At 64.1% G+C, this 57,671-nt stretch carries 52 protein-coding genes and 2 tRNA genes (1 of these 54 cut by a window edge); 28 read left to right on the top strand and 26 right to left on the bottom strand.

The window, feature by feature from the left end; translation table 11 throughout:
* The first annotated feature begins 39 nt into the window (after window positions 1-39).
* On the top strand, window positions 40-513 hold the full coding sequence (locus AB0O58_RS09135) for a hypothetical protein (protein WP_032372991.1): 474 nt from the start codon (window positions 40-42) through the stop codon (window positions 511-513).
* Between the two features lie 25 nt (window positions 514-538).
* Here the strand turns inward: AB0O58_RS09135 and AB0O58_RS09140 are convergent, their stop codons facing one another.
* A complete protein-coding gene (locus AB0O58_RS09140) occupies window positions 539-1,105 on the bottom strand; it encodes a TetR/AcrR family transcriptional regulator (RefSeq protein ID WP_032372992.1) in 567 nt (188 codons plus the stop codon).
* Between the two features lie 79 nt (window positions 1,106-1,184).
* Here AB0O58_RS09140 and AB0O58_RS09145 point away from each other — a divergent pair, with 79 nt between their 5' ends.
* The 5 genes from AB0O58_RS09145 to AB0O58_RS09165 all read left to right on the top strand — a co-directional run bounded on the left by AB0O58_RS09145 (window position 1,185) and on the right by AB0O58_RS09165 (window position 6,210).
* Window positions 1,185-1,979 (top strand): SDR family oxidoreductase, encoded by a 795-nt coding sequence (locus AB0O58_RS09145; RefSeq protein WP_032364794.1) that lies wholly within the window; start codon window positions 1,185-1,187, stop codon window positions 1,977-1,979.
* A 45-nt stretch (window positions 1,980-2,024) separates the two neighbouring features.
* Window positions 2,025-2,975, top strand: coding sequence for an alpha/beta hydrolase (locus AB0O58_RS09150; protein WP_045842023.1), 951 nt, complete (start codon window positions 2,025-2,027; stop codon window positions 2,973-2,975).
* A gap of 42 nt (window positions 2,976-3,017) precedes the next feature.
* A complete protein-coding gene (locus AB0O58_RS09155; protein WP_032372994.1) occupies window positions 3,018-3,551 on the top strand; it encodes a hypothetical protein in 534 nt (177 codons plus the stop codon).
* A gap of 49 nt (window positions 3,552-3,600) precedes the next feature.
* The gene (locus AB0O58_RS09160) at window positions 3,601-4,659 is read left to right on the top strand and encodes a GGDEF domain-containing protein (RefSeq protein ID WP_032372995.1); all 1,059 of its coding nucleotides are present in this window, start codon (window positions 3,601-3,603) and stop codon (window positions 4,657-4,659) included.
* Between the two features lie 63 nt (window positions 4,660-4,722).
* Complete coding sequence (locus AB0O58_RS09165; RefSeq protein ID WP_032372996.1) at window positions 4,723-6,210, top strand: FAD-dependent oxidoreductase; 1,488 nt, start codon at window positions 4,723-4,725, stop codon at window positions 6,208-6,210.
* A 30-nt stretch (window positions 6,211-6,240) separates the two neighbouring features.
* Here the strand turns inward: AB0O58_RS09165 and AB0O58_RS09170 are convergent, their stop codons facing one another.
* Window positions 6,241-6,648, bottom strand: a complete 408-nt coding sequence (locus AB0O58_RS09170; protein ID WP_032364793.1) for a DoxX family protein — start codon at window positions 6,646-6,648, stop codon at window positions 6,241-6,243.
* 140 nt (window positions 6,649-6,788) lie between these two features.
* Here AB0O58_RS09170 and AB0O58_RS09175 point away from each other — a divergent pair, with 140 nt between their 5' ends.
* Complete coding sequence (locus AB0O58_RS09175; RefSeq protein WP_363797815.1) at window positions 6,789-8,075, top strand: competence/damage-inducible protein A; 1,287 nt, start codon at window positions 6,789-6,791, stop codon at window positions 8,073-8,075.
* Between the two features lie 9 nt (window positions 8,076-8,084).
* Here the strand turns inward: AB0O58_RS09175 and AB0O58_RS09180 are convergent, their stop codons facing one another.
* The gene (locus AB0O58_RS09180; protein ID WP_032372998.1) at window positions 8,085-8,840 is read right to left on the bottom strand and encodes an alpha/beta hydrolase; all 756 of its coding nucleotides are present in this window, start codon (window positions 8,838-8,840) and stop codon (window positions 8,085-8,087) included.
* A gap of 166 nt (window positions 8,841-9,006) precedes the next feature.
* Window positions 9,007-9,702, bottom strand: a complete 696-nt coding sequence (locus tag AB0O58_RS09185; protein ID WP_045842025.1) for an SDR family NAD(P)-dependent oxidoreductase — start codon at window positions 9,700-9,702, stop codon at window positions 9,007-9,009.
* Between the two features lie 101 nt (window positions 9,703-9,803).
* On the opposite strand from AB0O58_RS09185, the gene AB0O58_RS09190 reads away from it, so the two are divergent.
* Window positions 9,804-10,679, top strand: coding sequence for a helix-turn-helix transcriptional regulator (locus AB0O58_RS09190; protein WP_032373000.1), 876 nt, complete (start codon window positions 9,804-9,806; stop codon window positions 10,677-10,679).
* Between the two features lie 31 nt (window positions 10,680-10,710).
* Here the strand turns inward: AB0O58_RS09190 and AB0O58_RS09195 are convergent, their stop codons facing one another.
* Together AB0O58_RS09195 and AB0O58_RS09200 are read right to left on the bottom strand one after the other, a co-directional pair.
* Window positions 10,711-12,090 (bottom strand): alpha/beta hydrolase, encoded by a 1,380-nt coding sequence (locus tag AB0O58_RS09195; RefSeq protein ID WP_155289471.1) that lies wholly within the window; start codon window positions 12,088-12,090, stop codon window positions 10,711-10,713.
* Between the two features lie 5 nt (window positions 12,091-12,095).
* The gene (locus AB0O58_RS09200) at window positions 12,096-12,584 is read right to left on the bottom strand and encodes a nucleoside deaminase (RefSeq protein WP_032373001.1); all 489 of its coding nucleotides are present in this window, start codon (window positions 12,582-12,584) and stop codon (window positions 12,096-12,098) included.
* A gap of 167 nt (window positions 12,585-12,751) precedes the next feature.
* Here AB0O58_RS09200 and AB0O58_RS09205 point away from each other — a divergent pair, with 167 nt between their 5' ends.
* The 7 genes from AB0O58_RS09205 (at window position 12,752) to AB0O58_RS09235 (ending at window position 22,402) form a co-directional block, all read left to right on the top strand.
* Entirely contained in the window at window positions 12,752-13,351 is a 600-nt protein-coding gene (locus tag AB0O58_RS09205; protein ID WP_032368838.1) for a sulfite oxidase-like oxidoreductase, read from the top strand.
* Window position 13,352: 1 nt separating this feature from the next.
* Window positions 13,353-14,105 (top strand): ferredoxin reductase, encoded by a 753-nt coding sequence (locus AB0O58_RS09210; protein ID WP_032368837.1) that lies wholly within the window; start codon window positions 13,353-13,355, stop codon window positions 14,103-14,105.
* Between the two features lie 117 nt (window positions 14,106-14,222).
* Window positions 14,223-15,059 (top strand): alpha/beta hydrolase, encoded by an 837-nt coding sequence (locus tag AB0O58_RS09215; protein WP_032368836.1) that lies wholly within the window; start codon window positions 14,223-14,225, stop codon window positions 15,057-15,059.
* Between the two features lie 142 nt (window positions 15,060-15,201).
* Window positions 15,202-18,315 carry an NAD-glutamate dehydrogenase domain-containing protein gene (locus tag AB0O58_RS09220; RefSeq protein ID WP_052061682.1) on the top strand — a complete coding sequence of 1,038 codons (3,114 nt, stop codon included), beginning with the start codon at window positions 15,202-15,204 and terminating at the stop codon, window positions 18,313-18,315.
* Window positions 18,316-18,393: 78 nt separating this feature from the next.
* A complete protein-coding gene (locus tag AB0O58_RS09225; protein WP_032383907.1) occupies window positions 18,394-19,278 on the top strand; it encodes a universal stress protein in 885 nt (294 codons plus the stop codon).
* Window positions 19,279-19,301: 23 nt separating this feature from the next.
* Window positions 19,302-20,855 (top strand): APC family permease, encoded by a 1,554-nt coding sequence (locus AB0O58_RS09230; RefSeq protein ID WP_366238163.1) that lies wholly within the window; start codon window positions 19,302-19,304, stop codon window positions 20,853-20,855.
* A gap of 383 nt (window positions 20,856-21,238) precedes the next feature.
* Window positions 21,239-22,402 carry an epoxide hydrolase family protein gene (locus AB0O58_RS09235; RefSeq protein WP_094650388.1) on the top strand — a complete coding sequence of 388 codons (1,164 nt, stop codon included), beginning with the start codon at window positions 21,239-21,241 and terminating at the stop codon, window positions 22,400-22,402.
* A gap of 27 nt (window positions 22,403-22,429) precedes the next feature.
* Here the strand turns inward: AB0O58_RS09235 and AB0O58_RS09240 are convergent, their stop codons facing one another.
* Both AB0O58_RS09240 and AB0O58_RS09245 read right to left on the bottom strand, forming a co-directional pair.
* Window positions 22,430-24,862, bottom strand: coding sequence for an excinuclease ABC subunit UvrA (locus AB0O58_RS09240; RefSeq protein WP_206498295.1), 2,433 nt, complete (start codon window positions 24,860-24,862; stop codon window positions 22,430-22,432).
* Window positions 24,863-25,209: 347 nt separating this feature from the next.
* Window positions 25,210-26,073, bottom strand: a complete 864-nt coding sequence (locus AB0O58_RS09245; protein WP_206498296.1) for a MerR family transcriptional regulator — start codon at window positions 26,071-26,073, stop codon at window positions 25,210-25,212.
* Between the two features lie 211 nt (window positions 26,074-26,284).
* Between AB0O58_RS09245 and AB0O58_RS09250 the strand changes: the two genes are divergently transcribed.
* Window positions 26,285-26,428, top strand: a complete 144-nt coding sequence (locus AB0O58_RS09250) for a hypothetical protein (RefSeq protein ID WP_155289472.1) — start codon at window positions 26,285-26,287, stop codon at window positions 26,426-26,428.
* 31 nt (window positions 26,429-26,459) lie between these two features.
* Here AB0O58_RS09250 and AB0O58_RS09255 read toward each other — a convergent pair whose 3' ends face one another.
* The 5 genes from AB0O58_RS09255 to AB0O58_RS09275 all read right to left on the bottom strand — a co-directional run bounded on the left by AB0O58_RS09255 (window position 26,460) and on the right by AB0O58_RS09275 (window position 29,983).
* A complete protein-coding gene (locus tag AB0O58_RS09255; RefSeq protein ID WP_032373005.1) occupies window positions 26,460-27,704 on the bottom strand; it encodes a globin domain-containing protein in 1,245 nt (414 codons plus the stop codon).
* Between the two features lie 41 nt (window positions 27,705-27,745).
* Window positions 27,746-28,186, bottom strand: coding sequence for an Rrf2 family transcriptional regulator (locus tag AB0O58_RS09260; protein WP_027496129.1), 441 nt, complete (start codon window positions 28,184-28,186; stop codon window positions 27,746-27,748).
* Window positions 28,187-28,482: 296 nt separating this feature from the next.
* Complete coding sequence (locus tag AB0O58_RS09265; protein ID WP_308051278.1) at window positions 28,483-28,779, bottom strand: PLD nuclease N-terminal domain-containing protein; 297 nt, start codon at window positions 28,777-28,779, stop codon at window positions 28,483-28,485.
* Entirely contained in the window at window positions 28,776-29,042 is a 267-nt protein-coding gene (locus AB0O58_RS09270; protein WP_206498299.1) for a DUF1876 domain-containing protein, read from the bottom strand. Before AB0O58_RS09270 ends, AB0O58_RS09265 begins: the two co-directional genes overlap by 4 nt.
* Before the next feature lie 56 nt (window positions 29,043-29,098).
* Window positions 29,099-29,983: a universal stress protein gene (locus AB0O58_RS09275; protein WP_366238132.1), complete on the bottom strand. Its 885-nt coding sequence runs from the start codon at window positions 29,981-29,983 to the stop codon at window positions 29,099-29,101.
* Window positions 29,984-30,235: 252 nt separating this feature from the next.
* Here AB0O58_RS09275 and AB0O58_RS09280 point away from each other — a divergent pair, with 252 nt between their 5' ends.
* A complete protein-coding gene (locus AB0O58_RS09280; RefSeq protein WP_366238133.1) occupies window positions 30,236-31,165 on the top strand; it encodes a universal stress protein in 930 nt (309 codons plus the stop codon).
* Window positions 31,166-31,413: 248 nt separating this feature from the next.
* Window positions 31,414-31,734: a hypothetical protein gene (locus AB0O58_RS09285; protein ID WP_230593555.1), complete on the top strand. Its 321-nt coding sequence runs from the start codon at window positions 31,414-31,416 to the stop codon at window positions 31,732-31,734.
* 205 nt (window positions 31,735-31,939) lie between these two features.
* On the opposite strand, the gene AB0O58_RS09290 is transcribed toward AB0O58_RS09285, so the two are convergent.
* From AB0O58_RS09290 to AB0O58_RS09325, 8 genes are all read right to left on the bottom strand, one after another.
* On the bottom strand, window positions 31,940-33,214 hold the full coding sequence (locus AB0O58_RS09290) for a DUF4010 domain-containing protein (RefSeq protein WP_366238134.1): 1,275 nt from the start codon (window positions 33,212-33,214) through the stop codon (window positions 31,940-31,942).
* 1,117 nt (window positions 33,215-34,331) lie between these two features.
* A tRNA-Leu gene (locus AB0O58_RS09295) sits at window positions 34,332-34,405 on the bottom strand.
* A gap of 44 nt (window positions 34,406-34,449) precedes the next feature.
* Complete coding sequence (locus AB0O58_RS09300) at window positions 34,450-35,886, bottom strand: TIGR00366 family protein (RefSeq protein ID WP_283550507.1); 1,437 nt, start codon at window positions 35,884-35,886, stop codon at window positions 34,450-34,452.
* Between the two features lie 116 nt (window positions 35,887-36,002).
* A complete protein-coding gene (locus AB0O58_RS09305) occupies window positions 36,003-36,947 on the bottom strand; it encodes a Ppx/GppA phosphatase family protein (protein ID WP_032389910.1) in 945 nt (314 codons plus the stop codon).
* Window positions 36,944-37,474 (bottom strand): DUF501 domain-containing protein, encoded by a 531-nt coding sequence (locus AB0O58_RS09310; protein ID WP_032371198.1) that lies wholly within the window; start codon window positions 37,472-37,474, stop codon window positions 36,944-36,946. Before AB0O58_RS09310 ends, AB0O58_RS09305 begins: the two co-directional genes overlap by 4 nt.
* A complete protein-coding gene (locus tag AB0O58_RS09315) occupies window positions 37,471-37,959 on the bottom strand; it encodes a septum formation initiator family protein (protein WP_283550508.1) in 489 nt (162 codons plus the stop codon). The genes AB0O58_RS09310 and AB0O58_RS09315 overlap by 4 nt, the downstream gene beginning before the upstream one ends.
* A gap of 259 nt (window positions 37,960-38,218) precedes the next feature.
* On the bottom strand, window positions 38,219-39,505 hold the full coding sequence (gene eno, locus AB0O58_RS09320; RefSeq protein WP_027496113.1) for a phosphopyruvate hydratase: 1,287 nt from the start codon (window positions 39,503-39,505) through the stop codon (window positions 38,219-38,221).
* 88 nt (window positions 39,506-39,593) lie between these two features.
* A complete protein-coding gene (locus AB0O58_RS09325) occupies window positions 39,594-40,316 on the bottom strand; it encodes a lytic murein transglycosylase (protein WP_283550509.1) in 723 nt (240 codons plus the stop codon).
* Window positions 40,317-40,493: 177 nt separating this feature from the next.
* On the opposite strand from AB0O58_RS09325, the gene efeU reads away from it, so the two are divergent.
* From efeU to AB0O58_RS09345, 4 genes are all read left to right on the top strand, one after another.
* On the top strand, window positions 40,494-41,375 hold the full coding sequence (efeU, locus tag AB0O58_RS09330) for an iron uptake transporter permease EfeU (protein WP_032373011.1): 882 nt from the start codon (window positions 40,494-40,496) through the stop codon (window positions 41,373-41,375).
* A 14-nt stretch (window positions 41,376-41,389) separates the two neighbouring features.
* The gene (efeO, locus tag AB0O58_RS09335) at window positions 41,390-42,529 is read left to right on the top strand and encodes an iron uptake system protein EfeO (RefSeq protein ID WP_283550510.1); all 1,140 of its coding nucleotides are present in this window, start codon (window positions 41,390-41,392) and stop codon (window positions 42,527-42,529) included.
* Window positions 42,510-43,760 carry an iron uptake transporter deferrochelatase/peroxidase subunit gene (efeB, locus tag AB0O58_RS09340; protein WP_283550511.1) on the top strand — a complete coding sequence of 417 codons (1,251 nt, stop codon included), beginning with the start codon at window positions 42,510-42,512 and terminating at the stop codon, window positions 43,758-43,760. Before efeO ends, efeB begins: the two co-directional genes overlap by 20 nt.
* Window positions 43,761-43,917: 157 nt before the next feature.
* On the top strand, window positions 43,918-44,559 hold the full coding sequence (locus tag AB0O58_RS09345) for a dihydrofolate reductase family protein (protein WP_366238135.1): 642 nt from the start codon (window positions 43,918-43,920) through the stop codon (window positions 44,557-44,559).
* A 115-nt stretch (window positions 44,560-44,674) separates the two neighbouring features.
* Here AB0O58_RS09345 and AB0O58_RS09350 read toward each other — a convergent pair whose 3' ends face one another.
* Window positions 44,675-45,043: a metalloregulator ArsR/SmtB family transcription factor gene (locus tag AB0O58_RS09350; RefSeq protein ID WP_027496107.1), complete on the bottom strand. Its 369-nt coding sequence runs from the start codon at window positions 45,041-45,043 to the stop codon at window positions 44,675-44,677.
* 89 nt (window positions 45,044-45,132) lie between these two features.
* Between AB0O58_RS09350 and AB0O58_RS09355 the strand changes: the two genes are divergently transcribed.
* Window positions 45,133-47,112 (top strand): heavy metal translocating P-type ATPase, encoded by a 1,980-nt coding sequence (locus tag AB0O58_RS09355; RefSeq protein WP_366238136.1) that lies wholly within the window; start codon window positions 45,133-45,135, stop codon window positions 47,110-47,112.
* Here AB0O58_RS09355 and AB0O58_RS09360 read toward each other — a convergent pair.
* The 4 genes from AB0O58_RS09360 to AB0O58_RS09375 all read right to left on the bottom strand — a co-directional run bounded on the left by AB0O58_RS09360 (window position 47,101) and on the right by AB0O58_RS09375 (window position 53,341).
* On the bottom strand, window positions 47,101-48,015 hold the full coding sequence (locus AB0O58_RS09360) for a MazG family protein (protein ID WP_366238137.1): 915 nt from the start codon (window positions 48,013-48,015) through the stop codon (window positions 47,101-47,103). The two genes, AB0O58_RS09355 and AB0O58_RS09360, sit on opposite strands and share 12 nt — an antisense overlap.
* A 2-nt stretch (window positions 48,016-48,017) precedes the next feature.
* The gene (gene mfd / locus AB0O58_RS09365; protein WP_366238164.1) at window positions 48,018-51,683 is read right to left on the bottom strand and encodes a transcription-repair coupling factor; all 3,666 of its coding nucleotides are present in this window, start codon (window positions 51,681-51,683) and stop codon (window positions 48,018-48,020) included.
* 186 nt (window positions 51,684-51,869) lie between these two features.
* Window positions 51,870-52,514, bottom strand: a complete 645-nt coding sequence (locus tag AB0O58_RS09370) for a ScbR family autoregulator-binding transcription factor (RefSeq protein WP_027496103.1) — start codon at window positions 52,512-52,514, stop codon at window positions 51,870-51,872.
* Between the two features lie 188 nt (window positions 52,515-52,702).
* Window positions 52,703-53,341: a TetR/AcrR family transcriptional regulator gene (locus AB0O58_RS09375; RefSeq protein WP_032364106.1), complete on the bottom strand. Its 639-nt coding sequence runs from the start codon at window positions 53,339-53,341 to the stop codon at window positions 52,703-52,705.
* A gap of 253 nt (window positions 53,342-53,594) precedes the next feature.
* Here AB0O58_RS09375 and AB0O58_RS09380 point away from each other — a divergent pair.
* From AB0O58_RS09380 to AB0O58_RS09400, 5 genes are all read left to right on the top strand, one after another.
* Window positions 53,595-53,665 (top strand) — tRNA-Gln (locus tag AB0O58_RS09380).
* Between the two features lie 53 nt (window positions 53,666-53,718).
* On the top strand, window positions 53,719-55,191 hold the full coding sequence (gene glmU / locus AB0O58_RS09385) for a bifunctional UDP-N-acetylglucosamine diphosphorylase/glucosamine-1-phosphate N-acetyltransferase GlmU (protein ID WP_366238138.1): 1,473 nt from the start codon (window positions 53,719-53,721) through the stop codon (window positions 55,189-55,191).
* Complete coding sequence (locus AB0O58_RS09390; RefSeq protein WP_027496100.1) at window positions 55,188-56,171, top strand: ribose-phosphate diphosphokinase; 984 nt, start codon at window positions 55,188-55,190, stop codon at window positions 56,169-56,171. Before glmU ends, AB0O58_RS09390 begins: the two co-directional genes overlap by 4 nt.
* 148 nt (window positions 56,172-56,319) lie before the next feature.
* The gene (locus AB0O58_RS09395) at window positions 56,320-56,961 is read left to right on the top strand and encodes a hypothetical protein (RefSeq protein ID WP_027496099.1); all 642 of its coding nucleotides are present in this window, start codon (window positions 56,320-56,322) and stop codon (window positions 56,959-56,961) included.
* Window positions 56,962-56,979: 18 nt separating this feature from the next.
* On the top strand, window positions 56,980-57,671 hold the 5' portion of the coding sequence (locus AB0O58_RS09400) for a histidine kinase (protein WP_032373017.1). 508 nt of this gene lie beyond the right edge of the window; the window shows 692 of its 1,200 coding nt (coding positions 1-692); its start codon is at window positions 56,980-56,982; its stop codon lies off the right edge, out of view.

Here is a 57,671-nt window from a genome sequence, read left to right on the forward strand (position 1 = left end):
CGGTATCGCCCCAGCGCGCTCGTATGCCAGCCTGAAGCGATGGAATGGCAGGCTTTCGAATGCGTCGAGGAGTGGCGTCTTCCGTTCGTCCCGGACTCCGGTCACGGCGCACCCACTCGGATCGTCGACGCGTGCGGTGCCGTGGGGCGTGATCTGTACTGCCGCAAGCACGGCAGCGAACAGCACATCGAGCGGTCGGAATGGACGATCGCACTGATGGAGACCGGGCACTGCCATGTCGGGCTCGAACCCGTCCCGCATCACCGGAGGCCCGCCCTCGAGCAGTTCCGAGGCTTTTCGTTCGGCGCGTTGCATATCGATCAAACGCTCGCCGAGGCCACGGTCGTCGTTGCCGACTCGGTGCAGGGCGAACTCGCAGGCTATTACCCGTTCATCCAGTGGCCGATCCAGGAGAAGCGACTGCTCCTGCCGGTGGTGCGCGACGGAACGGCCGTGTGGCGGGACCCGCGGACCGACCTGACAGTTGCCGAGATCGGCCTGCTGACCGACTGACCACGAGATCCACAGCGCACCAGAGTCATTCGGTAGAGCTGGTACGCGAAACAGGCGGTATGGTCGCGACCAATCGATCGATCACCGAACGGACGACCTCCGGAGCCGGGGCGTGCGTCAGCAATCCCTCCACGACGAACGTCCCGATGCGCAGCATCGCATCGGCTTCGGACCCGGACAGTCCAGCCTTCTCGATATCGGAAGCGAACAACGATTCCGCGAAGTGGTGGAAACCGTTGTGCCAGTGTTCGATTGCTGCCGACTTGGCAACTCGGTCGTGCACCGTCGATACCAGAGGGCCCACCCTCTGCAGTTGCTCCACGAGCCAGACCAAACGGTCGGCCAGGGATCGATCCGCGACGGTCGCATAATCTGCCGCGTCCTCGGCCGCGATAGCGGTCAGCACTGCGACCAGGATGTCGTCCTTGTCGTCGAAGTACCAGTACACGGTGTTCGGGGTGATCCCGACAGCTTTCGCCAGACGGCTGATCGATGCGCGCTCGAAACCGTCGGATACGAACATCTCGCGGGCAGCGGCGACGATGTCGTCGCGCTTGCTCTCTCTGTCGTGTAGTCCGCGATTCTTGGGCATGTCCCGGAGTTTATCTTGAATGCCATTCAAGACTCTGCTACCGTTCTTGATGACCGTTCAAGAGATGGAGACGTGGCAGATGTCGAACACCGGACGCACAGCCCTGATCACCGGCGCATCCGCAGGCATCGGCGCGGCCTTCGCCCGTCACCTCGCCGCCGAGGGACACAACCTCGTTCTGGTAGCCCGTCGCGAGGATCGGTTGACTGCACTGGCAGACGAGCTCACCACGCGCCACAGCGTGCGGTGCGACGTGGTGGCCGCCGACCTGGCCGATCGCGACGCTCCCCGCGCGATCATGGAGCGCACGCGAGCCCTGGGTGTCGACATCGACATACTCGTCAACAATGCTGGAATGTCGGGGAATTCGAAGTTCGCCGACGCTCCATTCGAGTCGCTGGCCGCGGAGATCCAGGTGATGATCACGGCGGTGACCGAACTTGCTCACCTCACTGTTCCTGGCATGAAAGAGCGAGGATACGGACGCATCGTCAACCTCTCGTCGCTGGCGGCCCTCCTTCCGCCCGCAGCCAGTCTGCTGTACACCGGCATCAAGTCCTACGTACTCGACGTGTCGCAGTCACTCGACATGGAGCTGCGTCCCCACGGCATTCACGTCACCGCGCTCTGCCCGGGCTTCACGCACAGCGAGTTCCACGACGTCATGGGAACCAGGGAGGCGGCCACATCCAAGCTCCCCTCGATCCTGTGGCAGAACCCCGAGGACGTCGTTCGCGAGGGATGGCGCGCGGTCGAGAACGGCACTCCGGTGTGCGTGCCCGGGTTGGTCAACAAAGCGACTGCTGTTGCAGCCAAACCGATTCCGACACGTATCGGGTACTACCTCGGCCGGACACTCAACCCCTTCAAGTAGCGAGTCTCGATCCATACAGTCTTTGCTGAACAGAGGAACAATGGCATGATCACCGACGACCACACCGGTTTCACCCGTACCGAGACGTCATTCCACTCGAACGGAGTTCGTTGCGCCACTACGGTTTTCCGGCCACGCAGCCCGGCCTCCGACCGTCTGCCGGTGATTGTCATGGCCCACGGGTTCGGTAGTCCCCGAGCCATGCGCCTGTACGCCTACGCGGAGCGTTTCGTCGCGGCCGGTTACGTGGTGTGCGTCTTCGACTACCGGTTCTTCGGGGACAGCGAGGGCGAACCGCGCCAGTTGTTGGACGTGAACGAACAGCTCACCGACTGGCGAAACGCAGTCGACTTCGCTCGCGCATTAGACGGAGTCGACGACAATCGGGTCGTCGGCTGGGGGACGTCGTTCGCCGGTGGCCACGTACTGACGTTGGCGGGCAACGGGGTTCGATTCGCAGCCGTCATCGCCCAGGTACCTCACATCGACGGCATTGCTGCCGTTCGCGCAACCGGATTGCGACAGGCTGTGCGGCTGGCACCGGCCGCCATGTCCGACGCTGTGCGCGCTGCCCTCGGCCGATCGCCGCGCTACGTCGACAGCGTCGGACTACCCGGCCAACGAGCCGTGATGGTCTCGCCCGACGCGATGAAGGGGCGTGACCGTCTCGTCCTCGAGTCCGGACTGTCCGACGGCGACTACCCCGAAACCGTCGCTGCACGAATCCTTCTGAAAATCTGGCGCTACTCCCCCGGGAGAACGATGTCACGTATCGACTGCCCCACTTTGGTGCAGATTGCGTCCGAAGACACAGTGACCCCGGCGTCCGTCGCACAACGCGCCGCGGCGAAAGTTCGCGGTGCGACGGTTCGAACCTACGTAGGCGGTCATTTCGACCCGTACGTGGAGCCGCTGTTCTCCTCGGTGATCGGAGATCAGCTGGCCTTCCTCGTCGATACTGTGCCCGTGCAGCTCCGGGCTGTCCCCTCCGCCTGACCGCACGTTCGGTGCACCCCACAGTTCTCGGATTGGATCACCATGCCCGACGGCGCGAGCAGCTCCGAACTCTGGCTGTTGCGAACATATTTCGGTGAGGACGACGACGCAATCTGGACGTCCTTGACGGAGTCGGCGCGCAGCACACGATCTGCCGTCCCGGGTGCCGAGCTGGTCGTGTCGTCGGACCGAACACAGTGCCAGCAGCGTATTCGACGGGTCGTCGCACGACTGGCGACGCGCGCCGAGGCGAACGACGGACTGTATGTTGCGCTTGCCGACAAGCAAACGTTCGCGCGCCCGGATCGATCGCTGCTCACCATCGACTGTTCGGCGGTTCCGCGCAACGCCGAACGCATACCCTCGACTCGAATGACTCCGGACAGTGCCTTCCGGTTGGGCATCGACGGGCATGTACCGAAGCTCGAAGCGGCCCGGTTGTCGAAACCGAAACAGGCGACTACGTTTCACCACTCCGAGCCACTCGCCGCCGACCTCGCCGACCGTGTCGGGGAGGCAGTCCGAGCCAGTCTGCGCTGGCGATCGGACATGACACGAGACGGTTTCGGTGGGTAGACATCGGGACTCACCGGCAAGACGTGCGCCCACCGAGCGACCGGCCGGCATGCGGGCGAACGACGAGACACCCGACCCGCTGCTGCGGACGGGGGTTGTCGTTCAGACTCTGCTGTTCGGGCTGCTCGGCATCGGCACCACGTTCACGCAGGACGGCCCCACCGAAGGACTCGGCACCGTACTGACCTACGCCGTGTGCATCAGCACGATTCCCGTCGCCCGGATCATGAGCAAAGCCGAATTCGGGATGGACTGGTGGTCTCGCCGCGCACCCGTCAACAACTGGTTCGTCGTGTATTGCGAACTCGGTGTCACCGTGGTGACGGCAACCTACGCTGATCCTCTAGCAGCGCTTCAGGGTGCGATGCTTCTCGCACTGGTCGGTGCGTACGCCGCGCACTTCGCTCGACCGAAAGTGATCTGGTTCCACGTCGGGTGGAGCACGGTGTACATGCTCGTACTCGGATCTTCAGCGCTGGCGAAGACCCCTACCGACGCCGTATCGGTCGTCCTCCGAGTCGTCGTGGCCATCACGGTGATCAACGGCGCTGTCACGCTGCTGTCGGCGTTCTCACGAGCAGTACTCCACTCCTCTCGGGTTCATCTGTCCGACGCGATGACCGACCCACTGACCGGAGTGCTGAACCGGCGAGGCCTGGAAGCCAGAGCAGTCGGTGCCGGCAACGACCCCGTTCGTCCGGCCTTGTTGCTGATCGATATCGACCACTTCAAAGCCGTCAACGACCACCACGGCCACTCCGCGGGCGATGTCGCGTTGAGGCTGACGGCAATGCGATTGACCATGAGCGCCGGCCGACACGCGACGGTCTCACGACTGGGCGGCGACGAATTCGTCGTCCTCGTCCCGGATCCGACGCCGACGCTCGGCGAATTCGCCGAGCGCCTTCGACAGGCCGTCCATAACGTCGCAGACGACATCCCGATCACCGTCAGCGTCGGTGCCGCACTGCCACAGGTGGATCCACGCTCCACCCGCACCGTGTTCGACCGAACACTCGCCGCCGCCGACGAGGCTTTGTATCGCGCGAAACGCAACGGCCGCAATTGCGTCGCTCTTGCGCGTCCGCCCGGCGACATCGTTCACTGACGACGGCGCACTGCCTCTTGGTTTTGCCGGGTTTCGCGACGACGAAGGCGGGAACTCGGTTGTATGCCGCCCAACTCACTCTGGCTCGACCGACCCGACCGCACGCCCTACCGCGCGATCGATTTCAGACAGAAGTACGACACCGTGGTCATCGGGGCCGGACTCACAGGTTTGGTCACCGCCCTGCTGTTCGCACGAGCCGGAGAACGCGTCGCGGTGCTCGAAGCCCGCACGATCGGTGCCGTCGCGACGGGAAACACGACAGCCAAGATCAGTGTTCTGCAGGGCACGAAGCTGTCGTCGATAGCGTCGAAACATTCGCACCAGCAGGTGCGGCGTTACGTGCAGGGCAACACTGCTGGGCAGCAATGGCTGCTCGAATACTGCGCGGAGCGGGGTATAGCGGTCCAACGCGAGACGGCGTACACGTACGCCACGACCAGCTCCGGTCTCACCGCCGTTCGCGATGAATTGCGCGTCGCTCTCGGTGCCGGACTGAACGCCTCCTACGGCACCGACACCGAACTTCCCTTCGATGTCGCCGGTGCCGTGTCTGTTCCGGACCAAGCTCAATTCGATCCGATGGACGCCCTCATTGCCCTGGCCGAGGACGCCTCGAGCGCGGGTGCGGACATCACCGAAGGCACCCGAGCACTCGGTGTGAGACGAAGGCTTCGTCACGTCGACGTCAAGACTGATCAGGGTCCACTCCGCGGGTCGCGGGTCGTCTTGGCCACTGGCACACCCATTCTCGATCGCGGTGCATTCTTCGCTCGAATGGAACCGATGCGGTCGTATGCCGCCGCGTACGAGATCGACGGCGACGTTCCACGCGGAATGTACCTCTCGGCCGACTCCCCCAGCCGATCGATCCGGTACGCGCCCACCCCGGCCGGCGATCTACTCCTCATCGGTGGAAACGATCACGTCGTCGGGCGCGAGTCTTCTCCGCAGGCACAGGTGAACGACCTCGACGAATGGACCGCAGAGAACTTCCCCGGAGCCCGACGACGATACAGATGGTCCGCGCAGGACTACGGGTCGATCGACGCGCTGCCGTACGCCGGACCACTGCTGCCCGGCGACGATCGCATCTGGGTCGCCACCGGGTACGACAAATGGGGAATGACGAACGCCGCGGCGTCCGCGCTCGTTCTTGCACAGCGGGCGTTCGGCGGTCGAACCGACTGGGCCGGCGCGTACGACAGCTGGAATCTGCGCCAACTCACCGGCATCGTCGACGCGATCCGTATCAATGCCAACGTGGGACTGAACATGACGAAAGGATGGGCGAAGCCGATCACCGGGGGCTCGAAAACCCCACTGGTCGAGGGTCAGGGCCACGTCGAGCCCGGCATCGCACCGAAGGCTGTCTGCACCGTCGACGGCGTCACCCACCGCGTGTCTGCGGTGTGCCCGCACCTCGGCGGCATCGTGGCGTGGAACGATGCCGAAAAGTCTTGGGACTGCCCGCTGCACGGTTCGCGTTTCGCTGCCGACGGCTCCGTGTTGGAGGGTCCCGTCACGTCGGGTCTGAATCCGTTGTCCTGACCCTTTCATATGTCGACAGGCGGCGTCTCGCTACCGCACTATCGGCATGACCTGACGCACCTTCGGATCCCGTAGGTACAGCGCACCCCATGCAAGAATCCCGACGTAGACCGCGAACAGGACCGTGCTGAAGAGCGGCTTGTCGACCCGCCAGTTGGTGAGAACGGCACCACCGAGATAGCCGGTCAGGAGAACGGCACCCAGAAATGCGGTGCGCGGCACCACGTACAGCACCAAGCACACCAGTAGCACGACGCCGATGACGGGCGTCATCTCGTCGCGCAGCCCCAATTCCACTGTCGCGTCTTTCACCTGCTGCACATTCAGCAATTTGCCGACGATATCGAAGATCAGAAACAGCGCCAGCAGGCCGGTGAGGACCCAGCCGACGCGCGCAGCGGTACGTGACGTGGTTGCAGGAGTGGTCGTCGTGGTCATGATGTTCTCCGATGTTCGAGATGCACGATGTCGCCGGTATCGACTGCCGTCGGTACGGAAACTCACCGCGGCCCCGGATTCGGTGTCGATCGAACCACCGTCACGAGTCCACTCGAACCCGGTGACAGTAAAGTCGAAGAATGTCAGTGCGAGCAGGTGTTGTGGTCACGGGAACCGAGGTTCTTTCGGGTCGGGTGTCCGACAGGAACGGCCCATGGGTCGCCCAACGTCTCTTGGAACTGGGCGTCGACGTCGCCCACATCACCGTGTGCGGGGACAGGCCCGATGATCTCACCGCACAACTTCGCTTCCTCGCCGATCAGCGTATGGACCTCATCGTCACCACTGGCGGGTTGGGGCCGACCGCCGACGATCTCACGGTCGCGACCGTTGCCGCGCTGTACGGTCGAGAACTTCGGCTCGACGTCGAACTCGAGGAGCGCATCAACACAATCGTTCAGCGTTGGCGGAGTCGCCTGAGTTCCTCGCCCGATTCGGAGCCCCTTCTCGCGGGCATCCGCAAACAAGCCATGGTTCCGGAAGGCGCGCAGTCCATTTCGCCGACCGGCACTGCTCCCGGCGTCGCGATACCAGCGAGTGACTCCGGGATGCTGCCTGCGGTTCTGATTCTGCCGGGCCCACCGCGCGAACTACAGGCCATGTGGCCCGAAGCTGTCCAGACAGCGCCGGTCTCGCGAGTGTTGGCCAGGAGTACCGCGGTTCGCCAGGACACCATCCGCGCGTACGGTCTGTCGGAGGCCGACCTCGCGGCGACCTTACGAACAGCGGAGCGCGAGGTAGCGGGATTCGGCGACCTCGAGATCACCACCTGCCTGCGTCTCGGTGAACTCGAAATGGTGACGCGCTATCCAGAATCAGCGGCGGCCGCATACTCCGACGTCGCAGCACTTGTCGAGAAACACTATCGCTCACAGGTCTTTTCGACCGACGGATCCACTATCGACGACATCGTGGCGCGTCGCTTGACGGGCCGTCGCATCGCAACGGCAGAATCGTGCACGGGCGGCATGATCGCCGCGCGTCTCACCGACCGTGCCGGGTCGTCGGCATATGTGATCGGCGCGGTGGTGTCGTACGCAAACGAAGCGAAGACCGAGCTTCTCGGTGTTCCAGCCGAGGTCATCGAGCAGCACGGAGCCGTGAGCGAACCGGTGGCTGCACTGATGGCGGAGGGCGCGTTGAACCGGGTGAGCGTCGACATCGCTGTCTCGACCAGTGGCATCGCGGGCCCCGGCGGTGGCACCGAACTCAAGCCCGTCGGCACCGTATGCTTCGCGATTGCCGTCCGCGATCAGCCGACCGTCACCCGGACACTTCGACTGCCCGGTGACAGGGCAAGTGTGCGTTCGCTTTCCACCACCGCAGCGATGCACATGCTCGCCGACGCCCTGGAGCCGACGGCCTGATTCTTGTGGTCAACGACCGACGATGGACTCCTCGATCGTCTTCGCCACCAGTGCCGCATCGTCGATCATCGGCACATGGCCGACGTTTGCCAGCGGGACGAAATGCGCCCCGGGTAGCCTCTGACGGGCCGCAGGGACGAAATGTTCGGGCGGGAAGATGCGGTCTCCACTCGACCACGCCACGGTGACGGGGCATGGCATTTCGGTGAACGGTGCCACGCTCTCGCGGGTGTTCAACAGGTCGTGAGCCGCATCGCATCCGACGAGGTCTTCGAATGATGCGGCAGCCTGCTGGTGCGTCATCTGCTTGCCGCGCAACGCAATATCACGCATGGCGAGCTGGCGAACGAACCCGAACCTCATCAGCGGCGGCATCAGTGAGCTGGTGGCGTCGGCCAGCTTCTTGGTTCGGATCAACGTCGCCCGACTTTTACCCGGATCGGCGTCGGGCTCCCAGAAACCGGCGGGCGAGAGCGCGCACACCGAACGGGCCCGGCCTCTGCGAGCGAGCTCGATACCCATCCACCCTCCCATCGAATTGCCCGCGATGTGCACGGTGTCGAGACCACGATCATCGAGCAGCTGCTCTGTCACATCGGTCAGAGCACCGATGCTCGCGTGATCGAGACGACGTCCACCGCGATGACCCGCTGCGGTCGGGACGAGGAGGTCGTAGTTCCTCGCGAGCAGTGGTGCGACGGTGTCCCACGCTCGAGCCGACATCGTCACTCCGTGCAGCAACAGAAGTGGAGGTTTGGTGCTCATCGTTCTTCTCATTTCCTGAGGTGGCACGTCTGTCGGCGCAGTCGTCCGAACACCGGTGAACTGCCTGAGCCCGACAGGCTACGTCACCCGGGTACCGGATTCCGTGCACTCGAAGCGATCGCGGCACGGGAGAACCGCCCAGACGGTGCAATCACCGATAACCGGCTCACCAGCTGACGGTTCCGTGGCGGTCGATGAACCGCCCGGATCCGTGGCCGGGCCCTTCGGTGGCGAGCTGCACGATGGCGTCGGTCCCCTCGGTGACGGTCTGCGGCCCGCTGTTTCCGTTGAATTCGGTTGCGGTGTAGCCCGGATCGGCGGCATTGATGCGAATGTCGCTCAGGCCCTTGGCATACTGCGTCGTCAACATCGTGACAGCCGACTTCGAAGCGGTGTAGGCCGGAGCAATCACGCTGGATTCGACGCGAGACGAATCGTGTGTCGCCGCGAACGAACCCATTCCACTGCTGACGTTGACGATGACGGGATCGGTGGAGCGGCGCAGTAGTGGAAGGAATGCTGTTGTGGTGCGGACGATTCCGAGGACGTTGACATCGAGTACCGACTGCACATCCTCGGCGGTCAGTTCTTCGACGGCGCTGTGCGGTCCGGGAATGCCCGCGTTGTTGATCAGTACGTCGACAACCCCCTCCTGCCGTTCCACGTCCGCCGCTGCCGATGCGACGGATTCGGCATCGGTGACGTCGATCCGAACGAACCGAGCACCCAACGCTGCTGCGGCATTCCTACCCCGCTCGGCGTCACGTGCTCCGAGGATCACGGTGTGGCCCTGATCGATCAGTCGGCGCGCGGTTTCGTAACCGAGGCCCTTGTTTGCTCCGGTGATGAATGTGATGGTCATGCCCCCAGTGTTCAGGTCGACCGGCGCGTGTTCCAGGCACGCCTGGACGGTAGGACAATCGGTACCACCCTCACACCCGCTCGAAGAGTGACAATGGAGTCGTGACCTCGACAACGGACGGACTCGGCGCGACGATCAGATCGTGGCGTGATCGACTCTCACCCGATGCTGTCGGACTGACGACCGGACGATCTCGACGGGCCACGGGGCTCCGACGCGAAGACCTCGCCGATCTCGCGGGCATTTCCGTGGACTACGTCGTGCGGCTCGAACAGGGACGAGCGACGACACCGTCGGTGCAGGTGGTGTCGTCCTTGGCGCGGGCTCTTCAGCTGACTCTTCCCGAGCGAGACCATCTCTACCGCTTGGCCGGCCACATTCCGCCGGTCGACGGGACTATCTCCGACCACATCCCGCCTGGGGTCAGGCGGGTTGTCGGCCGACTCTACGAGGGTGCGGTTGCCGTCTTCGCCGCCGATTGGCAACTGCTCTGGTGGAACCGGAGTTGGGCTGCGCTGGTCGGTGATCCGTCGACCGTCTCGTACTCCAAGAGAAACTTCGCTCGTGACTGTTTCCCCGTCGGCACGGATGCACCCGGAATGTCCGCATGGCCGGTGACGCCGTCCGGCGGCGACGGGTCGGTCCGCGCGGCAGTCGTTTCAGACCTTCGGCGGGCCACCGGGCGGTTTCCCCGAGACTCGAGACTGAGAGGTCTGATCGAAGAATTACGCACCGGCAGTACAGAATTCGAGTCTCTGTGGTCGGTCGGTGCTGTCGGTTCACATCGCGAGGATCACAAAGTGGTCCACCATCCGACCGTCGGACCGATCACCGTCGACTGCGACGTACTCACCGATGGAGACGCGGAGCTGAAAATCGTCATCATGACAGCCGCCCCCGGATCGGAAGACGAAACGAAACTCCGGTTGGCCGCCGTTTCCGGGTCCGTCGACCAGCTGCGGTTGCCAGTGCAGTAGCGGCCAGTCGAGTGCGTCAGCGACTGCTCTGCTATCCGACGATGCCGCGGAGGAACTCGATCCTGAGCCGGTTGTACTCCTCGGTCCACTGCGAGCCCGTGGTCATGAACGCATGCGGGAGGGCCGCCTCGTTCTTGCTGTACAGATTCAAGCGATTGGCAACGCCCATTCTGTCCAGCTTCGCGCTCAGTTCGGCCGCCTGATCGGGGAACGTGCCGGTGTTTCCGTCGGCGATGAAGCTCGGCGGGAAGTCGGAGGTGGCGTTCTTCGTGACGTTTGCGCGCGCCAGCCAATCGGCATCGGTGGTGTCGAGGTAGCTGCGCGCACCTATGTCATACAGAAAGCCGTTCGACGGACTCGGAGATTGCGGCGAGCCGGCCCGCCCCACATCGAGGACTGCACTGTCGAACACCAAGGCCTTCAGAGCGCTTCGATCCATCGTGGGTTCGATGCCCAGCGCACGTGCGTAGTCGGGGTTGGTCCGAACATTGGCGTAGCTACCCACGATCTGACCACCCGCGCTGCTTCCGGCGAGCACGACGCGGCTCATGTCCAAGCCGTATCGGTCGGCGTTCGTTTCCAAGAACTGTAGAGCCTCACCCAGCTGGATCGTCTGTGTGGGAAAACGGTATTCCGGTGCGAAGGCATAATTCACCGACACCAGGTTGAAACCGGCAACGAGTACGGGGCCCGCCCCCGACGCGAAGTACGGGTTGTCCGTCCCGAGTTCGGAATCACCGTCTGCCTTGTCCCCCGCTATCCATCCCCCGCCGTGCACCATGACGTACGTGGGACGGCTGACCGACGGATCGTTGTCGGCGATGTAGATGTCGAGAAACGAATTGGGAAGCGTCGAGCCGTATTCGATGTCACTGGTGCGACCTGCCCCGTTCGCTACCGACGTCGCTGTCGGCCCGGCAGGAGCGAAAGAATTGCTGTCCCCCAGGGCCTGCAGCGCTCGAACCAGCGGTGCCGGACTGGCGGCCGTAATGATCGTCACTGCGGAAACCACCAACGCAATCGAGGCCGCGAGGCCGGCCGGTACGGCGAGAATCACCCGGCGAGTGCTACCCGAGGAGCCCGCCCACGCCGATCCGAGCAGAAAGAACCCGAGCGCAGTCCCCGCAGTTGCGCTCACGACCCACAGCGCGTGAAAGGGCGTCACCAACCAGGCGACCTGAGCGACCACGGTCACTGCACCGAGCGAAGTTCCTACGGCTACATGCTTTCTGGCATCGGACGCGACGAGACAGGTGGCCACGACGGCCACGACGACGACCCAGAATCCCACCGCGAACTGCTGACGGATCAGAAGACACTGGAGCCACGCGAGTGCAACACCGATACCACCGGTCATCACGAGTGCCGTTGTCGACGTTCTCGTTCGGCGGCCTTCGCCGATTTCGCTCACCTTCGCTACGCCGTGGACGTGTGACGTTGCCTGTGCAACTCACGGACAGCGTCGCTGAACTCGGCGACCGGCCCGTCGACCACTGCTCCCGGCACGACCTGTGTGATGGTGAGCGGCGTGATCGCGAGCGGCGCAGCACCGAATTCTTCCAGCCACGTGAGCAATTGGGCTGTCGAGGTGGCGTAGACGATACGTCCGAGCCCAACGATTCCGTGGCTCGCCGCGCACATCGCACAGTGCTCACCGGAGGTGTATACCGTCGACGATCGTCGCTCACTGGGGTTCAGATTGGTCGCAGCCCACCGTGACAGAGCGATCTCGGGGTGCTGGGTGGGATCGTGTCGATCGCCGACGCGATTGCGGTCCTCCGCAAGCGCTTCACCGCTACCCGACACCAGCACCGAACCGAACGGATCGTTGCCCGTACGCACTGCGGCCGCCGCCAGATCCACAGCACGCGCCAGAAATGCACGGTCGTCGGCGGAAATACTCATGCCGCACCACATGGTGCGTCGACGATAGAAGTGTCCACACCTCGACCGTACCGGTACGAAGCACAGCGAACTCCACATCGATCCCGCGCGCTCCCGCTGAAACGCAGGTAGCCGACACCGTCACCCGACTTGTCAGACTCCCGACAACGAGCGCACAATTCTTCACCATGGCACTGATCTCGAAGGGCTTCGTGGGCCGACGGCGCGGCGACGACGGGCGCACTCCCCCCGGTCAGTATCTGACCAAGGACTTTCCCGTCCTCGCGATCGGGCCTGCGCCCGTGGTCGCGACCGACGCCTGGTCGTTCTCGGTCACCACCGAACGGGGCGACACCCGCAGTTGGACCTGGGACGAATTCGCGGCACTTCCACACGAGACTCCGACCGTCGACATTCACTGCGTCACCAAGTGGTCGAAGCTCGACACCACATGGAAGGGCGTGAGCCTGGACGTTCTGCTGGACGGTCTCGACACCGATGCCGGGTACGTCGTGGTGCACGGCTTCGACGGTTACACCACCAATCTCCCCCTCGAAGACCTCCGGGACGGGAAGGCCTGGCTGGTCACCGAGTTCGACGGCGCTCCCCTGACTCGCGAACACGGCGGTCCCGCAAGGCTTCTCGTTCCGCATCTGTATTTCTGGAAATCGGCGAAGTGGATCTCGCGCATCGAGCTCACCCTGGAGAACGAACAAGGTTTCTGGGAGCGCGGTGGGTACCACGACTACGGCGACCCGTGGCGCGAGCAGCGCTACCAGGGCGACTGACGTGGCTGTGACGGCCGGAGCGAAACCCTGGCTCGTCGCCACGGTGGCGGCCGTGCGGCGTGAGACACCCACTGCGTCCACCCTTGTTCTCGACGTCGACGGTTGGCCCGGCCATCTCGCCGGGCAGCACGTGGACGTCAAGCTCACTGCCGAGGACGGCTACAGCGCACAGCGCAGCTACTCCTTGGCCTCGGCACCCGACGGCACGTCGCGCGTCGAGATATCGGTCCAGAACGTCGCGGACGGCGAGGTGTCGCCCTACTTGGTCGAGTCGGTCGAGGTCGGCGATCGCATCGAAATTCGAGGGCCGGTGGGCCGATGGTTCGTCTGGCGGCCGTCCCAACCGTCGGAGACCCCGTCTCCCCCGGTTCTGTTGGTGGGTGGCGGTTCCGGCATCGTCCCGCTCCGCGCCATGGTTCGCGCACAGGCGTCCGCGACGGGCGGACGGGTGCCCTTCCGGGTGCTGTACTCCGTGCGCGAACCCGCGGAGGTCTATTTCGCGGACGAGTGGGCTCACCCTCCGGCGGGAGTGGACGTCACGATGATCCACACGCGGCGTGCTCCTGCCGGCAGCACACGGCCACTCGGTCGAATCACGTTGGAAGACATCGACGCTCACGGGTGGCCGGCGGAATTCGAGCCGAGATGTTACATCTGCGGGCCCACGAATTTCGTCGACACGGTCGCGGACATGTTGGTGGCGCGGGGACATTCGCCGGCGAACATCCGTACGGAGCGTTTCGGACCGAGCTGAGATTGGCCCTCGACTCAGCGCCGCTCCCGCGGTAAAGATGAACCATCCACATTTCGACGTTCTCAATGGGGTTCTTATCCATCCCCACTGGAGCCGGCTTCCCATACTGTCGGCACCATGACCATCGATCGAGTACCTGTACCCGGCGGAGATCTCGTCGTCGAAATACACACCGGCACCAGTGAGCCCGTCCTCGTGGTGCACGGCGTGTCCAGCCAACGCATGCTGTGGGGCTGGTTGCGGGCGGAGTCGCCGCACCTGACACTGGTCGCACCGGATCTGCGCGGCAGGGGTGACAGCGTCGAGGTCACGGGGCCGTCGTCGCTCGCTCGGCACGCAGACGACCTGGACGCCGTCATGGATGCCCTTGGACTCGACGCTGCGCACGTGTGCGGAATGTCCATGGGTGGATTCGTGGCAGTCGAGTTCGCGGCCCGGTATCCATCTCGAGTGAAGAGTCTCGTTCTCGTCGACGGAGGCGTTCCGGTGGCACCGCCCGACGGTCTCACCCGCGAGACCGTCGGAGCTGTGTTCGCGGACAGAATTGCTCGAACTCAGAAGCATTTCGACGCCGTCGACGAATACGTCGACTTCTTGGTGTCGACGTCGCTGCCGCTTCTCGACCCGGCGGATCCACTCCTGCGGACGTACGCCGAACACGATCTGGTCGACGGGTCGGTGCGGCTGTCGACCGAGGCAGTCGTCTCCGACGCCGAGGATGTGTTCTTCGGCGACTCACGGTTCCGAGAACTGACGATGCCGATTCGATTCCTGCACGCGCAGTGGAGCGTTGGGGAGAACTCGGCACCGATGTACTCGCCCGAAGACATCGATGCGCTCGACCTGACCTCGATCACCCCGATGATGGAACTGGACCATGCCGGCACGATCATGACCTCGGCCGGTGCCGCCGCCGTGGGAGCACGAATCGACGAGGCGCTGCGAAACGGGTGATGAAGCAGCACAAGGACCGGAATGGAGCGGTCGGGGGACTTCGGCTGTTCATTTCGTCAGCTGTGTCGTGCGTCTCGTTCAGCCAGACTTAGCCGACAGTGAGCGTCGCCTCACCCTCGTCGAGCATGGTCAGGAGAAACAAATGAGCAGTGCCGGTGCAGTCCGGGAGGACAGCGGTGTGCGGCTGCGGTTCATCGACACTGCGGACCAACAGATGCCCGTTGCCATCCTGGAGTGGCAGCGTCGCGCTCCACTTCTCGCCGATCTGGTCGCATTGTTCGCCGATCTCGGGCTGCGTGTGGCGAACCACGAGTTGTTGCCCTCGGGCGACGACAGCGACGCCTTCGTTCACAGATTCGGTTTCAGTACCGATGAAATCGATTGGTCCGCAGCAACTCCGAACCTGCTGCGGGCTGCATTCGAGGCCGCCGCATCGGGCGATCTCGAGGTCGATGGCTTCACTCGCCTCATCGCATCGGCGTCCATCCCGTTCACCGACGCCGTTCTCGTTCGCGCCGCAGCCCGCTATCTCAGCCAGGTAGGGCTGGAGCTGTCCGAACCCACTGTGGTCTCGATACTGCTGCGGCACAGCGACTTCGTCCGAGGATTCTGCGCACTCTTCCATGCACGATTCGATCCCGACGTGACCGACCGCGACAGGCTGTCGGCTGCCGCCGAGGGCATTCTCGACACCGCTGTCGAGCGCACCTCGGCACTCGACGAGGATCGCTTGTTACGAGGACTGCGTTCTTTCCTCTCGGCAGTGTTGCGCACCAATTGGTTTCAGCACGACCGCACGGTAGGCGCCCCACCCGCAGCGTTCAAGATCGACCCGGCACGATTGTCCCTCTCTGCGGCCGTCACCCCGTACCGCGAAATCTTCGTGCACTCGCCGATCGTCGAGGGGAGTCACGTTCGGAGCGGTGCGATATCTCGCGGGGGCCTGCGTCATTCGGACCGGCACGACGATTTCCGCACCGAAGTACTCGATCTGATGAAGACGCAACACGTCAAGAATTCACCGATCGTGCCGATGGGTGCCAAAGGCGCTTTCGTGGTTCGAACGGAGACGACTCCCGAAGGTGTCCGCAACGCCTACACCGATTTCATCGAGGCACTGCTCGATGTCACCGACAACGTCGTCGACGGCGGGGTGGTGGTGCATCCGACGCGCACGGTGATCCGCGACGGCGACGACCCGTATCTCGTCGTCGCCGCCGACAAGGGGACTGCGCGATTCTCCGATCTCGCCAACAGCATTGCAGTCCGCCGAGGCTTCTGGCTCGGGGATGCGTTAGCCTCGGGAGGCTCGGCGGGCTACGACCACAAGACCATGGGAATCACCGCACGCGGCGGGTGGCTGTCGGTACGACGCCACTTCGCCGAGAAGGGTATCGACGTCGATACCGATGCGTTCACGGTGGTCGGTATCGGAGACATGTCGGGTGATGTGTTCGGCAATGGCATGCTCCTGAGCCACGCCATCCGACTCGTCGGCGCGTTCGATCACCGGCACATCTTGCTCGATCCGAACCCGGACCCCGAGGTCTCGTACCGCGAACGGGAACGGCTGGCAGCGATCGCTGGAAGCAGCTGGGCAGATTACGACACCAGGGCACTGTCGCCGGGCGGTGCGGTGTGGCCCCGTTCGGTCAAGTCCATCGAACTGTCACCGCAGATGCAGGCACGACTCGGAATCGATGTCGGCTCCCTCTCCCCCAACGCACTCGTCGAGGCGCTGCTCACTGCCCCGGTGGATCTACTGTGGAACGGAGGGATCGGCACCTACGTCAAGGCCTCGACCGAGGGGCACTCCGACTCCGCCGATCCGGCCAACGATTCCGTTCGCGTCGACGCGTCCGAACTGCAGGCCCGGGTGGTGGGCGAGGGTGGCAATCTCGGCCTCACGCAGCGTGCTCGAATCGAATTCGCCCTTGCCGGGGGTTGCGTCAACGCCGACTTCATCGACAACGCCACGGGCGTCGCAACCTCCGATCGAGAGGTGAATCTGAAAATCGCGGTGGATGCGGCCGTCGCGGACGGCGAGCTGTCCGTCACCGAGCGCAACAGAGCGCTGTCCCAGGTTCAGGACGAGGTTGCCGAGTCGGTGCTTGCAGAGGCTGCATCGCAGACCCTGGCGATCAGCCTCGCCGAGGCCCACGCGCCGTTCCTGCTGGGCCGGCACGAACGGTTGATCGACAACCTCGAACGCGACGCGGGAATCAGTCGAGTCGCTGCGGTTCTTCCCTCGCCTGCCGAGTTGCGGGCTCGACATCGCTTGGGGCAGGGACTGGTTCGGCCCGAGATCGCGGTGCTGTTGGCGCAGTCGAAGAACCTGGTGGCTACCGAATTGCTCGCCTCTCCCCTACTGGACGACCCGGTGTTCGACGGGGTACTCGCCGGCTATTTTCCAGAATCGATCCGTGTCCTGGTTCCCCACCACATTCGCAGGCATCCACTGGCCCGGGAGATCGTGGCGGTCGTCGTGACCGGACACATGATCGACCGCGTCGGGCCCGGCATGATTCACCGGCTGGAGGAAAGGCTGGGCGTGAGCACTGCCGATATCGCGGTCGCGTATGCCGTCGTGCGCCAGGTTTTCGACATCGACCACCTGTGGGACGTCGTTGCCGATCTACCTGGAATCCCGCAGAGCACCAGGCTGGTTTTGCAGTTCGGTGTTCAGGATCTGATCGAGCGGACCACGTCGTGGTTGTTGCGGAACCGCGACGAACAAGCGACGCCTCTGGAGACGATCGAACACTTCACGCGGCCGGTACGTGAACTCCGAGCATCGTTGCCGGAGTTGACCGGCGATCTCGTCGTCGATCAGAACACACTTCTACTCCTCTCCGAGGCATTCGCATTGGAGACGACAACCCGGTCGCTCAACCGATCGATAGCGCACGTGGCGCAGACGTATCTCGAATTCGGCCGCGTCGTGGGTCTCGACCGGTTGGTGGAACGCTCCTCTGTCGCCTCCGGCGGAGCCGACTACTGGGACGCCATGGCAAGCGCGATTCTGGTCGATGCGATTCGTGAGCACTGGCACAACATGACCGAACAGGTCCTGTCCGAGGCGGTACACACCGAATCTGCTACCGACGCCGTTGCAGCGTGGCAGTCTGTGCACACCAATTCCGTCGAACGATTGGCCCAGATGGTCGGTGAACTCCACAGCGTGGAAGGGCTGAGCAATTCGCAAGTGTGCGTGGTGAGCGCAGAGCTGTCGCTCGCCCTGTCTCGGTGCCGATGATTCGCAGGAGCGAAGCCTGCGGAGTGACCATTTCAGCACTACCTCTACCTGTTCGATCGAAACGAAGGAGCCGTCCCCATGCGCTTGATAGTCGGTTATCTCGCCACCCCCAGCGGTAAGGACGGTCTTACCCTCGGGGTGCAGCTCGCCCGCAGCCTGGGTGCTCAACTCGACATCTGCATGGTTCTACCGCCGGACCGCACCGTTGCGTCCAGAGTCCCCGCCGAAACCGGTTACGAGGACGTCCTGGTCACACGAGCGCAAGGCTGGCTCGACGAGGCGAAATCGTTGGTGCCGTCCGACATCGAGGTCGCCGTGCACGCGAGTTTCAACGACTCGTTCGCCCAGGGACTGCTGGACGAGGTGGCTCGGCTGGGGGCCTCGGCCATCGTCGTGGGTGCGTCCGGAGACGGCCTGCTCGGACGGCATTCCGTCGGCTCGGTCTCGACCGAACTGCTGCATTCGGCACACGTGCCGCTTGCACTCGCGCCGCGCGGCACCCGGCACTCGTCCGCTCGGGAGATTCGTCAGGTGACCTGCGCACTCGGAACCAGGACGGGAGCGGATGTATTGCTGCGGACGGCGGTACGCACCTGCGAGAGAATGCACACTCCACTGCGGCTCGTGTCCCTGGTTGCGCTCGACCCCCGCAACGATCTTCGCGATGCCCGGGACAGCTACGACAGCGCGCGTGACCGTGCCGTCGCGCACGCACGTGCCCTCGTGGACGAAGCGAAATCCACGTTGCCGGACGACTTTCCGATATCGGTGACCATCGCGGACGGATCGTCCGTCGAGTCTGCGGTGCGGACGCTCGACTGGCAGGACGGCGACCTCGTCATGGTCGGCTCCAGCCGCCTTGCCCAACCGCGCCGACTCTTTCTCGGTTCGACGGCCGCGAAGATGCTTCGCGTCCTGCCCGTTCCCATGGTGGTCGTCCCCAAGCAGGAGTTCGAATCATGAATCCGTCGACGGAAGGCTCGAATATGGGCAAGAACGCAAGCGGGCCCTCGCCCACTGACGGTGAAGTCAGCGCCAAGGGGCTGGCGACAGGCACAGTCGGCACCTTCTCGGGTGCGATACTCGGAATCTCCTCTGTCGCACCGGGTTACACTCTGACGGCAAGCATCGGTCTGATCGTCGCGGCCGTAGGTCTGAAAATGCCGGCAATCCTGATCGCGGGCTTCGTTCCGATGTTTCTCACCGCTTATGCCTACCGCGAGCTGAACTCCGAGTCTCCCGATTGCGGCGCGTCGTTCACGTGGTCGACCAAAGCATTCGGACCTTACGTCGGATGGATGTGCGGTTGGGGCATGGTGATTGCGACGATCATCGTGTTGTCCAACCTTGCGGCCATCGCGGTGCAGTTCTTCTATCTGTTCATAGCGAAGTTGTTCGACACACCGTCGATCGCCGATTTACCGGGCAACAAGTTCGTCAATGTCGGTACGACGCTGGTGTTCATCGCAGCGGCCACCTGGATCGCCAGCAGAGGCATCACCACGAGCGAAAAGCTGCAGATCGTCACGGTCGGCTTTCAGATGGTGCTTCTCGTCGTCTTCGCCGTCGTTGCGCTGATTCATGTCGGAGCAGGAGACGCCCCGGGCGAGGTCACTTTCGACTTGGACTGGTTCAACCCGTTCACCGGCGTGGCCGTCGGTGCGTTCGTCATCGGACTCACGGGATCCATCTTCGCTTTCTGGGGTTGGGATACGTGCCTGACGCTCGGCGAGGAATCCAAGAACCCCAAGACGACGCCCGGCCGCGCCGGGTTGCTCTGCGTGGCAACCATTCTGCTCACCTACCTACTCGTCGCGGTGGCCGCCATGATGTACGCAGGGGTAGGCGAGGACGGCCTGGGCCTGGGTAACCCGGACAACGCCGAGAACGTCTTCGGCTCTCTGGCCGACCCGGTGCTCGGCAAATGGGGCGGGCTGCTGCTGTTCCTGGCCGTGCTGGTGTCCTCACTGGCGAGTTTGCAGACCACGTTCCTTCCGGCTGCGCGAACGATGCTGGCGATGGGTTCCTACGGTGCCTTCCCCAAGAAGTTCGCCGAAGTGTCACCTCGCTTCCTGGTGCCTTCCTACGCAACCGTCGTCGCAGGGGCCATCACCGCAGGGTTCTACACAGTGGTCACATTCCTGTCCGAGCGCACTCTGATCGACACCATCGCGGCCCTGGGCATCATGATCTGCTGGTATTACGGCATCACGGCTTTTGCCTGCATCTGGTATTTCCGCGGCAGGCTGTTCGACAGCGTCCGTAACACCGTCTTCCGCTTCCTGTTTCCACTTCTCGGTGGCCTCATGCTGCTCGCCGTTTTCGTCATATCACTCGGCGAGAGCATGAATCCCGACAACGCCAGCGGAGCCTCGATCGGCGGCATCGGACTCGTGTTCTTCCTCGGCTTCGGCATCCTGGTCCTCGGCGCTGTGCTGATGATCGTCATGAGGTTCCGCCATCCCGCATTCTTCGAGGGCAGAACCCTCGACCGCAACACCTCCGCGTTGCGAGACGAAAGCGATCTGGCGGGCAGATAGCAGATAGCCGAGGCCCGAGAAGCTCGTGACTGCTTCGTGACGTACCGCAGCCTGCCGTGAGTGTTCGCACGACGACGTCGACGCCGAGGACGGCGGGATTGCTCGGCAGCTGCGGTTCCGCGTCCCGCCGGCACAGCGGTGGCGCTGCTCGACGACGAATGCGGCACGAAGTTCCCGACGGGACAACTTATCTGACCGACCATCCGATTGACCCCTATCGCCGAGCTGGATGGCCGAGGACTTCGACCCCTTCGGTATCGAATCGTTCGGTAGTGGCCGAAGCTCTGTAGCGACGAAACTGGCTCCGGCACAGCGGCGGACATGACCACTTGCCCCCACCGACTCACCTGACCGCGGCCACATCAGGACGTAGACTCCCCTTCATGACGCGTCCCGAACCATTCGTTTCGACGACTATTGCTGCGGCGCTGGATGACCTGAGAACACGACTTCGCGCAACACGGTGGCCGGACAGTCCTGCCGATGCTGGGTGGTCACTCGGTGTCGACGTCGGTTACCTTCGTGAACTCGTCGAATACTGGTCCGACGAATTCGACTGGGGAGCGCAGGAGTCTGCCCTGTCGAAGCATCCTCGATTCCGGGTCGACGTCGGCGATCTGGGCATCCACTTCGTGCACGCGCGGGCAGTGGCACCTGTGGGCCCGGTTCTTCCCGTGGTTCTCAGCCATGGATGGCCGGACTCGTTCTGGCGCTACTCGAAAGTGGTGTCGCTGCTGACCGATCCGGGCGCACACGGTGCCGACCCCGCCGATGCATTCGACGTCATCGTGCCCGACATGCCGGGCTACGGCTATTCGGATACACCGGCAGGCACCCCTTTGAATTCGATTGCGGTCGCTGGTCTTTGGGCCGAGCTGATGCACATTCTGGGGTACACCCGTTATGGGGCTGCCGGAGGCGACATCGGCAGCGCCGTGAGCCGGTACCTCGCACTCGATCACCCCGACTCTGTCGTGGCCGTCCATCGTATGGATGCGGGACTGCCCGTGTTCACCGGCGACCGCGCCGAACTGTCACCGCAGGAGCAGGACTTTCTCGACAGGTCCGCCGCGTGGGGCAGTACAGAGGGTGCATACGCTGCGATGCACCGCACGAAACCGCAGACCGCTGCCGTCGGGTTGACCGACTCCCCGGCCGGGTTGGCCGCATGGATCGTCGAGAAGCTGCGAGGGTGGACCGACGGCGACGGTGACATCGAGCGTAATTTCACCAAGGACGAGATCCTCACGAACGTCACCCTCTACTGGCTCACCGAGACCATCGGCTCGTCGATGCGTATGTACAACGCCAACGCCTCCATTCCCTCGGAGCAGCACGCCCGCCGCGTCGAGGTGCCGTCAGGGTTCTCGTTCTTTTCGGGTGACCTCTTCACGAATCCGCCCCGCGCGTGGCTCGACCGCGTCGCGAATGTCGTTCGTGTAAAAGAACTTCCGCGCGGTGGGCACTTCGCGCCGTTCGTGGAGCCCGAGCTGTACGCGCAAGAATTGCGCGACTTCTTCCGACCGTATCGTGCAGCACTTGCGTAGAGCGCCCCTGCAAGATGAAGCGCCAGTTCAGGATTGGAGTCGGCGGGCCAGATATGATCCCGTTCTGCTGTTCGGGGACACCGCCACTTCGGCGGGAGTGCCGGTGGCGACCACGGTGCCCCCGTTGTCGCCGCCGCCGGGACCGAGGTCGATGACCCAGTCTGCGGAGGCTACGGCATCCAGGTCGTGTTCGACCATCACCACGGTGTTGCCCGCGTCGACGAGCAGGTGCAATTGACGCATGAGCAGGGCGACATCGGAGGGGTGCAGCCCTGCTGTCGGTTCGTCCAGTAGGTAGAGGGCAGTGCCGCGGCGAGTGCGCTGCAATTCGGTGGCAATTTTGATGCGCTGCGCTTCTCCGCCGCTCAACTCGGTCGCGGGTTGACCGAGCCGAAGGTAGCCCAGCCCGATATCGCGCAAAGTCTCCAGACTGCGGGATGCTCCCGTGACATCGGCGAAGAACATCGCAGCCTCGTCCACCGACATGCCCAATACCTGGGCAATTGTATTGTCGCGCCAGGTGATTTCGAGAGTTTCCGGGGTGAACCGGGCACCGTGGCAGGTGGGGCACGGGCCATAGGTGCCGGGAAGGAACAACAGCTCCACCTCGACGAAACCGTCGCCCTGGCACGTGGGGCATCGTCCGTCGGCGACGTTGAAGGAGAACCGTCCGGGTGCCCATCCTCGAGCCTTGGCCTCATCGGTGGCGGCAAACAGTTTGCGGACGATGTCGAACATTCCGACGTAGGTGGCCAGTGTCGATCGTGGAGTGCGGCCGATGGGACGCTGATCCACCCGGACCAGTCGGGTGAACGTCTCGATTCCGGAGACCTCGGCCACGTCGACTTCGATCTGCGCGTCATCGTCCTCGTCTGCCGCGGTCTCGAGGCGGTGGCGCGCCACCTCGAACAAGACCTGGCTGACGAGCGTCGACTTCCCCGAACCCGACACACCCGTCACCGCCGTCAGCACCCCGTGTGGGAACTTCGCCGTCAACTCGCGCAGATTGTGCCGGGTTACTCCGGTCAGAGTCAGCCATCCGTCGGTGGGCCGCGGCTCACGCTGCAGAGATTCCCCTCGCCCGAAGAGATGCTTGCTGGTTACCGACTCCTCGATCTCTTCCAAGCCGTAGACGGGGCCGCTGTACAGAACCCGGCCGCCGCCCTCGCCCGCCGCGGGCCCGATATCGACCACCCAGTCGGCACGGCGGACCACATCCATGTCATGTTCGACGACGAAAAGAGAGTTGCCCGACGCCTTCAGCTGGTCCAGAACGTCGAGCAGTGGCTCGGCATCCGCGGGATGCAGCCCCGCGGAGGGTTCGTCCAACACGTACACCACCCCGAAGAGACCGGAACGGAGCTGAGTGGCGATCCGCAACCGCTGCGTCTCGCCAGGCGACAGAGTCGTCGAGTTTCGCCCGAGCGCCAGATAGCCCAAACCCAACTCGAGCAACACGTCGATTCTGGCCAGCAGGTCGGCGGTGATGCGCACCGCCACTTCAGCGGCCTCCCCCGACTGTTCGGATACCGGGCGCAGTACTGCGGCAAGTTCTGTCAGCGATAGCGCATTGATCTCGGCGATCGAGTGGCCGGCGATGGTGACGTCCAGCGCATCTTCGCGCAGTCCACTGCCGGAGCACTTCGGGCAGCGGACGGTTTCGGTGAACTGCAGCGCGCGGTCCCGCATGCGCTCGCTGTTCGAGTCCGCCAGAACGTGCATCACGTGACTCCGGGCGCTCCAGAACTTGCCCTCGTAACTGTGGTCGACGCGGCCTTCTTCGGGCTCGATGAACACCTTGGGGTGCTCCTCGGTGAACAGAAGCCAGTCTCGGTCCTTCTTCTTCAGCGTGCGCCACGGCGCGTCGATGTCGATACCCATGCCGCTGACGATGCTGCGCAGATTCGCGCCCTGCCAGGCGCCCGGCCACGCCGCGATCGCTCCCTCCCGAATGCTCAAAGAGGGGTCGGGAACGAGCAGTTCCGTTGTCACATCGTGGAAGTCGCCCAACCCACCGCATCGTGGGCAGGCACCGGCGACGGTATTCGGTGAGAACGCTTCGGCCGCGAGCAGCGGAACACCGTCAGGATAGGTACCGGCCCGCGAATACAGCATGCGCAGCAGGTTGGACATCGTGGTGATGGTGCCGACGCTCGAGCGTGAACTGGGCGAACCCCGGCGTTGCTGCAACGCAACGGCCGGTGGAAGGCCGGTGATGGAGGCGACATGGGGTGCGCCCACCTGCTGAAGCAGTCGCCGCGCGTAGGGGGCAACAGACTCGAAGTAGCGTCGCTGCGCTTCGGCGTACAACGTGCTGAAAGCCAGTGACGACTTCCCGGACCCCGAGACCCCTGTGAACGCGACGAAGGCATTGCGGGGTATGTCGACATCGACCGCTGCCAGGTTGTGCTCGGTAGCACCGCGCACTCGGACATACCCGTCCCACGTTGAGTCCGTCACCGACCGAGCCTAACTGGTCCCTATCGGATCAGAACGATATTCTGGACGTTAGTTCCGCAGTGCAATTGTTTTGCAAATCAATGGCAAGGGACTGTGTTTTCATTTCACTTGTGACCGCACACAGTGCCTGTATAGAACTGCTCGGCACACCGACAGTTCGCGGCACACGCGTTGTCGACCCGCGAGCCATCGGCGGGACGCGCTGCGTCGAAGCCCTCGCTACTTGACGGTGCGCGAGGCACCACGTAATGCCTACGGCAGCAGCCAAAGTCCAGCACATTCTGGCCAAGCTCCGACCTGAGCAGGGACTGTGCCCCGGATCGAACTCGACCCGACACTCCGGAGACTCATGTCGTGCCGGATCCGTCGAGTTCCAGGGCCAGTTCCATGCATCGCAGTCGTGCAGGGGAAAAGTCGTAGGGCATCATCCGGACGGTCTCGGCAAGGCTTGTCGACCCGCACGCCGAACCGGCGTCGGCGGGCGGGGGGTGCAACTCGTCCCACGCGTCGAATCGGCCGTCGTCTGCTTGCGCCAGGCCGGAGCTGTCGATGACCGTGCGAAGTGCGGTCTCGAAGGCGTGCCGTTCCGCAGCCACCTCTGCCACGCGAGGGTCGTCGACGGCTACCGTGTCGTCGAGCGCCTCTTCGGCGGCGTCGACTCGGTCAGAAGCCTCCCGCAGGTCCGGGCGGGCGGCCAGGGCGATGAACCGCGACGCCTGGACGGACGCGCCGAGCTCGCCGAAGATCCGCTCGGTCACGAGCAGGGTGTCCAGGTCGTCCTGGCGCAGGGCCCCCTCGCGCAGGCCTGCGAGGCGGTCGCCCACGACATCGGAGAGCAGGCCCAACCTGCTCCCCCGAGCTCGCATGCGCTGCACAGCTTTCCGTTGCTGCTCGAGTTCGGCCTGCCTGGCAACGAGGGACCCTTCGAGCCGATCAAGGATGCGCGCGATGTCGCTGTCGGCGGTACCGGGCGCATCCGCCAAGGCGTCGCGGATATCGTCGAGAGCAATGCCGGCCTCGGCCATCCGGCGGATCCACAACAGCCGGATCATCTCGTCGTAGCCATAGCGGCGGCGGTCGTCGCTCCCCCGCTCGGGCTCCGGGATCAGGCCGATCTGGTGGTAGTGACGGATCGCTCGCGGCGTGGTGCCGACGAACGCCGCGGCACCCCCGATCGTGACTTGGCGCGGCGGGATGAAGGACGAGAACATGTGCGAGCCTTCCTCATTGGGCGGAATACGCTCACTGCACCACATGACCCTACGGAAGGTGCAACTCCCTACCTGATTTCGCGCGTCGGGCAACACCGCACCGAAGTCTGAAATCGCCCTCCACCGTTGCCAGAACAGCAAACTTTCTTGCGTATCTGTCCATCGTCGTCGATCCTGTGAAGGACACCGAACGAGATGGAGATGCCTGACAATGACTTCGACCACAAACAACGACTCGGATCACACAGGCGATGTTGTCGTCACGGAGGGCAGACATGAGCCCTTCTCGGCCGCTATGGAAGCTCTTGTGGCCGAGCGCGTTCTCGGAGATCGCCGCCACGGCGTTTCCATCTGACGACAGAAGGCAGCTCTGCTCGCCGGCGCGACTACCGGCCGACGCTTGCGCCGAGCAACCACTCGTCCGGGGCGAACAATTCGCAATGGACACGCGACTTGTCGACCCCACAGTCGACGAGTTGCGATGTGACGGCCCGCACGAAACCGCCACCGCCGCAGACGAAGAACGTCGCACCCTGAGGAATTTCGACAAGAGTGAGATCCAACCGCCCATGGTGTGCATCGGCCACATCGCCGGGCTCCTCGTACCAGAGTTCGAGGACGGCGTTCGGCAAGGCGTCGACCAGTTGTCGCTGACGGGCCCGAAGCGGATGGTCGGCGGGGCTACGGTCTGCGTGGACAACCAACACCTCGGATTGCGTACCCGACAGAGCGAGATGTTCGAGAATCCCGTTCATCGGCGTGATGCCGATGCCGGCCGAGATCAATACGGCGGACCCCGCAGAGATGTCGGCTGTCGGCAGATCACCGAACGGGATGCTGATGTCGATGAGGTCTCCCGGGCGTAGCGTGCTCGAGATCCAGTTCGACACTTCGCCTGCCGGGCAGCCACCGCTGGCGACGACAGGCTTGACGGCGAACGTCAATTCGCCTGTGTCACTGCCGGAGATGAGGCTGTACTGGCGGATCTGTCGCGCGCCGTCGGGCAGAGTCACTCCGACCGAGACGTACCCACCCGGGTGCTCCTTGCGAAGCTCGGGCCAGTCGCCGGTCACACCGATCACCACTACCCCGGACGGATCTTCGGTGCGCGTAGTGACGATTCCGCGGTGAAAGACCTGTCCCGCAACCACTCCCGCGCTCTCGTAAAGGCGGTTCTCGAGATCGACGAGAGTGTCGGCCATCATCCAATACACCCGGTCCCAGGCTTCGGCGACTTCGGTCGACACTGTCTCGGCACCGAGTACGTCGACGATCGCAGCGAAGAGGTGCTCGTACACGATCGAGTACTGGTCGGCGGTAATTCCGAGAGATGCGTGCTTGTGTCCGATCCGGGACAGCATTTCGTCCGGGTGCGGCAGCGTCGGGTCCACCAGATGGGTGGCGTACGTCGCGATCGACGCGGCCAGAGCTCGTTGCTGCGCTCCCTGTGCCTGATTCCCGCGGTTGAACAGATTTCGCAGCAGCTCCGGTCGTGCGGCGAACATGCGCGCATAGAAGTTTGTTGTGATGGCGTCGATATTGGCACCCACCAACGGCAACGTCGCTCTGACCACGTCGACGTGATCGGGTTGGAGCTCGTGATCGACAGTGAGGGGACCGAACGTGGACATAGGTATTCCTTCCAATGGACCACCGAAATCGAAATGGCAGGTCAGGGTGAGGGAAAAGCGACCATTGCGAGTGGAATGGTCGGGGACGCGGCTAGATCGTCGATCGTGTAGCGGTCGAGTTCGCCATAGAACGCTTCCTTGGCGACGGCCAAGGCATGCCGCAATCGGCAGGCGGCAAGAAGTGGGCAGGGCCGGTCCCCTACGCACTCGACAACTTCGCGATCGCCTTCGAGCTGACGGATCAGGTGGCCCACCGATATCGATCGGCCCGTGTCGGTGAGGAAGAGCCCGCCGGTGCGGCCGCGCTGCGCACGAACGCAGCCCAATCCGACCAAGCGTGTAATCGCTTTCGCAACATGGTGTTCGGACGCGTTGACTCGAACTGCAATGGCTCCAGTGGTCATCCGGGGACCGTCCGGGCCGGCGGCTGCCAGCAACATCATCGCCCGTAGGGCCAGATCGCTGAAGCGAGTCAGTTGCATGTCTACGACGGTACTCAATCCCGTACACCCGATGCGGGTTTTGGAGCGTGGGTTCAAACACCACGATCCGTGCGGTTTTTACACCTGGACATTCCTCACAACTCCGAGGCCAATTCTTCGATAATTCGCGCTGCCGGGTCAGCGGAAGCGCTGCGGTGCCCGGCACCGGCCCACAGGTTGATGCCGTGAGGCTCGGCACTCGGCCTTCGCACTGCCCGCCGTCATCGGGGCAGGCGTGACCGTACTGGCACCAGCAAGTCGATCGGTCGGACGTGGCTCAGCTACAGCGGCGGCGCTTATTGGAGCGGATCCGCTCGCCGGCCGAAGAAGAAGTATGCGATCGGACCGAAGAAGTTGACGCATATGACCGCGGCCCACAGCCGCTTGCTGCCACTAACCTGCCCGCTACTACGTCGCGCAAGATCGAGCCAAGCGGCCAAAGCCATTGCCACCTGAACAGTGCCGAGAACGACGATGCCGCGGCGGCGGCGTTCGCTTATGCCTTCCTCGGCTTCGGCTTCGACTTTCTCACATCGTGCATCGTTCTCCTGCGCACCTGCAGACAGCCACGATGGATCGCGTGGTGCGTTCACAGCCGCACTCGGACAGGTTCGTGGACAACCTGTTCCAGGTCTTGCGCACTGCATTCGAGCAGCTGATGAGCGAGATCCGACAGTGCTCGTGCGACGGCAAGCTCGTCGCCTATCTCGGGGACCATCGGGTCCTCGGGGCTCTTTCGCGCCAGCCATACACCGGTGAGCTTCGTGTCGTCGCGAGTATGCAACCGCGCCAGGGCACGTGTCTTGTCGTCGTGTTCGTCGATGGTGATTTCGACCGACCAAGTGTGTTCTTCCATGACATGGGCCTTTCTCGACGGGGCTTCATAGGTGCTCTGTTTCGTCACGGGCCCGGTCATCGTCCGTCGCGGCAGATCATGACGGGACAGTGCGCGTGGTGAACAAGATTGGCACCGGTAGACCCCAGCACCAGCGAGGCGATCGATCCGCGTCCGTGGCTGCCCACGATGGCGAGCTGCGACTGCGCGGAGAGATCCACGAGTGTGTGCGAAGCATTCCCCTGGCGCAGTTCGCGATTGATCTGCACATCCGGGTATTTCTCGGCCCATCCGGCCAAGCTCTCGGACAGGAGTGCTGCCTCCTCCCGTTCATAGGCCGGCCAGTCGACGAAATACGGAAGTGCGACTCCGCCGGCTTTGGAAGCAGGGCTCCAGGAGTGAACGGCAACGAGCGCAACACCCAACGCCGACGCCACCTCGAATGCGTGTCCGACGGCGGACTCACTCGCAGCGCTACCGTCGACTCCGACGACGACAGGCGCGTCGAACGTCGAGCGGCCCTCCCGCCATACGACGACCGGGCAGTCCGCATTGTGAGCGACTGCTTTTGCCGTACTTCCCAGCAAGAACGAACTGACGGCACCGGAGCCCAAATTTCCCACCACCACCAGTCGCGCCGTATGTGAGCACTCTCTCAGCAATGCGGCGGCAGACATGACGACGACTTCGGTACTCACAGCAAGGTCGGGATGGATACCGACCAAAGACTCGGACAGGTCGTCGACGATCTTCCGGGCGTTCTCCTTCTGCTGATTCCACACCTCGACGGGCACGGCAATGGCCTCCTCGGCCATGTAGAACGTGGGCTCTCGGACCGCGCTCACGATGTGCAGCGGGGAATGCAATCGGGCCGCCATCTCCGCCGCCCACCGTGCTGCAGCGTCACTGCTCTCCGAACCGTCCACTCCGACGACGACTCGCTGACGATTGGCCAGAACCATGGTGTCCACTCCGATCTGCGATGGGCGAATGTCCGACAGGATTTTCGGCCACTCCGTGCGGACTCATCGGTACGCAGTCCCATTGCATCCCAGGTGGATCGGGCAACCCAGGGTATTACGTCCCCGATTGTCAGGACCTTCGATCGACCCGGCGAGCGGTGCGGACCGTCGTGCCGAATTCGAGGACTTCGGCACCGTGCGACAGGTCCGAAGCCTCTGGTCCGGTTCGACCCGACCCCAGAGGATCGATGCATGACCACTGCGATCGACCATCGAAAGAATCTCACGGTTGTCGGCGTCGACGGCTCCGTGTCGGCTCTGAACGCTGTCCGTTGGGCTGCCACCGACGTAGTCGGCCGAGACACCACACTGTTACTCGTCTATGCCGGTGTCGATCTGGACATCACGCGCACCGCAGCACTGGACTCGAACAGTGGCACCGCGTCGGGTGCGCGTGCTCGCGCGCGGTCCGCGCTGGCCGCCGCCCGCGTCATAACGCTGTCGATCCTGGGCGACGACGCCGATGTGGAGACCGTGCTGGATCCCGGCCCACCCAACGAGGTATTGAACGGGTACTCGGACACAGCTCGGATACTCGTGCTGGGTTCTCGTCGAAAGGGATCCGTAGCGCGTGCAGTACTGGGCTCGGTCAGTACCGATGTCGCCACTCACGCACGATGTCCCATTGCTGTTGTCCCGCAGAGTTTCACAGGAACAGCAGCAGAGTCCGCCACCGGCCCCACGGTGGTGGGCGTCGACTGTTCGTCCAACGACGATGCAGTACTCGACGTTGCCTTCGATCAGGCATCACGACTCGGCGTCCCCTTGCTTGCCGTGCATGCGTACGAGTCCTTGCAACCGCGAACCGGGTTCGCCCGCTCCATCGACCTGGGGCCCCGCATGCGTGGCGATTCTGCTCCACAGCGGTGGATCGATCACCTCGTTGCCTCGTGGTCCGAGAAGTATCCCGACGTCGAAGTCACGGCTCACGCTGCACACGACCGACCGTCACATGCGCTCCTCGAGTACGCATCCCAATCCCACGCGCAACTCATCGTGCTCGGGGCCAGGAGCCGTGGTGCGATCTCACCGCTGTTCGGCGGATCGACCAGCCGTGCGGTACTCCATCGAGCCGATATACCGGTCGTCATCGTCCCTGCATGCAAAGGCAAACTGCAGTAACGGCCCTGTGGCAGCACGCCGAAATACCGGCTCTGCCCGAGGAGCAACGCGCGGACGTGTTGACCTTCACCGAGAACGCGACTACGACACAAAGGCTTTCGCCATCTACGACCGAGGAAGTTCATGGATCGGTGCCAAACACGGCGATCGAGGACCTCGGCCCCTCCGAGTGGGGACGTTCGACGACAGCACCGGGTACCGCGTGATCGATAGGGTCGCTTACCGAACCGGAACGAAACGGAGAAGGCATGAAAACATCGAAGGTCCAGGCAATCGTCGACCGCACCCTGCCCGACTGCTCTCCGTATCCTCAGACCACCAACAACACGGCGTGCGCCGCCATCGAACAGTTCGACGAGGGGTCGCCGAACTTGGTGGTCCGTGTGGAGGAGGTGGGAGCACGACACTGGTGGATGGCCTTGCTGGCAACGCTGGCAAGTCAATCGGGAAACGCCTACATGCGCTTTGTCGGTGTCGTCGACGAGAAATCCGTGTATTTCAGCGACACGTTCCCAGTGCCCCGAATCTGGGGATCCATTCCGCCACAGGAACAGTGGCACCGGGCATGACTCGGTGCCTTCACAAACTCTGCCGAGAGATCGAGGACGCGGCTTGCGGCTGCACGAGAACACGATCGATCCCTGGTCGCTTTCGTACGAGCGCACCTCACCTCCGCCCGCGCGCGGGCTCAGTCGAGCTACGTGCTGAGCTACGAAACGTCGAGCATCGACGCCTCTGCGCTCGAAACCGACGAGCGGAAAGGTCCGCTGCAGTTCACCCCATCGTCACCACGAACGTCATGACGACGGCGAAGACGACGGTCGGCAAAGCCATGGCCGCAAGAAACCCGAGACCGAAGCGATGCCCACCTGAAGTGAAGGCCAGCACGCTCTTGACCAGCAGATTCGATCCGAGCGCAGCGGCGATTGCCTGCAGCGCGCTGTCGACCGTGATGGTGCCTTTCGCAGCCAGGCTCGCCGCCCCGAGAGCACCGGCGTGAGCATCGGCGAGACCCGCCGCAGCTGCGGCGAGCACCGCTCCCCGCGAACCCAGAACGTCAGCACCCCATCGGCCGACGAAGAGGGCGAAGACGAGAACAGCAGCCAACACGAGTGCCGGCCGCAACGAAAACGGCCGCGCCGCGGTATTCGGCTCGACGCCTACGCTTATCACCTCAGCGTCTCGGGGAGCCACTGAGGCACCGCGGTAGACGATGGCAGCGACTACAACGAGCACCATGGCACCCGCAACCACCGGGGGCCACAGTCGCCGAAGAACGTCTGGCTCGACGAAACCGATGACGACGAGCAACTGTATGAAGGTGGCAAGGCTGGCAACGAGCGCCCCGGCGAGCGGTGCCCGCATCTCATCGGCCGTCCGGCTCAGCCGGCCCATCGACGCAGTTGTCGCACTTGCGGATACGAATCCGCCGGCCAGACCCGTGACGAGCAGACCGCGCTGTGGCCCAAGCGTCCGGACGCCGATGTATCCGATCCACCCGATACCGGTGAGCAGAACGACGAGGAGCCATACCTTGGCCGGGTTGAGCACGCCGTAGGGTCCGATTTCGCGATCAGGTAACAACGGCAGGATGACAAATGCCGCCCCGAGGAACTTGATGGCGTCTTCGAGTTCGATCTCGCTGACCATCTGACGGGCGAAGCGATGAATGCGAGACTTCGACATCAGCAGTCCGGCCACGATCACGGCAAGGGCGACGGCTACCGACGGGTCGGTATAGGCGAGGGCGCCGAGCAGATAGGCCACCAACGCGGCTATCTCGGTAGTAGTCCCTGCGTCCTGCTCGCTGGTGCGGAGATAGGCAAGCGCCATGAGCAGCCCCACGACGACGATGCCGGCTGAGACTGCCCAGATGTCGAAGCCGGCGGCGACGGCTCCAGCAAGAGACAGCAGCGCGAACGAACGCGACCCGGCCGGGAGCGTGCGGATATGGCTGCGTTCACGCTCGAACCCGAGCAGCAGTCCGATGGCGAGCGCCACCAGGAAGGGTTCGACGTCCATCCAGCTCACGACTGTTTCACCGATCATGCACTACCGGAACGGATTTGCCGCACCGCGCACCTTCTGACGCTCGAGTCGTCGGCGGATCCCGCGGTCGGATCGAATTCGCATCCACGGCCGGTCACGACGTCAGCTCTCAGCGCCGCAGTAGGTCACGATCCCATTGTCCGCAACTACACAGTGGAAGAGACAGGGCGGAAAGTCCCTCACGCGTATGACTCACGTCATCGCCCGAGGTGCGATCCGTCAACGTTCCGACATCACCGAACGATTGGTAGAGAGCACCATCTGTACCGTGTTCTGTCCGCTCCACTCGGACTTCGAACGGGATCCGAATCCGAGATAGCCCGCACCGATCCGGCCGTGCTCAGCGGTGAGAACCTGCCGACCGGAATAACCATTCCGAGCTCCCCGTTCGCCGTCGGCGTCATCTCACTGCTACTGGGCTACATCTCGTAGTCGTTGGTGGGCGCACTCGATCACGCGGAGCTGCTCCAAAGCGGTGCCATCGCGCTCCCACTCGATTGGAAGCGTGATGTCTCGGGCAATTGCACGGTGCCCGCGATCCGCTTCGCGACGGCGGGCGGAATGTACGGCTCGACAGCCACCGACCGGCCGTCCGCGGGGATGGTTGCGGCAACCGTTGCAGTAGATGCTCGGGCTGGTCGGAAGTCTGTAACGGGCAACTCGGAGCAGGTCGCCGACGTGGCTGCAACATGAGGCCGTGCTGGACTGGCGTTCCGGACGAGACGATGCGCAAAATGCAATTTACGTGGGCGACTTCGGAGATTGTTCCGTCGGGGCGTAGCTCTCGGGCGCTTAGGCCGACATGCACGCGAAACCTGTTTAAGCACAACCGTTTTATGACCGGACCCGAGATGTCGCGGGTATCGACGAGGTCAGTCATATCAAGTTGTGACAGCCTCGTGACATCGAGCCCCACGCGAAGACGACGATTGAACACATAAACCAGCCCTGAGCTGCACGAATGCGAAGATACGGCGGTGATGAAGAAGGATCCCGCGCGGATCTGAAATCCGCTGCCTCAGTAGTCCACTCAGATCCGTGGCGGGCCGCCGAAGTCCACGCTACCACCCGAAAACCGCTGTCCTGGTCCAGAAATCTGGATCCATATGGACTTCGGTGCCCCCAGTCGGACTCGAACCGACACTGTGCGGATTTTAAGTCCGCTGCCTCTGCCAATTGGGCTATAGGGGCCACCGCTGGCCTCTCGCTCCAGCGGTGACGATCATATCGGGCTGCTATTGCGCCGGGATGACCGGCGGCACGAAATCGAAGGTCATACCGAGGAGCCACACCAGCAGCAGGACCACCGGGAAGTGAAAGATGAACTGCAGGAACGTAAACCCGATCAGATCCCGTGCTCGCAGACCCAGAACCGCCAGCAGGGGTAGCATGAAGAACGGGTTGATCAGGTTCGGCAGCGCCTCCGCGACGTTGTAGATCTGGACGGTCCACCCCAGGTTCATCTGCACATCGGTGGCCGACTGCATCACGTACGGCGCTTCGACGAGCCACTTGCCACCGCCGGAGGGGACGAAGAGTCCGAGTACGACCGTGTACACCGCGATGACCACGGCGAATCCGCCGCCACTGCCGATGTCGGTGAAGAAATTCGCGAGGTGTTCGGAGATCGTGACGCCTCCCCTGCCTTCCGCTTTGGTCAGCATGGCGGCCATCGCGGCGTACAGCGGGAACTGCACCAGGATGCCGGCAGTCGCGGGGACGGCTTTACTGACGGAATCGAGGAAGCGCCGCGGGGTGCCGTGCAGCACGAGCCCGAGCATCAGGAACACCAAGAGATAGCCGTTGAGACTGCTGACCACCGACAGCACCGGCAGCGTCAATAGCTGCGAGACAAGCCATCCCAGCGTCATCGCGCCGGCGAAGAGCGGAAGGATGCGGCTGTACTCGAGCCACTCCCCCGGCCTGGTGCGCGGTGCCGGCTCCGCGACGGTGTCGTCGAGATCGACCTCCATGTCGGCGGCAGTCTTGATCGCGGCACCCTTCGGAGCAGACACGTGTGCGATGACGACCGTCAACACGATGATGATGACGCACATCAGCAACGACTGCCACGTGAAGATGGTGGTACCGAAGTCGAGGACACCCGTGATCGAAAGCAGTGTCGCCGGAAGCGAACTGGCCGTCGCCTGCAGCTGAGCAGCAGAGGACGACATGCCGAGCGCCCAGACCGCGCCGAGGCCCATGAACGCGGCAGCACCCAGAGCCCGATAGTCCGTCCGCAGATCGTCACGGCGCGCGATGGCACGGGCCAGTAGACCGGCGAACACCAGACTCAGACCCCAGTTGAGGAACGAGACCGAACAGGACAGCAGTGCAACGAAACTGACTGCGCTACTTGAACTCTTGGGCACTTGCGCCAATCGGGTGATCAATCTGGCGACCGGCGGAGAGGTTGCCACCACGTACCCGGTGAGAACGACCATTGCCATCTGCAGAGTGAAGGCAGTCAGGTCCCAGAATCCGTTACCGAATGCGTCGACCACATTCTGCGGAGACGACCCGTTGGCGAAGGCAGCAACAGCAACGACCACCACGCCGACGAGGGCGAAGATGTACGCGTCGGGAAACCATTTCTCGGTTCCCTTGGCGAGCGCTTGCGCTACGCGCGCCAGACCTTTCTCGGCCGGGGCCTGCTGGGCGGGTGTCGTCATCGGTGGTCCTAGCCTCGTCGGGAGCAGTGACGTGAGCCACAGCGCCTATCAGGCTTCACCGAAACACGAAGCGATGCAACCTACATCGCCGCAGACCGGGTCTGCAGAATTGCAGATCAGATCTTGATCGACATCGCGATGCCGTCGAGGATGTCGTGCTCACTGACCGTCAACGAGCTGACAGCCCCGCGTCGCTCGAATTCTTCGGCCAGCACACTGCAGACGATCGCTCCGCCGCCGATGACGTCGACCCGTCCGGGATGCATGGGCCCCAACGCACTTCGCTGCGTGTGGGTCATACCGATGAGCCGCTCGCACACCTCGAAGAGCTGATCGAACGGCACTCGCGACAAGTGCACCGCGTCTGCGTCGTACTCGGGTAGTTCCTTGGCGATGGCCGCGATGGTCGTCATCGTGCCGGCCACACCCACCCAGCTCGACGCGTCGCCGATCGAGACGTCCTCGAATGCCTCCGCCAACTTCTCGCGGGCGTACTCACGCGCACCGTTGATCTCGTCTGCGGTGGGAGGGTCCGAATGCAGGAACCGTTCGGTGAGACGCACGCAGCCGATGTTCGCCGAGAACGCCGCTTTCACGCCTTTGGCGTCGCCCAGTACGAGTTCGGTGGAACCGCCACCCAGATCGACGACCAGGAAAGGCCCTGCGGCAGAATCGAGTTCACCGACCGCACCGGCAAAGGACAACCGTGCTTCTTCGTCTCCGGTGATCACCTCGGCCTCGGCACCGGGAATGACCTTGCCGAGTACCTCACGCACCATCGAGAAGAAATCCTCCCGATTCGACGCATCACGGGTGGCGGACGTGGCGACCATGCGCACCGCGGTGGCCCCGGTCTTACGGATGATCTCCGCATACTCCACCAACGCAACACGGGTGCGCTCGATAGCCTCGGGCACGAAGGCTCCGGTCGCGTCGACGCCTTGCCCCAAGCGCACGACCCGCATCTCACGAGCGACGTCAGCAAGGGTCTTACCGTTGTTGTCTGCGACGAGCAGGCGGATGGAGTTGGTGCCGCAATCGATCGCTGCAACCCTGGTCATGATTTCTCCGCACGTAGTTCTTCGATGGTCGGCCAATCGGCCGGAATAGCTTTGCCGCGCAACGAGTTCTCGGCTGCCAATGCCACCGACTCGTCGCCGAGGGGATTGACTCCTGGCCCCTTGGCCAACGAATGCGCGATCAACACGTGCAGGCACTTGACGCGGTCGGGCATGCCGCCGCCGGTGAAATCCGTTCCGAGAGATTCGATCTCGTTGCGCTCAGCCAGGTACGACTCGTGTGCACGCAAATAGGCGGCAGCCAATTCCGGATCGGTGCCCAAGCGTTCCGTCATCTCACGCATGACTCCGGCCGATTCCTGCCGACTGGCTTCCGCCGTCAATCGCGGGTCGGTCAAGTAGTACAGGGTGGGAAACGGAGTACCGTCGGGCAACTTCGGGGCAGTTTTCACCACACCCGGCCTGCCGTCCGGAGATCGATACGCGATTTCGAGTACGCCACGCGGTTCACGTCCGAGCTGCGATGCGACCGCATCGAGATCTTCCTGCGAGACTGCCGAGGAATTCACCCGACGGGTCCCCCTTCTGGTTCTGGCACCGGCGGGGCCGGAGCGGGTTCTGGCTGCACTACGGGCATGGGTGCGGACGTGGGCTCCGACGGCTCGTCCGATCCCTGCGGCTGCACCGCGGTGTTCCACAGGTCGGTGTACCACGGCCCGGTCGGGATGTTGTCCACCTCGAGATCCTTGGAGCTCGGCGAGTAGTCGCCGGGGAGCTGCACCTGATACGGCGTCTCCCCCGGCATGACGAACCGCAGCCGCTCGCGAGCATCGGCGGCGATGCGGGACGGTTCGTTGAGCTGAGATTTCTGGGTCTCGAGCGCGTCCACCTCGTCCTGCAGGGTCTGACGCTCGGCCAACACGGACTCGAGCTCACCGCGCTGCGAGAAGTAGGTCCGGAGCGGCACGGCCAGCGTCAACGCCAACGCGCACACCACGACACCGAGAATGACTGCGCGTCCGGTGGACAGCCCGAAGAACGTTCGCTCGGGCATCTTGGGTCTACGAACACCGACACGTCTGGGAGCGGCTTTGCCACCCACCACGGCGTCACGCGCCTGATCCGACGGCTCCGGTGGAGTGGCCGGCCGGCCGGAGGCGGTCTCGTCGCGAGACGCACCCCCGGTCGGCTTCGAGCGATTCGGAGAGGACGGACGGCCGCGGGGTCGGGGATCCCGTCCACCTGGACTGGTCCCGGACCTCCCGCGTCGTGCCATCATTCACTCTCCACTTCGTGCATACGTATCGGTTGACTCAGCCCTCGTAATTGAACCGGGGGAAAGCCAGCTCGCCTGCGTAACGCGCCGCGTCACCCAGAGCTTCTTCGATTCGCAGCAACTGGTTGTACTTGGCGACGCGCTCGCTTCGGGCGGGGGCACCGGTCTTGATCTGCCCGCTGCCGACGGCAACTGCCAGGTCAGCGATGGTGGTGTCCTCGGTTTCGCCGGAACGGTGGCTCATCATCGTCTTGTAGCCGTTGCGGTGCGCCAGATCCACTGCATCGAGGGTCTCGGTCAGCGTGCCGATCTGGTTGACCTTGACCAGCAGTGCGTTGGCCGCGCCCTTGACGATGCCGTCTTCGAGACGCTCGGGGTTGGTGACGAACAGGTCGTCGCCGACGAGCTGAACCTTGTCACCGATCGATTCGGTGAGTGCGACCCAGCCGTCCCAGTCGTTCTCGTCGAGCGGATCCTCGATGGAGACCAGCGGGTAGGCGTCGACGAGCTCGCCGTAGAAGGCCGACATCTGCTCGGCGGACTTGGTCTCACGCTCGAAGGCGTAGCCGGTGCCCGCGGTGTAGAACTCGGTGGCTGCCACGTCGAGGGCGAGCGCGACATCCTGGCCGGGCTTGAGACCGGTCTTGCCGATGGCCTCGAGGATCAGGTCGAGAGCTGCCTTGGTTCCGGCGAGATCGGGAGCGAAGCCGCCCTCGTCGCCGAGGCCGGTGGACAGGCCCTTGGCCTTGAGCACTGCCTTGAGTGCGTGGTAGACCTCGGCACCCCAGCGCAGCGACTCCTTGAACGTGGCCGCACCGATCGGCGCGATCATGAATTCCTGGACGTCGACGCCACTGTCTGCGTGTGCGCCACCGTTGATGATGTTCATCATCGGCACCGGCAGGATGTGGGCGTTCGGGCCACCGAGGTAGCGGAAGAGCTCGAGTCCGGTGGACTCCGCAGCAGCCTTGGCGACGGCGAGCGAAACACCCAGCAGGGAGTTCGCGCCGAGGCGGGACTTGTCGGGAGTGCCGTCGAGGTCCAGGAGGGCCTGGTCGACGGTGCGCTGCTCGATGGCGTCGAGGCCGATGACGGCGGGTGCAATCTCGTCGAGCACCGCGTTGACGGCCTTCTCGACGCCCTTGCCGCCGTAGCGGTCTCCGCCGTCACGAAGCTCGACGGCCTCGTGCTCACCGGTGGATGCGCCGGAGGGAACGGCTGCACGGGTCAACGTCCCGTCGTCCAATGCGACCTCGACCTCAACCGTGGGGTTGCCACGGGAATCGAGGATCTCGCGAGCTCCGACCTGCTCAATGATGGCCACGAATGCTTCTCCTAGTAACGGGGACCGGCGGACTGTGCCGGGTGCAAGACTAGCCGCTGTTGCATGGTGCCCGCGATGCACGGAGTTTCTACGGCCTGGTGCCCACCGAGTACGCGGCCGCTCGATCTCGCACGTCACGCAGATACTGGCCCGAGAGGTTGTACGCCATCAACGCGCTCTCCCACCCCTGCGCCGTCCGCAGATCACCGCCGCGCGCGCAGAGATAACGCGCAGCCGTCAGAGCGGCGTCGTCGATGTTGTCCGGATCTGCGATGCCGTCGCCGTTGGCGTCGACACCCCATTTCTTCCACGTCTCGGGGATGAACTGCATGGGTCCCATCGCACGATCGAACTCGGCATCGCCGTCCATCGATCCGCCGTCGGTGTCCGGGATCTCGGCGACGCCCGGGCCGCCGTCGAGTGGGATTCCGCGAATCGGCGGTGCGACGAGTCCGTCGGGTTGCACGGAAGATCCCTGGTAGGTGCCGTGCCGACTCTCGATGTACCCGATCCCGGCCAGTGTCGTCCAGGCGATGCCGCAGTCCGCGTCGGTCTCAGCCATGATCGCGGCAGCGTGCCCGTACGACGCGAGTGCGGTCACCGAGATACCGAGCGCATCGGTCTGCGGCTCTGCCCAGGCAATGAGCAGATCGGCCGTTCGGCCGGGGGCATTGAAGTCGATGATCGGCACCTCCGTGCCCGGGCCGGGCGGAATGCCCTCGGGAATCTCACGCTTCGGCTCGCTGGCTCCACATGCGGTGAGCGCAAGGAGTACCGATGCGGTGGCGAGCACGCAGATTCGTGAGATCACCTCACCATCCTGCACACGGAAGGTAATAGAAAGCTAAAGACCGATAAAACCCCAGTACAACGTGCATAAGGACCAGGTTGCAGGGTGTATGTTTCTGTCAACCTTCACGCATGAGGGTCGCCTACCCTTCGCGAGGCAAGGCGTACCAATGTTCGACGCACAACAGGAGCACCATCCGTGTCCGTACTGGCTGCCGCAGGATCTGCGCCGTCGATCGCCACCCAGATGTTCGGCAGCGGTCTGATCGGTCTTCGCGAGGGTCTCGAGACCGGCATCGTGGTGATGATTCTCGTGGCGTTCCTCGTCAAAGCGAACCGACGCGACGCCCTCAAGTGGGTGTGGCTGGGAGTCGGCCTGGCCGTCGCGATGGTGGCGGCGATCTTCTTCGTGATCCACTACGGCACGTCCACCGTCACCGGACTGACGGCCGAGATCATCGCGGGAGCAGCCTCGCTGGTCGCCGTCGTCATCGTCACGGCCATGGTCCTGTGGATGCGCACCGCCGCCAAGAACATCTCCGGCGAGCTGCGGGCGAACATGGAGAAAGCTCTCACCGTCGGGCCTGCGGCAGTGCTGACGCTCTCGTTCTTCGCCGTCGGCCGTGAGGGCGTCGAGACGGCACTGCTCATGGTCGGGTACGCCGAGAACACCAACGGCAGCCTGTGGCCGCTGCTCGGACTTCTACTCGGCATCGTCGTCGCCGCAGTACTGACGGTGTTCCTGTACTTCGGCGCGGTGCGCATCAACTTTGCCGTGTTCTTCAAGTACACCGGCATCTTCCTTATCGTGGTCGCCGCCGGAATCCTGGCCTACGGCATCCGCGCCCTGCAGATCGGCGGAGTCCTACCCGGTGGCAGCGCTGTCGCCTTCGACATCACCGCACACTTCGATGCCTCGAGCTGGTACGGCACCGTGCTCGCCGGCATCTTCAACTTCCGCCCCGAACCCACTGTCTTCCAAGCGATCGCGTGGGTGCTGTACATCGTCGTCGTGTTGTTCCTCTTCCTCCGCCCGGTCCGCGTTCCCGCGGCTCCCGAGCCTGTACTTCAGAACTCCTGAAAGGCACCACCACCATGCGTCGTACCACTTACGCTCTGGCCGCGGTCGCGGTTCTACCGATGGCCCTGGCCGGATGCACCGAGAAGTCCTCGACCGAGGCCGCGTCGGGCGATATCGCCGTCACGGCCACCGACTCGTCCTGCGACGTCGGTGCAACCGAGGGCACCACCGGAAACTCCACGTTCCAGATCACCAACAACGGCAGCAAGGTCACCGAGTTCTACGTCTACGGCGAGGGCGACCGAGTCATGGGCGAGGTCGAGAACATCGGACCGGGTCTCACGCGTCAGCTCATCGTCGCTCTGCCCGACCCCGGCACGTACCAAACCGCCTGCAAGGCAGGCATGGTGGGCGACGGCGTCCGCGCCGATTTCGTCGTGACCGGCGATTCGGTTCGCCAGACGGACGAGGACGGCTTGCTCACCGAGGCGGCTGCGGGCTACAAGCGCTACGTCGTCAGTCAGATCGACGCGTTGCAAGAGACCACGACGTCGTTCGTCACCGCGGTCAAGAGCGGCGACGTGGCCGCCGCCAAGGCCCAGTTCCCCATCGCGCGTAGCTATTACGAGCGCATCGAGCCGGTTGCCGAGAGCTTCCCGGACGATCTCGATCCGCGCATCGACCTGCGTGAGCCCGACGTCGAGCCCGGCGCGGAGTGGACCGGCTTCCACCGCATCGAGAAGGACCTGTGGACGCAGGGACTGCAGCCCGACACCAACGCGATGGCCGATCAGCTCGAGGCCGACATCACCGAACTCGCAGACAAGATCAAGGCCGACGACTTCACCATCGACCCCGTCCAGGTCGCCGGTGGCGCACAGGGATTGCTCGACGAGGTCGCCAAGACCAAGATCAGCGGTGAAGAGGACTTCTTCTCGCACACCGATCTGTGGGACTTCCAGGCCAACGTCGACGGCTCGCAGGCAGCCATCGCGGCCGTGCGTCCGATCCTCGACGAGCGCAACGCCGAACTGGGCACCGCGATCGACGCCCGCTTCGCAGAACTCGACGCCGAACTCGCCAAGTACCGCAGCGGCGACGGCTTCGTCTTCTACGACACCGTGACCGAACCGCAGCGACAGGAACTGTCGAACAAGATCGACGCACTGTCCGCCGAAGTGAGCCAGGTGCAGGGTGTCGTTGCCGGACAGTAAGACTGGACAGTTCTCCCGGCGGCGTCTGTTCGGTGCCGTCGGGACCGGGGCTGCACTCGTCGGAGTCGGGGCCATCGCGGGACACGCGACGGCCTCGGGCGCAGAGGTGCCGACGTCGGACGTCGTCGAGTTCCGCGGCGACCATCAGGCCGGCATCGTCACTCCGGCACAGGACCGCATGCACTTCGTCGCGTTCGACGTCACGACGGACTCTCGCGAGGATTTCGTTGCGCTGCTGAAGAAGTGGACCCTGATGGCCGAGCGGTTGGTGCATGGCGAGGAGACGTTCGACGGTGGAGCTGTCGACGGCGGCCAGTACAACCCGCCTACGGACACCGGCGAGGCTCTCGGCCTGACGGCATCGTCGCTGACGCTGACGATCGGGTTCGGTCCGGCACTGTTCGACCGATTCGATCTGGCCTCCAAAAGGCCTACGTCGCTTGCCGATCTGCAGCATTTTCCGGCCGACAACCTCGATCCCCGACGCTCCGGCGGAGACCTGTGCATCCAGGCCTGCGCCGACGACCCGCAGGTTGCCGTGCACGCCATTCGCAACCTCGCCCGCGTCGGGTTCGGCACGGTTTCGGTCAAGTGGTCTCAGCTGGGCTTCGGACGCACCTCGTCCACCTCGACCACCCAGGACACCCCGCGAAACCTGTTCGGCTTCAAGGACGGGACCGCCAACCTCAAGGCCGAGGACCCGTCTTTGCTGGACGAGAACGTCTGGGTTGCCCCTGACGACGATCAGGAATGGATGGCAGGTGGCTCCTACCTCGTGGCCCGCCGTATCCGCATGCTCATCGAATCGTGGGACCGCACCACGCTGAAGGAACAAGAGCGAGTGATCGGGCGCAGCAAGGGATCCGGCGCACCGCTCGGTCAGAAGGACGAATTCGACGCACTCGATTTCGAGTCACAGGGACCCGAGGGCACCTTCATCGACAAGACCGCACACGTGCGTCTGGCGTCGAAGGAAAACCTCGGCGGCGTCCAGATCCTGCGTCGGGGATACAACTTCACCGACGGATCGGACGGCTTCGGCCACCTCGACGCCGGACTGTTCTTCATCGCCTACTGCCGCGATCCCCTGACCCAATTCGTCCCGATGCAGTTGGCCCTGTCTCGCAAGGACGCACTGAACGAATACATCCAACACGTCGGGTCTGCGGTATTCGCGTGCCCACCCGGCGTCGGAGAATCCGAATACTGGGGTTCGACGCTGTTCGAGTGATTCGAACGCCGGCCCCACCCCGTCCGCGTGAAGGGCGCACTGCATACGTCTGCGCGGTGTGCAATGGTCCATTGACGCGGGCGGGCGGGCGGTGAGTTCGTGCACGCGGTTCGGTCTACACCGTCGTATGTTTTCGTCATCGACATCGGGAGCACATATGGGTCAGCTGGTTCGGGTACAGAATTTCACCGTCTCGAGCGACGGAATCGCGGCGGGCAAGGACCAGAGCTTGGAGAGCCCGTTCGGTCTCGACCATCTGGCACTGATGAGGTGGTACTTCGCCACCGCCAGCTTTCCCGGGAACGCCGGTTCGAGCGGTAGCCGCGGACTCGACGACTACTTCGCCCGCGATTTCGCCCACAACATCGGTGCCGAGATCATGGGCCGACACAAGTTCGGGCCACAACGCGGACCGTGGGCCGATCACGAGTGGCAGGGCTGGTGGGGTGACGAGCCGCCGTTCCACACGCCCGTCTTCGTGCTTACCCACCACGAACGGCCGTCGATCACGCTCTCCGACACAACGTTTCACTTCGTCGACGGTGAGCCCGCCGACGTACTGAAACAGGCGAAGGAGGCGGCCGACGGGAAGGACGTGCGACTCGGCGGTGGCGTCACGAGTATCCGCGAATTCCTCGACGCCGATCTGGTCGACACCATGCACATCGCCGTCGCACCCATCGAATTCGGCTCGGGCCTGAAGCTGTGGGATTCACCCGACGAATTCAACGACAGATTCGAGCACGAAGTTGTCCCGAGTAGCAGCGGTATGACTCATCACCTGTTCTGGCGTAGGTAGCCGGGCCGGATCACTGCGCCTTTGTTGCACTCTGACCGACTGAAACCCACATTGATCCCAAACCGAGGGACGAGGAATGCCCCCCAGCGCGAGTATTGGGGCAAGTGAGAACAACTCAGGCGGAGTCGGCGTCGGAGGGGAAATCCGATGCCGACATTCCGAGGTGCTCGATGTGGTAGACGGCCTCGTCGAGCAGCATCGCGACGTGGTTGTCGTACAGGCGATAGATGACGCTTCGGCCCGAGCGTGTACCGGTGACCAGTCCCATGGCGCGTAACAACCGGAGCTGATGAGATACCGCCGACTGTTCCATTTCCACTGCGTCGGCCAAATCGTTGACCCCACTCGGCCCCTGCCGTAGCTGCGTCAGAATGCGCAGTCGACTCGGCGTGGCCAGAGCCTGGAGGGTCGCGGCCACCGTGGCGGCAGATTCGGCATCGAGCTGCGCAGGTGGCGTGCTGCGTCCCTCGACTCCATGTCCCATGCGACAACTATAGTTTATGTACACATGTAAAGGTCTTCATGTAATCCTGTACGGTGATGTTCGCACTGTCCGACGGAACGAAGGCCCGCATGACTTCCACCAGCACCGCCCCGGCACCGGCCGACGTGCGACATCCAGCCGGCGCAAGCCGCACCCGTCTCGTCGACATCGCCGAAGTCAGATGGGCGCTGGCCGCGACAGCACTGTTCGCCCTCGGACTTCTCGCGCAATTGATCGACGCGCCGACATGGACGTACTGGGCGCTGTACCTCGCCTGCTACGCCACGGGTGGGTGGGAGCCTGCGCTCGAAGGACTCCGGGCGTTGCGGGACCGAACTCTCGACGTCGACCTGCTGATGATCGTCGCCGCACTCGGTGCCGCCGCGATCGGGCAGATCTTCGACGGCGCACTGCTGATCGTCATCTTCGCCACGTCCGGTGCCCTCGAAGCGGTGCTTACCAGACGCACCGCCGACTCGATTCGGAGTTTGCTCGATCTGGCACCCGAGACCGCGACCGTGCTCGACACCGCCGGCCACGAACGAACGGTCGCCGCATCCGACCTCCGCCCGGGCGACATCGTGACAGTGCGCCCCGGCGAACGCATTTCGGGTGAAGGCACCATAGTCGACGGCGCATCCGACATCGATCAGGCCTCGATCACCGGAGAATCGGTACCCGTCTCGAAATCCGTGGGCGACGAGGTGTTCGCCGGAACCATCAACGGCACCGGCGCACTACGGATCAGAATCGACGTCGACCCGTCCGACACGATCATCGCGCGCATCGTCACCATGGTCGAGCATGCGTCCGAGACCAAGGCCGAGAAGCAACTGTTCATCGAGAAAGTCGAGCAGTACTACTCGAAGACCGTCGTGCTCTGTACCGCAGCGATATTCGCGGTGCCGATGCTGCTCGGGAACGACCTCGAATCGTCGTTGCTGCGAGCGATGACGTTCATGATCGTCGCGTCACCGTGCGCGGTGGTCCTGGCGACCATGCCGCCCCTACTCGCAGCGATGGCCACCGCGGGCAGAAACGGCGTACTGGTCAAGTCTGCCGTGGCGATGGAACAGCTGCGCTCCATCGACACGGTTGCCTTCGACAAGACGGGGACGCTCACCGAGGGAACACCCCGGGTGGAGTGCATCGATATTCTGGGAACCCTGGACGAGCACGAAGTGCTCCGCCTGGCAGCGGCGGCCGAGAACGGAAGCGAGCACCCGATCGGGCTCGCTGTCGTCGATTACGCCACGAGCCGGGGCGTCGCGATCACCACGGCAACGCACTTCGATTCGACACCCGGCATGGGAGTAACGGCAACGGTCGACGGCCGCATCGTCACGGTCACCAAACCCGACGCCGCACAGCACAACACGAACGCCCCGGCCGAGCGCACCGCCGCCCTTCGAGAAGCCGAGGGCATGACGGCGGTGATCGTGCACCTCGACGGAGAAGCGATCGCCGTGATCGGACTCGTCGACATCGTTCGCGCCGAGGCCGACACCACGGTCGCAGGTCTCGAAGAACTGGTCGGCACCCGAGCGGTGCTCCTCACCGGCGACAACGACCGCGTCGCTCGAGCAGTGGCAGCGCGCGCCGGAATTGTCGACGTACGCGCGGGGCTGCTGCCCCAGGACAAGGCCGAGGCCGTCACACAACTGCAGATGGAACGTACCGACGGCGAGACCCCGCGGCGAGTGCTGTTGGTCGGCGACGGCGTCAACGACGCGCCGGCGATGGCCACGGCCGACATCGGTGTCGCCATGGGACGTCGAGGATCCGACCTCGCGCTCGACACCGCCGATGCCGTCCTGATCCGCGACGACCTCGGGGCCCTGGCGTCCGTCATCGCGCTTTCGCGGCGGGCTCACCGCATCGTGGTCGCGAACCTGGCGATTGCGGCGACGTTCATCGTCGTGTTGGTCGCCTGGGATCTGATCGGTACCCTGCCGCTCCCGATCGGCGTGGCCGGTCACGAAAGCTCCACGGTCATCGTCGCCTTGAACGGGATGCGATTGCTGTCTTCGCGTGCCTGGAAGCAGAAAGCGTCCCGGTCAGCCCCGTAGACCCCAGTGTTCGATCCAATCCAACGCACTCATCTCTCCCGGCGTGACGCCCGCATTGCGGGCCGATGCCTCGGCATTACGGATCAACGCCGCGAAATCGAGTACTCGACGACGCAACGTGTCCTCGGCACTGTCCCCGCCGTTCGAATGGTCGACGCCGATGTGGACGACCCGTAGACCGTCCGGAACGAGCTCGTCGGGCAGTCCCGCCTTGCTGGCGCGTCCGATCACCTTCTGCGCCAATGCAAGTGACGGCTGAGACATCGCGATGCCGTCCAGGCAGGAGCCCCTGGCTTTTTCCGACGCCTTCTTCTCTTCCCACATCCGCTCCTGCTCGACGATGTCGATCGGTCCGGTGTCGGTTCGGCTCAGATGCGGGCTGCGGTGTGTCAGCTTCCGCACCAGACCTGCGGCAACGTCATCGACGTCGAAGGGGTCCTCGGCGGCGTCCTGAGCGATCCGGGAGTGAAAGAGCACCTGTAACAACAGGTCTCCCAGCTCCTCACGGAGGTCGACCAAGTTGCCTGCGGCGATGGCGTCGAGCAGCTCGTAGGTTTCTTCCAGAAGATAGCCGCGCAGCGACTCGTGCGTCTGCTGAGCTTCCCAGCCGCCGACGCTACGCAAACGGTCCATCAGCTGGACCGCCGCGATGACGTCGTCGCCAGGAAGCTTCTCGGCCGCGACGACGCATTCGCCGCGGGCGATCCGGTTCTGTACATCGGGATTGGTCCGGTCGGTGCTCACCAACACGGCATCGACGTCGTCGGGCGCGGCGGTGCCGGAGAACAACCAGCGCACCTTCACCGGAACCTCTTCGGTGAACTGCACTGCGCCACCGAGAAATTCGACGGCGTCCACCGGTACCTGAGTAGGACGAACAGGGTCGAGCAGAACGATCGTCACCGCTACACCCCCACAGTTTGCTCCAACAGGACGGACCGAGATGGCTTCCCGTCCAAGGATAGGATGAGATCGGCGATGAACTGCACCAATTCGACATCGCGGACGCGCGCCGCTCCGACACCGCCGCCTTCGACGCGGGGCAACGGCAGCTGCACCACTCCGGTGGTCGCACGATACGTCGCGCTCGGGTAGAGGCGCTTGAGCCTGATCTGCTTGGAATCGGGCAGGTCCATCGGAGCCAATTTCACCTGTGTCCCGGCCACATTGACGTCGGTCAGGCCGTACTCCTTAGCGATCAAGCGCAGCTTCGCGATGGAGACCAGGCGGCCGACCTCCTCGGGTAGCGGGCCGTAGCGATCGACGAGTTCGTCGATGACGGCGTCGATGCCCTCGGAGTCGGCCGCGGCGGCGAGCTTCCGGTAGCCCTCGAGCCGAAGCCGGTCGCTGGTGACGTAATCCGGCGGGATGTTCGCATCGACGGGGAGGTCGATACGCACTTCCTTGGGTGCCTCGTCCGTCGTGATCGGCTTACCGTCGGCGGCAGCGCGGTAGGCCTCGACCGCTTCACCGACGAGCCGCACGTACAGATCGAATCCGACGCCGGCGACGTGGCCCGACTGCTCGGCTCCCAGAACGTTTCCGGCACCACGAATTTCGAGGTCCTTCATCGCCACGGCCATACCGGCTCCGAGGTCGGAGTTCTGCGAGATGGTCGCCAAACGGTCGTAGGCGGTTTCGGTGAGCGGCTTCTCCGGCGGGTACAGGAAGTACGCGTACCCGCGTTCGCGGCTACGACCCACTCGACCGCGCAGCTGATGCAGCTGGGACAGGCCGAGCGAATCGGAGCGTTCGACGATCAGCGTGTTGGCGTTGGAGATGTCGAGACCGGTCTCGATGATGGTGGTGCACACCAACACGTCGGTCTCGCGTTGCCAGAAACCCTGCACGGTGCGTTCGAGAGTTTCCTCGTTCATCTGACCGTGTGCGGTCGCCACTCGCGCCTCGGGCACGAGATCCCGAATCTTCTTGGCGGCCTTGTCGATCGAGCTCACTCGGTTGTGCACGAAGAACACCTGGCCGTCGCGCAGCAATTCACGCCGAATGGCGGCGGCAACCTGCTTGTCGTTGTAGGCACCGACGTAGGTCAGCACCGGATGCCGCTCCTCGGGCGGGGTGAGGATGGTCGACATCTCGCGAATGCCCGCCAGGCTCATCTCCAGCGTTCGCGGAATCGGGGTGGCCGACATCGTCAGCACGTCGACGTGAGTACGGAGCGACTTGATGTGCTCCTTGTGCTCGACGCCGAAACGCTGCTCCTCGTCGACGATGACCAGGCCGAGGTCCTTCCAGGCGACACCGGTCTGCAGCAACCTGTGCGTGCCGACGACGATGTCGACGGTGCCGTCGGCCAATCCGGCCATCACTTCCTTCGAGTCCGCACCGTGGGTGAAGCGCGAGAGCCCTTTGACCGTCACCGGGAACGACGCCATTCGCGCAGTGAACGTCTGCAGATGCTGTTGCGCGAGAAGCGTTGTCGGGACCAGGACGGCCACCTGCTTGCCGTCCTGAACTGCCTTGAACGCGGCGCGCACGGCGATCTCGGTCTTGCCGTAACCCACATCGCCGAGGATGACGCGGTCCATCGGGACGGCCTTCTCCATGTCGGCCTTGACCTCGGTGATGGCCGTCATCTGATCGACCGTCTCGGTGAACCCGAACGCATCTTCCATCTCGCGCTGCCACGGAGTGTCGGCCCCGAAGGCGTGTCCCGGAGCCGCCTGACGAGCGGCATACAGCTGCACGAGTTCGCCGGCGATCTCGCGAACCGCCTTGCGCGCCTTGCGTTTGGTGTTCGCCCAGTCGGACCCGCCGAGCTTGCTCAGTGTCGGCAGTTCGCCGCCGACGTAGCGCGAGAGTTGATCGAGCGAATCCATCGGCACGAACAGGCGGTCGCCGGGATGACCGCGCTTGCTCGGCGCGTATTCGACGACGAGGTATTCGCGCCTGGCACCGCCGATGGTGCGCTCGACCATCTCGACGAACCGGCCGATGCCGTGCTGGTCATGCACGACGCTGTCGCCGGCGACGAGAGCCAGCGGATCGACCTGATTGCGACGCTTCGCCGGTAGCTTGCGCCCCTCCCCCGCCGCCGCGACACGGTTACCGGTGAGATCGCTCTCGGTGACGACCACGAGCTTTGCGTCGGGAAACACCAGACCGTCGTGCAACGATCCGCACAGGACGTTGACGACGTCCGGAACCGGGACGGCACCGGAATCGAGATGTGCGGCAGGCACTTCGGCCTCGGCGAGGCGCTCAATGATTCGCTTGGCGGTGCCGGCTCCGGCCACGGAGATGACGGCCCGTCCCCCGGTGGCGATGTGAGCTCGCAGGGTGGCGTACAGCGCCGTCAACGCTTCCTCGGAACCTCGCACCTCGGGCACCGGATCGACGGCGAGCTCCACTTCTTCGCCGTTGCCCGACGCCAAGGGGCTGATGGTCCACCACGGCCGGCCGTGCACCTGGGCCGACTCGCGTACCTGCCGCAGCGAGCGGTACGCGGAGGCACCGAGATCGAGCGAGGCCCCCTCGAGGCTGGACGTATCGAGGGTGGACGTATCCAGTGGCGCGGCTCCACCGATGGATGCCGCAGTCCAGGACGCTTCTAGGAATTCCTGTCCGGTGCGGACCAAATCGGTTGCGCGAGTTCGGATTCGCTCGGGATCGCAGAGCAGGACGTGGGTTCCGGCGGGCAGTGTGTCGGCGAGCAGTTGCAACTCGCCGGGTTGCAGCAGCGGCAGCAGCGCCTCCATGCCCTCCACCGGGACTCCGGCCGACAGCTTGTCCAGCATCTCGACCAACGCGGTGTCACCGGCATTGTCGGCGGCGAGCACGGCCGCGCGATCGCGAACTTCCTGCGTGAGAAGCAATTCTCGGCACGGCGGCGCGATGACGAGATCGACCTCGTGATCGGGGAGCGATCGCTGATCGGAGACCGCGAATGCGCGGAGCTCGGTGATCTCGTCGCCCCAGAATTCGACGCGGACCGGATGATCGGCCGTCGGCGAGAACAGGTCGAGAATGCCGCCGCGGACGGCGAATTCGCCGCGCTTGCCCACCATGTCGACGCGCAGGTAGCCGAACTCGACGAGTCGATGGATCAAGCTGTCGAAGTCCAGATCGAGACCGACTTTGAGCGTGACGGGTTCGATCTCGCCGAGACCCGGCGCCATCGGCTGCACCAGCGAGCGGACGGTGGTGACGATGACACGCAGCGGATCGCCGTAGTCGCTGTCGCCGGGGCGGGCGAGACGACGGAGCACATCGAGCCGCTTGCCCACGGTATCGGCGCTCGGGGAGAGCCGTTCGTGCGGCAGCGTCTCCCACGACGGGAACATGGCGACGCCGTCACCGAGAATCTGGGTGAGTTCACTCGTCAGGTCGTCGGCTTCGCGTCCCGTCGCCGTGACGATCAGAAGTTGGGTGTGCTGTGCGATTGCGGCGGCCACGAACGGGCGCACCGAGTGCGGCCCGATCAACGTGTGCTCGGCCGTTCCGATCGCGTCGGCGACCGCGACCATCGACGCATCCGTCAACGCGACACTGGCGAGCCCCGAAAGGTGAAGCGCCGCGTCGGGAACGATCGGGGCCGGCCCGGACGTGGTCATGGCAGGCAGGGAATCGGAAGACAACAGCAATGCTCCTGAACGAGTCGAGGCGATGGCTGCGCACGCACAGTCCCGTCGAGTCTATGGGAGCGCACCGACACCGTGACACGCGGGAGATGCCGTCGAACCAGGACCGAGCCCGAGAATCAGAGCCTCGAAATCGGAGCCTGGAACTGGGGGCCCGAACTACGGACCGAAGCGAATGACGCGACGGGCCGCGAATTCGCGGAAGTAGTCCAACTTGTTGGTCGGCACCAGCGCGGGGAGCAGGTAGTACCAGAGTCGCTCCATGCGCGAGGGCAGTTCCTCGGTGGTGGAGGTGGCGACGGCGACCATGTGAACGCCGGTGAGGATTTCGAGCACGAGCGAACCGATGGTGCTCGGATCCGAACTGGGGTCGATGTCACCCTGTGCGATGGCCTTGGCGGCGAGCTTGTCGAACGCGACGCTCCAGCCGGCCATGACGTTGCCCTCGGTGCCGCGGTAATCACCGATCTGATGGCTCAGACGCAGCATCGCCGACACCATCGGGTCGGTGACGGAGAGGTCGACGACGATGTAGGAGATCCCGATCGCAGCTTCCAGAGCCGGGATGCGCCCGTCGTTGAACTGCATGCAAGCCGTGCTCAGACGCGCATTGCCCTCGTCGATGACGGCACGTGCGAGTTCTTCCTTCGAGCCGAAATGGAAGTACAACGCGCCCTTGGTGACCTGGGACTGAGAGATGATTTCACTGAGGCTTGCGTTCGCGTACCCGAGGCGCAGGAAGACATTCGCTGCGCCTGCAAGCACGGTGTCGCGAGTGATCTCAGCGCGAGCCTGCCTGACCATAGGATCCGCCTCTGCGATTGAACTTCCACTGCGCAAATTACGCCCGAACGGTACCACTGAGCAGCTTTACGTTTGACGCCAACATGCATCGGTTTGGATGACAATCGCCCCTGATGTGTTGCGGCCCTCCCGCCCGACAAAGGGGACGATACCCCCTTTTTTCCTCGGTGAGAGCCGAAACAGAGTTGTCATTCCTCGGTCAGTCGAGGGTCCGCCTCCAGATTCGTCAGCCCGTTCCAGCACAGGTTCACCACGTGGGCCGCAACCACTTCCTTGGGCGGCGTTCGCACGTCGAGCCACCACTGGGCCGTCATCGACACCATGCCGACCAACGCCTGCGCATACATCGGCGCGAATTCCGGATCCAGACCGCGTCGCGAGAAATCCCCCGCGAGCATGTGCCCGACGCGTCCCACAGCCTCGTTGAGGAGAGACGAGTACTTGCCGTCCTCGGCCGATGCCGGCGAATCACGGACCAGAATGCGGAATCCGTCGGTGCGCTCCTCGATGTACGTCAGCAGGGCGAGCGCGACTCGTTCGACCCGAATACGCGACCGGTTGAGTTCGAGTGAACTGGTGATCATGCCCAGCAGCGTCGACATCTCGCGATCCACGATGACGGCATAGAGGCCTTCCTTGCCCCCGAAGTGTTCGTAGACCACCGGTTTGGACACGTTCGCGCGTCCGGCGATCTCCTCCACCGACGCCGCCTCGTACCCACGCTCGGCGAACAGCGTGCGCCCCACCTCGATCAACTGCTCGCGTCTCTGTGTCCCCGTCATGCGGACACGAGGTGTGCGTTCCTGCTCGGAGGCTGCGCCTGTCATCGAAAACCGCTTCCGTCACCGACCGTGGGCAATCTGGACGTCGAATCGACGCCTACTACAGACTAACGATGCCCGATCCATCCGATTTATCCGTCGCAGGGGCCGCGCCGGAACGACGCAAGTGGTCTGTTATGCGTCGCGGTTCGACTCACCGCCACCTCTCATGCGAGGATCGGTGCGCTCAGTGGGAGCGCAGCGGCTAACGAAGGCGTCGTTCGATTCGTCGGCCACTGCTGCCACCGCTGGTCGATTATCCGCCGTGGTGTAATGGCAGCACCTCTGATTTTGGTTCAGATAGTTCAGGTTCGAGTCCTGGCGGCGGAGCGAGCAAGACCATTCGTGCATGCCCGTTTCGCGTCATCGCCCCGAGGAGCTCAATGCCTGTGCAGACCGCCGTGGTCGTTCTCGCTGCGGGTGCAGGTACCCGAATGCGGTCCAAGACTCCGAAAGTTCTGCATCCCCTGGCCGGCCGCACCATGCTCGCCCATGCGCTGCACGCCGCCGCCGATCTTGGCCCGGACCACCTGGTCACCGTCGTCGGCCACGATCGCGAACGGGTGAGCGCCGCAGTTCACGATTTGGCCGCCACGTTCGGCCGCACCATCCACACCGCAGTGCAGGACCGACAGCTCGGTACCGGGCACGCCGTCCAGTGCGGCCTTGCGGCGCTACCGGACGACTTCGAGGGCACCGTCCTCGTCACTGCCGCCGACGTCCCGCTGCTCGACGGCCATACCCTCAAAGCTCTGCTCGACGAGCACCTGAGCGCTCCCCGCCCGGCGGCGGCGACGGTACTGACCTTCCTCCCCGAGGACGCCAACGGCTACGGCCGCATCGTGCGTACGAACGACGGCGAGGTGGCCGAGATCGTCGAACATGCCGACGCCACCCCCGCTCAGGTCCTCATCGGTGAGGTCAACTCCGGCGTCTACGCATTCGACGCGGTCGCTCTGCGCACGGCATTGGGCAAGCTCAGCACCGCCAATGCGCAGCACGAGCTGTACCTGACCGACGTCGTCAAGATCAGCAAGGCCGACGGCAAGGCCGTCTACGGCACCCAGCTCGCCGATCCGGACCTGGTGGTGGGCGTCAACGATCGCGTTCAGCTGGCGCACGTCACGTCCGTGCTCAACCGCCACATCATCGAACGGCACATGCGCGCAGGCGTGACCGTCGTCGATCCCGCGACCACCTGGATCGACATCGACGTCACCCTCGGCGCGGACGTACGCATCGAACCCGGCGTCCAACTACACGGCAAGACGCACATCGCCGACGACGCGGTCGTCGGTCCCGACTCGACACTGCGGGACGTCGAGATCGGCGAGCGCGCGTCGGTCGTCCGCACCCACGCCGAGCAGGCCGTCATCGGACCGGATGCGACGGTCGGGCCGTTCACCTACCTGCGCCCCGGGACCGTCCTCGGCACGGGCGGCAAGCTCGGTGCCTACGTGGAGACGAAGAACGCGACGATCGGCAACCACACCAAGATCCCGCACCTCACCTACGTCGGCGACGCCACGATCGGGGAGCACAGCAACATCGGCTGCTCCAACGTCTTCGCCAACTACGACGGCGTCAACAAGAGCCGCACGGAAATCGGATCCCACGTACGCACAGGATCCGACTCGACGTTCGTCGCCCCTGTGCACGTGGGCGACGGCGCTTACACCGGTGCAGGAACAGTGGTTCGGGACGATGTTCCTCCCGGCGCACTGGCCGTGTCCGGTGGCAAGCAACGCAATATCGAAGGCTGGGTCGTTCACAACAGGCCCGGAACCGAAGCTGCACAGGCAGCGGCGCGCGCAGATCGTGCTCGGCAAGAACTAAAGGACGGCGAAAAGCAGTGACCACCCCTAATTGGATCGACAACCAGAAGAACCTCATGTTGTTCTCTGGCCGAGCACATCCGGAGTTGGCCGAGCAGGTCGCCAAGGAACTCGGAATCGACGTCACCCCGCAGACGGCACGTGACTTCGCCAACGGCGAGATCTTCGTGCGCTTCGAGGAGTCGGTCCGCGGATCGGACGCATTCGTTCTGCAGTCGCACCCGTTCCCGCTGAACACCTGGCTGATGGAACAGCTCATCATGATCGACGCACTCAAGCGTGGATCCGCCAAGCGCATCACCGCGATCCTCCCGTTCTACCCGTACGCACGCCAGGACAAGAAGCACCGCGGCCGCGAGCCGATCTCCGCTCGCCTCGTCGCCGATCTGCTCAAGACCGCCGGTGCCGACCGCATCATCACCGTCGATCTGCACACCGACCAGATCCAGGGCTTCTTCGACGGCCCCGTCGACCACATGCATGCACACAGCCAGCTCGCCGATCACATCCGCGGCAAGTACAGCCTCGAACACATCACCGTCGTGTCCCCCGACTCCGGCCGCGTGCGCGTCGCCGAGAAGTGGGCCGACTCGTTCGGCGGCGCACCGCTCGCCTTCATCCACAAGACGCGTGATCCCCTGGTGCCCAACCAGGTCAAGTCCAACCGCGTCGTCGGCGAGGTCGAAGGCCGCACCTGCATCCTCATCGACGACATGATCGACACCGGCGGCACCATCGCAGGCGCAGTCAAGGTACTCAAAGAAGCCGGAGCGGGTGACGTCGTCATCGCCGCGACCCACGGCGTGCTGTCCAACCCGGCCGCCGAGCGCCTCGCGAACTGCGGTGCCAAGGAAGTCGTCGTCACCAACACCCTGCCGATCAGCGACGAGAAGCGCTTCGACACGCTGACCGAACTCTCGATCGCACCGCTGCTCGCCCGCACCATCCGCGAGGTCTTCGAAAACGGCTCCGTCACCAGCCTTTTCAACGGCAGCGCGTAACAGTAGGTCTGTTTCACTCGATCCGAAACCCGCTCCGCCCGCCCCCCACCTGCACTGCATGAACTACGTCACGCCCGTGGCCGGAATATGCAGCTCGCGAGACGGGGGCGTGCGGGGCGGGTTTTGTTGTCACCTAAGATGACTCGTCGTGATCGACGCACATTCTCTCAACGCCCCGGCCGGAACTACTACCGTCAGAATCGCTCGATGGACGCCGGGCGGGTGCGTCTGGTGCGGCAGCACCGACAGCGTCGAAACCTTCCGTAACGAGCCGCGGTGCGGCCTGTGCCGAGAGAAGGAAGCCGTCATCGACGAGGCGAAGCACTTCATCGGCATGTACGGCCTGCGGCCTCTCGGTGGCACGCTCGCGTCCGACGACGAGGAGGAGCGCGAGTACCGCGTCACCGCCCGCGATGCGCGTGAGGTGCTCAACCGCATTCGACTCGAGAAGCTTCCCGACCCGGCCGCGGTCCGCAAAGCGTTGCGGCCCAGAGCCGCTGCTGCAGTGAACGCAGCGGCGTCTTCGTCGGCGACGACGTCGGGGTCTGCTCCGGCGAAGGCACCCACCAAGAAGTCGCAGGCCGGTGTCACCGGCATCGACGCGATCGAACTGCAGTCGCGGGTGGAGAAGTTGCTGACTCAACTCACCTCGGTGGACGAACAGATCAGCGCACTGGACGGCGCGCAGGGCCTACCGGCACGCGCACGTATGAAGGATCTCGAGAAGCAGCGGACGACCGTTCTGACGACGCTGGCCGCCCTCGAGAAGGCGCGTCGCCGCACCAACTGATGCACGTAGTCTGATCGAGTGCTGCGCAAGCTATCGATCTCACGGCAGGTACTCGACGCCGCGTACGCGGTCGTGTTCGTCCTGCTGCTGCTGGCGTCCACCGTGAACGGAGTCGCCGGTACCGCAGGTGTGGGCGTTCTGGTCGGGTTCGGCGTTGCACTGGCCATCCGACGCCGATCTCCACGATGGTCCTTGGCGCTCGCCTGGGTGCTGGCTGTCGTGCAGATGGTCACCGGAGTGCTGCCGCTGTCTGCCGACACTGCGATCTTCGCAATTCTGTATTGCACGGCCGCGTACGGCGACAACGTGGTTCGACGCCTCGGGCTCGCGTCCGCCGTCGGCGGCGGAGTGATCGCAGCGGTGTATCTGGCCTACGTGGACGGCAATCCGTTCGGCCCACCCACGGAAGAGGGCTTTCAGGAACCCCGACTCCTACAGTTCGCTTTCCTCCTCGCGGGCCTGTGGGCGATACTCGGGTTGTCCTGGGCCTTGGGTCGCTTGGCCTACGCGCGGCGCACATCGATCGAATCGGCACACGCGCGCGAGCTCGCGGAGGTTCATCAGGCCCGCGCCGAGCACGAGGTGGCAATCGAGCAGGAGCGCAACCGAATTGCCCGTGACATGCACGATATCGTCGCGCATTCGCTGGCTGTGGTGATCGCACAGGCCGACGGCGCGCGGTACGTACGCGCTGTCGATCCCGCCGCGGT

This window comes from Rhodococcus sp. NPDC080181, from assembly GCF_040702225.1.
Lineage (GTDB): Bacteria > Actinomycetota > Actinomycetes > Mycobacteriales > Mycobacteriaceae > Rhodococcoides > Rhodococcoides fascians.

What these genes read in the sequence shown, in the direction of transcription:
- AB0O58_RS09290 (WP_366238134.1), bottom strand. Translation starts at nt 33,214, where the DNA reads ATGATCGGTGAAACAGTCGTGAGCTGGATGGACGTCGAACCCTTCCTG.
- AB0O58_RS09350 (WP_027496107.1), bottom strand. Translation starts at nt 45,043, where the DNA reads ATGGGACATGGAGTCGAGGGACGCAGCACGCCACCTGCGCAGCTCGAT.
- AB0O58_RS09165 (WP_032372996.1), top strand. Translation starts at nt 4,723, where the DNA reads ATGCCGCCCAACTCACTCTGGCTCGACCGACCCGACCGCACGCCCTAC.
- AB0O58_RS09255 (WP_032373005.1), bottom strand. Translation starts at nt 27,704, where the DNA reads ATGTCCACGTTCGGTCCCCTCACTGTCGATCACGAGCTCCAACCCGAT.
- AB0O58_RS09235 (WP_094650388.1), top strand. Translation starts at nt 21,239, where the DNA reads ATGACGCGTCCCGAACCATTCGTTTCGACGACTATTGCTGCGGCGCTG.
- AB0O58_RS09215 (WP_032368836.1), top strand. Translation starts at nt 14,223, where the DNA reads ATGACCATCGATCGAGTACCTGTACCCGGCGGAGATCTCGTCGTCGAA.
- AB0O58_RS09245 (WP_206498296.1), bottom strand. Translation starts at nt 26,073, where the DNA reads ATGTTCTCGTCCTTCATCCCGCCGCGCCAAGTCACGATCGGGGGTGCC.
- AB0O58_RS09300 (WP_283550507.1), bottom strand. Translation starts at nt 35,886, where the DNA reads ATGACGACACCCGCCCAGCAGGCCCCGGCCGAGAAAGGTCTGGCGCGC.
- AB0O58_RS09355 (WP_366238136.1), top strand. Translation starts at nt 45,133, where the DNA reads ATGACTTCCACCAGCACCGCCCCGGCACCGGCCGACGTGCGACATCCA.
- AB0O58_RS09150 (WP_045842023.1), top strand. Translation starts at nt 2,025, where the DNA reads ATGATCACCGACGACCACACCGGTTTCACCCGTACCGAGACGTCATTC.
- AB0O58_RS09285 (WP_230593555.1), top strand. Translation starts at nt 31,414, where the DNA reads ATGAAAACATCGAAGGTCCAGGCAATCGTCGACCGCACCCTGCCCGAC.
- AB0O58_RS09140 (WP_032372992.1), bottom strand. Translation starts at nt 1,105, where the DNA reads ATGCCCAAGAATCGCGGACTACACGACAGAGAGAGCAAGCGCGACGAC.
- AB0O58_RS09260 (WP_027496129.1), bottom strand. Translation starts at nt 28,186, where the DNA reads ATGCAACTGACTCGCTTCAGCGATCTGGCCCTACGGGCGATGATGTTG.
- AB0O58_RS09345 (WP_366238135.1), top strand. Translation starts at nt 43,918, where the DNA reads ATGGGTCAGCTGGTTCGGGTACAGAATTTCACCGTCTCGAGCGACGGA.
- AB0O58_RS09145 (WP_032364794.1), top strand. Translation starts at nt 1,185, where the DNA reads ATGTCGAACACCGGACGCACAGCCCTGATCACCGGCGCATCCGCAGGC.
- AB0O58_RS09180 (WP_032372998.1), bottom strand. Translation starts at nt 8,840, where the DNA reads ATGAGCACCAAACCTCCACTTCTGTTGCTGCACGGAGTGACGATGTCG.
- AB0O58_RS09250 (WP_155289472.1), top strand. Translation starts at nt 26,285, where the DNA reads ATGACTTCGACCACAAACAACGACTCGGATCACACAGGCGATGTTGTC.
- AB0O58_RS09175 (WP_363797815.1), top strand. Translation starts at nt 6,789, where the DNA reads ATGTCAGTGCGAGCAGGTGTTGTGGTCACGGGAACCGAGGTTCTTTCG.
- AB0O58_RS09225 (WP_032383907.1), top strand. Translation starts at nt 18,394, where the DNA reads ATGCGCTTGATAGTCGGTTATCTCGCCACCCCCAGCGGTAAGGACGGT.
- AB0O58_RS09275 (WP_366238132.1), bottom strand. Translation starts at nt 29,983, where the DNA reads ATGGTTCTGGCCAATCGTCAGCGAGTCGTCGTCGGAGTGGACGGTTCG.
- AB0O58_RS09375 (WP_032364106.1), bottom strand. Translation starts at nt 53,341, where the DNA reads ATGACAGGCGCAGCCTCCGAGCAGGAACGCACACCTCGTGTCCGCATG.
- AB0O58_RS09170 (WP_032364793.1), bottom strand. Translation starts at nt 6,648, where the DNA reads ATGACCACGACGACCACTCCTGCAACCACGTCACGTACCGCTGCGCGC.
- efeO (WP_283550510.1), top strand. Translation starts at nt 41,390, where the DNA reads ATGCGTCGTACCACTTACGCTCTGGCCGCGGTCGCGGTTCTACCGATG.
- AB0O58_RS09315 (WP_283550508.1), bottom strand. Translation starts at nt 37,959, where the DNA reads ATGCCCGAGCGAACGTTCTTCGGGCTGTCCACCGGACGCGCAGTCATT.
- AB0O58_RS09160 (WP_032372995.1), top strand. Translation starts at nt 3,601, where the DNA reads ATGCGGGCGAACGACGAGACACCCGACCCGCTGCTGCGGACGGGGGTT.
- glmU (WP_366238138.1), top strand. Translation starts at nt 53,719, where the DNA reads ATGCCTGTGCAGACCGCCGTGGTCGTTCTCGCTGCGGGTGCAGGTACC.
- AB0O58_RS09230 (WP_366238163.1), top strand. Translation starts at nt 19,302, where the DNA reads ATGGGCAAGAACGCAAGCGGGCCCTCGCCCACTGACGGTGAAGTCAGC.
- AB0O58_RS09205 (WP_032368838.1), top strand. Translation starts at nt 12,752, where the DNA reads ATGGCACTGATCTCGAAGGGCTTCGTGGGCCGACGGCGCGGCGACGAC.
- AB0O58_RS09270 (WP_206498299.1), bottom strand. Translation starts at nt 29,042, where the DNA reads ATGGAAGAACACACTTGGTCGGTCGAAATCACCATCGACGAACACGAC.
- AB0O58_RS09280 (WP_366238133.1), top strand. Translation starts at nt 30,236, where the DNA reads ATGACCACTGCGATCGACCATCGAAAGAATCTCACGGTTGTCGGCGTC.
- AB0O58_RS09200 (WP_032373001.1), bottom strand. Translation starts at nt 12,584, where the DNA reads ATGAGTATTTCCGCCGACGACCGTGCATTTCTGGCGCGTGCTGTGGAT.
- AB0O58_RS09220 (WP_052061682.1), top strand. Translation starts at nt 15,202, where the DNA reads ATGAGCAGTGCCGGTGCAGTCCGGGAGGACAGCGGTGTGCGGCTGCGG.
- AB0O58_RS09305 (WP_032389910.1), bottom strand. Translation starts at nt 36,947, where the DNA reads ATGACCAGGGTTGCAGCGATCGATTGCGGCACCAACTCCATCCGCCTG.
- mfd (WP_366238164.1), bottom strand. Translation starts at nt 51,683, where the DNA reads ATGACCACGTCCGGGCCGGCCCCGATCGTTCCCGACGCGGCGCTTCAC.
- AB0O58_RS09135 (WP_032372991.1), top strand. Translation starts at nt 40, where the DNA reads ATGGAATGGCAGGCTTTCGAATGCGTCGAGGAGTGGCGTCTTCCGTTC.
- AB0O58_RS09370 (WP_027496103.1), bottom strand. Translation starts at nt 52,514, where the DNA reads ATGGTCAGGCAGGCTCGCGCTGAGATCACTCGCGACACCGTGCTTGCA.
- AB0O58_RS09185 (WP_045842025.1), bottom strand. Translation starts at nt 9,702, where the DNA reads ATGACCATCACATTCATCACCGGAGCAAACAAGGGCCTCGGTTACGAA.
- AB0O58_RS09155 (WP_032372994.1), top strand. Translation starts at nt 3,018, where the DNA reads ATGCCCGACGGCGCGAGCAGCTCCGAACTCTGGCTGTTGCGAACATAT.